This is a genomic window from Vibrio profundi, assembly GCF_043642225.1.
Classification (GTDB): Bacteria; Pseudomonadota; Gammaproteobacteria; order Enterobacterales; family Vibrionaceae; genus Vibrio; species Vibrio profundi_A.
The window spans coordinates 1-55,725 of record NZ_JBHZSF010000003.1; the positions used below are offsets into that span (position 1 = coordinate 1).

60 protein-coding genes, 1 tRNA gene and 1 other RNA gene (1 of these 62 only partly in view) are annotated in these 55,725 nt (G+C 43.9%); 30 read left to right on the forward strand and 32 right to left on the reverse strand.

From position 1 onward, the window contains the following. Positions 1–136 precede the first annotated feature (136 nt). The 4 genes from ACHUFI_RS06555 to mutY form a co-directional block, all read right to left on the reverse strand. A tRNA-Phe gene (locus ACHUFI_RS06555) sits at positions 137–212 on the reverse strand. A 103-nt stretch (positions 213–315) separates the two neighbouring features. Beyond that, complete coding sequence (gene mltC / locus ACHUFI_RS06560; protein ID WP_394247550.1) at positions 316–1,449, reverse strand: membrane-bound lytic murein transglycosylase MltC; 1,134 nt, start codon at positions 1,447–1,449, stop codon at positions 316–318. Between the two features lie 69 nt (positions 1,450–1,518). Beyond that, the gene (locus ACHUFI_RS06565) at positions 1,519–1,791 is read right to left on the reverse strand and encodes an oxidative damage protection protein (RefSeq protein WP_394247551.1); all 273 of its coding nucleotides are present in this window, start codon (positions 1,789–1,791) and stop codon (positions 1,519–1,521) included. 26 nt (positions 1,792–1,817) lie between these two features. After that, positions 1,818–2,885, reverse strand: coding sequence for an A/G-specific adenine glycosylase (gene mutY / locus ACHUFI_RS06570; RefSeq protein ID WP_394247552.1), 1,068 nt, complete (start codon positions 2,883–2,885; stop codon positions 1,818–1,820). Positions 2,886–3,051: 166 nt separating this feature from the next. On the opposite strand from mutY, the gene trmB reads away from it, so the two are divergent. After that, positions 3,052–3,771 carry a tRNA (guanosine(46)-N7)-methyltransferase TrmB gene (trmB, locus tag ACHUFI_RS06575; protein WP_394247553.1) on the forward strand — a complete coding sequence of 240 codons (720 nt, stop codon included), beginning with the start codon at positions 3,052–3,054 and terminating at the stop codon, positions 3,769–3,771. Positions 3,772–3,945: 174 nt separating this feature from the next. Beyond that, positions 3,946–4,866 (forward strand): glutaminase B, encoded by a 921-nt coding sequence (gene glsB, locus ACHUFI_RS06580; RefSeq protein WP_394247554.1) that lies wholly within the window; start codon positions 3,946–3,948, stop codon positions 4,864–4,866. Positions 4,867–4,922: 56 nt separating this feature from the next. On the opposite strand, the gene hemW is transcribed toward glsB, so the two are convergent. From hemW to ACHUFI_RS06615, 7 genes are read right to left on the reverse strand one after another with little or no spacing between them, the layout of a single operon-like run. Further along, positions 4,923–6,116: a radical SAM family heme chaperone HemW gene (gene hemW, locus ACHUFI_RS06585; RefSeq protein ID WP_394247555.1), complete on the reverse strand. Its 1,194-nt coding sequence runs from the start codon at positions 6,114–6,116 to the stop codon at positions 4,923–4,925. After that, on the reverse strand, positions 6,116–6,715 hold the full coding sequence (locus ACHUFI_RS06590; RefSeq protein ID WP_394247556.1) for an XTP/dITP diphosphatase: 600 nt from the start codon (positions 6,713–6,715) through the stop codon (positions 6,116–6,118). Before ACHUFI_RS06590 ends, hemW begins: the two co-directional genes overlap by 1 nt. 36 nt (positions 6,716–6,751) lie before the next feature. Continuing rightward, positions 6,752–7,183 (reverse strand): DUF4426 domain-containing protein, encoded by a 432-nt coding sequence (locus ACHUFI_RS06595; RefSeq protein WP_394247557.1) that lies wholly within the window; start codon positions 7,181–7,183, stop codon positions 6,752–6,754. Beyond that, entirely contained in the window at positions 7,168–7,494 is a 327-nt protein-coding gene (gene yggU, locus ACHUFI_RS06600) for a DUF167 family protein YggU (protein WP_394247558.1), read from the reverse strand. Before yggU ends, ACHUFI_RS06595 begins: the two co-directional genes overlap by 16 nt. After that, positions 7,494–8,051, reverse strand: coding sequence for a YggT family protein (locus ACHUFI_RS06605; RefSeq protein ID WP_394247559.1), 558 nt, complete (start codon positions 8,049–8,051; stop codon positions 7,494–7,496). Before ACHUFI_RS06605 ends, yggU begins: the two co-directional genes overlap by 1 nt. A gap of 44 nt (positions 8,052–8,095) precedes the next feature. Next, positions 8,096–8,914 carry a pyrroline-5-carboxylate reductase gene (gene proC / locus ACHUFI_RS06610; RefSeq protein ID WP_394247560.1) on the reverse strand — a complete coding sequence of 273 codons (819 nt, stop codon included), beginning with the start codon at positions 8,912–8,914 and terminating at the stop codon, positions 8,096–8,098. 51 nt (positions 8,915–8,965) lie between these two features. After that, the gene (locus ACHUFI_RS06615) at positions 8,966–9,676 is read right to left on the reverse strand and encodes a YggS family pyridoxal phosphate-dependent enzyme (protein WP_394247561.1); all 711 of its coding nucleotides are present in this window, start codon (positions 9,674–9,676) and stop codon (positions 8,966–8,968) included. A gap of 24 nt (positions 9,677–9,700) precedes the next feature. Between ACHUFI_RS06615 and ACHUFI_RS06620 the strand changes: the two genes are divergently transcribed. Next, positions 9,701–10,738 carry a type IV pilus twitching motility protein PilT gene (locus ACHUFI_RS06620; RefSeq protein WP_394247562.1) on the forward strand — a complete coding sequence of 346 codons (1,038 nt, stop codon included), beginning with the start codon at positions 9,701–9,703 and terminating at the stop codon, positions 10,736–10,738. Positions 10,739–10,769: 31 nt separating this feature from the next. Continuing rightward, positions 10,770–11,876: a PilT/PilU family type 4a pilus ATPase gene (locus ACHUFI_RS06625; protein ID WP_394247563.1), complete on the forward strand. Its 1,107-nt coding sequence runs from the start codon at positions 10,770–10,772 to the stop codon at positions 11,874–11,876. A 77-nt stretch (positions 11,877–11,953) separates the two neighbouring features. On the opposite strand, the gene ruvX is transcribed toward ACHUFI_RS06625, so the two are convergent. The 4 genes from ruvX to rsmE form a co-directional block, all read right to left on the reverse strand. Next, positions 11,954–12,376 (reverse strand): Holliday junction resolvase RuvX, encoded by a 423-nt coding sequence (gene ruvX, locus ACHUFI_RS06630; RefSeq protein ID WP_394247564.1) that lies wholly within the window; start codon positions 12,374–12,376, stop codon positions 11,954–11,956. 81 nt (positions 12,377–12,457) lie between these two features. After that, positions 12,458–13,021, reverse strand: a complete 564-nt coding sequence (locus tag ACHUFI_RS06635) for a YqgE/AlgH family protein (RefSeq protein WP_394247565.1) — start codon at positions 13,019–13,021, stop codon at positions 12,458–12,460. Between the two features lie 56 nt (positions 13,022–13,077). Further along, positions 13,078–14,025, reverse strand: coding sequence for a glutathione synthase (gene gshB / locus ACHUFI_RS06640; protein ID WP_394247566.1), 948 nt, complete (start codon positions 14,023–14,025; stop codon positions 13,078–13,080). A 9-nt stretch (positions 14,026–14,034) separates the two neighbouring features. Further along, positions 14,035–14,766 carry a 16S rRNA (uracil(1498)-N(3))-methyltransferase gene (gene rsmE / locus ACHUFI_RS06645; RefSeq protein ID WP_394247567.1) on the reverse strand — a complete coding sequence of 244 codons (732 nt, stop codon included), beginning with the start codon at positions 14,764–14,766 and terminating at the stop codon, positions 14,035–14,037. Between the two features lie 193 nt (positions 14,767–14,959). Between rsmE and ACHUFI_RS06650 the strand changes: the two genes are divergently transcribed. Then, positions 14,960–16,303 carry a hypothetical protein gene (locus ACHUFI_RS06650; RefSeq protein WP_394247568.1) on the forward strand — a complete coding sequence of 448 codons (1,344 nt, stop codon included), beginning with the start codon at positions 14,960–14,962 and terminating at the stop codon, positions 16,301–16,303. A gap of 38 nt (positions 16,304–16,341) precedes the next feature. Here the strand turns inward: ACHUFI_RS06650 and ACHUFI_RS06655 are convergent, their stop codons facing one another. The 4 genes from ACHUFI_RS06655 to metK form a co-directional block, all read right to left on the reverse strand. Next, positions 16,342–17,037: an endonuclease gene (locus tag ACHUFI_RS06655; RefSeq protein WP_394247569.1), complete on the reverse strand. Its 696-nt coding sequence runs from the start codon at positions 17,035–17,037 to the stop codon at positions 16,342–16,344. 93 nt (positions 17,038–17,130) lie between these two features. Continuing rightward, a complete protein-coding gene (locus tag ACHUFI_RS06660) occupies positions 17,131–17,634 on the reverse strand; it encodes a SprT family zinc-dependent metalloprotease (RefSeq protein ID WP_394247570.1) in 504 nt (167 codons plus the stop codon). A 66-nt stretch (positions 17,635–17,700) separates the two neighbouring features. Then, on the reverse strand, positions 17,701–18,498 hold the full coding sequence (locus ACHUFI_RS06665) for a DUF2189 domain-containing protein (protein WP_394247571.1): 798 nt from the start codon (positions 18,496–18,498) through the stop codon (positions 17,701–17,703). A gap of 283 nt (positions 18,499–18,781) precedes the next feature. Next, positions 18,782–19,936 (reverse strand): methionine adenosyltransferase, encoded by a 1,155-nt coding sequence (gene metK, locus ACHUFI_RS06670; protein ID WP_394247572.1) that lies wholly within the window; start codon positions 19,934–19,936, stop codon positions 18,782–18,784. Positions 19,937–20,296: 360 nt separating this feature from the next. Here metK and tkt point away from each other — a divergent pair, with 360 nt between their 5' ends. Next, positions 20,297–22,291: a transketolase gene (gene tkt / locus ACHUFI_RS06675; RefSeq protein ID WP_394247573.1), complete on the forward strand. Its 1,995-nt coding sequence runs from the start codon at positions 20,297–20,299 to the stop codon at positions 22,289–22,291. Between the two features lie 73 nt (positions 22,292–22,364). On the opposite strand, the gene ACHUFI_RS06680 is transcribed toward tkt, so the two are convergent. After that, complete coding sequence (locus ACHUFI_RS06680) at positions 22,365–22,601, reverse strand: hypothetical protein (RefSeq protein ID WP_394247574.1); 237 nt, start codon at positions 22,599–22,601, stop codon at positions 22,365–22,367. Between the two features lie 203 nt (positions 22,602–22,804). Between ACHUFI_RS06680 and epd the strand changes: the two genes are divergently transcribed. The 4 genes from epd (at position 22,805) to mscS (ending at position 27,582) form a co-directional block, all read left to right on the forward strand. After that, complete coding sequence (epd, locus tag ACHUFI_RS06685) at positions 22,805–23,839, forward strand: erythrose-4-phosphate dehydrogenase (protein WP_394247575.1); 1,035 nt, start codon at positions 22,805–22,807, stop codon at positions 23,837–23,839. 152 nt (positions 23,840–23,991) lie between these two features. Beyond that, the gene (locus tag ACHUFI_RS06690) at positions 23,992–25,155 is read left to right on the forward strand and encodes a phosphoglycerate kinase (protein WP_394247576.1); all 1,164 of its coding nucleotides are present in this window, start codon (positions 23,992–23,994) and stop codon (positions 25,153–25,155) included. A 155-nt stretch (positions 25,156–25,310) separates the two neighbouring features. Beyond that, entirely contained in the window at positions 25,311–26,387 is a 1,077-nt protein-coding gene (gene fbaA, locus ACHUFI_RS06695; RefSeq protein ID WP_394247577.1) for a class II fructose-bisphosphate aldolase, read from the forward strand. 328 nt (positions 26,388–26,715) lie between these two features. Beyond that, positions 26,716–27,582, forward strand: a complete 867-nt coding sequence (gene mscS, locus ACHUFI_RS06700) for a small-conductance mechanosensitive channel MscS (protein WP_394247578.1) — start codon at positions 26,716–26,718, stop codon at positions 27,580–27,582. 79 nt (positions 27,583–27,661) lie between these two features. On the opposite strand, the gene ACHUFI_RS06705 is transcribed toward mscS, so the two are convergent. Then, complete coding sequence (locus tag ACHUFI_RS06705) at positions 27,662–27,901, reverse strand: hypothetical protein (RefSeq protein ID WP_394247579.1); 240 nt, start codon at positions 27,899–27,901, stop codon at positions 27,662–27,664. Positions 27,902–28,014: 113 nt separating this feature from the next. Between ACHUFI_RS06705 and ACHUFI_RS06710 the strand changes: the two genes are divergently transcribed. Further along, positions 28,015–28,536 carry a TetR/AcrR family transcriptional regulator gene (locus ACHUFI_RS06710; protein WP_394247580.1) on the forward strand — a complete coding sequence of 174 codons (522 nt, stop codon included), beginning with the start codon at positions 28,015–28,017 and terminating at the stop codon, positions 28,534–28,536. Positions 28,537–28,566: 30 nt separating this feature from the next. Here ACHUFI_RS06710 and ACHUFI_RS06715 read toward each other — a convergent pair whose 3' ends face one another. Then, positions 28,567–29,205, reverse strand: a complete 639-nt coding sequence (locus ACHUFI_RS06715; RefSeq protein ID WP_394247581.1) for a LysE/ArgO family amino acid transporter — start codon at positions 29,203–29,205, stop codon at positions 28,567–28,569. A gap of 131 nt (positions 29,206–29,336) precedes the next feature. On the opposite strand from ACHUFI_RS06715, the gene ACHUFI_RS06720 reads away from it, so the two are divergent. Beyond that, entirely contained in the window at positions 29,337–30,233 is an 897-nt protein-coding gene (locus tag ACHUFI_RS06720) for a LysR family transcriptional regulator ArgP (protein ID WP_394247582.1), read from the forward strand. A gap of 106 nt (positions 30,234–30,339) precedes the next feature. After that, positions 30,340–31,035 (forward strand): oxidative stress defense protein, encoded by a 696-nt coding sequence (locus ACHUFI_RS06725; protein ID WP_394247583.1) that lies wholly within the window; start codon positions 30,340–30,342, stop codon positions 31,033–31,035. Positions 31,036–31,111: 76 nt separating this feature from the next. On the opposite strand, the gene serA is transcribed toward ACHUFI_RS06725, so the two are convergent. From serA to ACHUFI_RS06750, 5 genes are all read right to left on the reverse strand, one after another. After that, complete coding sequence (gene serA / locus ACHUFI_RS06730; protein ID WP_394247584.1) at positions 31,112–32,341, reverse strand: phosphoglycerate dehydrogenase; 1,230 nt, start codon at positions 32,339–32,341, stop codon at positions 31,112–31,114. Between the two features lie 411 nt (positions 32,342–32,752). Continuing rightward, a complete protein-coding gene (gene rpiA / locus ACHUFI_RS06735; RefSeq protein WP_394247585.1) occupies positions 32,753–33,409 on the reverse strand; it encodes a ribose-5-phosphate isomerase RpiA in 657 nt (218 codons plus the stop codon). A gap of 79 nt (positions 33,410–33,488) precedes the next feature. Next, positions 33,489–34,088, reverse strand: coding sequence for a 5-formyltetrahydrofolate cyclo-ligase (locus ACHUFI_RS06740; protein ID WP_394247586.1), 600 nt, complete (start codon positions 34,086–34,088; stop codon positions 33,489–33,491). Positions 34,089–34,094: 6 nt separating this feature from the next. Further along, positions 34,095–34,279, reverse strand: a non-coding RNA gene (gene ssrS, locus ACHUFI_RS06745) — 6S RNA. A 10-nt stretch (positions 34,280–34,289) separates the two neighbouring features. Continuing rightward, entirely contained in the window at positions 34,290–34,598 is a 309-nt protein-coding gene (locus tag ACHUFI_RS06750; protein ID WP_394247587.1) for a cell division protein ZapA, read from the reverse strand. 302 nt (positions 34,599–34,900) lie between these two features. Here ACHUFI_RS06750 and ACHUFI_RS06755 point away from each other — a divergent pair, with 302 nt between their 5' ends. Genes ACHUFI_RS06755 through ACHUFI_RS06765 form a run of 3 tightly spaced genes read left to right on the forward strand, consistent with a single transcriptional unit; the run spans position 34,901 to position 37,892 of the window. Further along, on the forward strand, positions 34,901–35,476 hold the full coding sequence (locus ACHUFI_RS06755) for a YecA/YgfB family protein (protein WP_394247588.1): 576 nt from the start codon (positions 34,901–34,903) through the stop codon (positions 35,474–35,476). A 12-nt stretch (positions 35,477–35,488) separates the two neighbouring features. After that, positions 35,489–36,667, forward strand: a complete 1,179-nt coding sequence (ubiH, locus tag ACHUFI_RS06760) for a 2-octaprenyl-6-methoxyphenyl hydroxylase (protein ID WP_394247589.1) — start codon at positions 35,489–35,491, stop codon at positions 36,665–36,667. Positions 36,668–36,677: 10 nt separating this feature from the next. Continuing rightward, a complete protein-coding gene (locus ACHUFI_RS06765; protein WP_394247590.1) occupies positions 36,678–37,892 on the forward strand; it encodes an FAD-dependent 2-octaprenylphenol hydroxylase in 1,215 nt (404 codons plus the stop codon). Positions 37,893–37,943: 51 nt separating this feature from the next. On the opposite strand, the gene ACHUFI_RS06770 is transcribed toward ACHUFI_RS06765, so the two are convergent. From ACHUFI_RS06770 to ygfZ, 3 genes are all read right to left on the reverse strand, one after another. After that, on the reverse strand, positions 37,944–38,150 hold the full coding sequence (locus tag ACHUFI_RS06770) for a DUF1107 domain-containing protein (protein WP_394247591.1): 207 nt from the start codon (positions 38,148–38,150) through the stop codon (positions 37,944–37,946). A 566-nt stretch (positions 38,151–38,716) separates the two neighbouring features. Further along, the gene (locus tag ACHUFI_RS06775) at positions 38,717–39,181 is read right to left on the reverse strand and encodes an aminoacyl-tRNA deacylase (RefSeq protein ID WP_394247592.1); all 465 of its coding nucleotides are present in this window, start codon (positions 39,179–39,181) and stop codon (positions 38,717–38,719) included. 1 nt (position 39,182) lies between these two features. Further along, positions 39,183–40,157 carry a tRNA-modifying protein YgfZ gene (ygfZ, locus tag ACHUFI_RS06780; protein WP_394247593.1) on the reverse strand — a complete coding sequence of 325 codons (975 nt, stop codon included), beginning with the start codon at positions 40,155–40,157 and terminating at the stop codon, positions 39,183–39,185. A gap of 185 nt (positions 40,158–40,342) precedes the next feature. Between ygfZ and ACHUFI_RS06785 the strand changes: the two genes are divergently transcribed. Both ACHUFI_RS06785 and ACHUFI_RS06790 read left to right on the forward strand, forming a co-directional pair. After that, a complete protein-coding gene (locus tag ACHUFI_RS06785; RefSeq protein WP_032549815.1) occupies positions 40,343–40,603 on the forward strand; it encodes an FAD assembly factor SdhE in 261 nt (86 codons plus the stop codon). A gap of 49 nt (positions 40,604–40,652) precedes the next feature. Next, complete coding sequence (locus tag ACHUFI_RS06790) at positions 40,653–40,982, forward strand: protein YgfX (protein ID WP_394247594.1); 330 nt, start codon at positions 40,653–40,655, stop codon at positions 40,980–40,982. 15 nt (positions 40,983–40,997) lie between these two features. On the opposite strand, the gene nadB is transcribed toward ACHUFI_RS06790, so the two are convergent. Then, the gene (gene nadB, locus ACHUFI_RS06795) at positions 40,998–42,614 is read right to left on the reverse strand and encodes an L-aspartate oxidase (RefSeq protein ID WP_394247595.1); all 1,617 of its coding nucleotides are present in this window, start codon (positions 42,612–42,614) and stop codon (positions 40,998–41,000) included. A gap of 395 nt (positions 42,615–43,009) precedes the next feature. Here nadB and rpoE point away from each other — a divergent pair, with 395 nt between their 5' ends. The 11 genes from rpoE to acpS all read left to right on the forward strand — a co-directional run bounded on the left by rpoE (position 43,010) and on the right by acpS (position 52,233). Continuing rightward, positions 43,010–43,588 (forward strand): RNA polymerase sigma factor RpoE, encoded by a 579-nt coding sequence (rpoE, locus tag ACHUFI_RS06800; RefSeq protein WP_394247596.1) that lies wholly within the window; start codon positions 43,010–43,012, stop codon positions 43,586–43,588. 26 nt (positions 43,589–43,614) lie between these two features. Beyond that, the gene (locus ACHUFI_RS06805) at positions 43,615–44,256 is read left to right on the forward strand and encodes an RseA family anti-sigma factor (protein WP_394247597.1); all 642 of its coding nucleotides are present in this window, start codon (positions 43,615–43,617) and stop codon (positions 44,254–44,256) included. Continuing rightward, entirely contained in the window at positions 44,253–45,218 is a 966-nt protein-coding gene (gene rseB / locus ACHUFI_RS06810; protein ID WP_394247598.1) for a sigma-E factor regulatory protein RseB, read from the forward strand. Before ACHUFI_RS06805 ends, rseB begins: the two co-directional genes overlap by 4 nt. Beyond that, complete coding sequence (locus ACHUFI_RS06815) at positions 45,215–45,685, forward strand: SoxR reducing system RseC family protein (RefSeq protein WP_394247599.1); 471 nt, start codon at positions 45,215–45,217, stop codon at positions 45,683–45,685. Before rseB ends, ACHUFI_RS06815 begins: the two co-directional genes overlap by 4 nt. A 115-nt stretch (positions 45,686–45,800) precedes the next feature. Next, complete coding sequence (lepA, locus tag ACHUFI_RS06820) at positions 45,801–47,594, forward strand: translation elongation factor 4 (RefSeq protein ID WP_394248078.1); 1,794 nt, start codon at positions 45,801–45,803, stop codon at positions 47,592–47,594. Between the two features lie 97 nt (positions 47,595–47,691). Then, positions 47,692–48,588: a signal peptidase I gene (gene lepB / locus ACHUFI_RS06825; protein WP_394247600.1), complete on the forward strand. Its 897-nt coding sequence runs from the start codon at positions 47,692–47,694 to the stop codon at positions 48,586–48,588. A 26-nt stretch (positions 48,589–48,614) separates the two neighbouring features. Beyond that, positions 48,615–49,292: a ribonuclease III gene (rnc, locus tag ACHUFI_RS06830; RefSeq protein WP_137355357.1), complete on the forward strand. Its 678-nt coding sequence runs from the start codon at positions 48,615–48,617 to the stop codon at positions 49,290–49,292. Then, entirely contained in the window at positions 49,285–50,256 is a 972-nt protein-coding gene (era, locus tag ACHUFI_RS06835) for a GTPase Era (protein ID WP_137355358.1), read from the forward strand. The genes rnc and era overlap by 8 nt, the downstream gene beginning before the upstream one ends. Before the next feature lie 103 nt (positions 50,257–50,359). Then, positions 50,360–51,088, forward strand: a complete 729-nt coding sequence (gene recO, locus ACHUFI_RS06840) for a DNA repair protein RecO (protein WP_394248080.1) — start codon at positions 50,360–50,362, stop codon at positions 51,086–51,088. Then, on the forward strand, positions 51,085–51,822 hold the full coding sequence (gene pdxJ / locus ACHUFI_RS06845) for a pyridoxine 5'-phosphate synthase (RefSeq protein WP_394247601.1): 738 nt from the start codon (positions 51,085–51,087) through the stop codon (positions 51,820–51,822). The genes recO and pdxJ overlap by 4 nt, the downstream gene beginning before the upstream one ends. Positions 51,823–51,852: 30 nt before the next feature. Next, the gene (gene acpS, locus ACHUFI_RS06850) at positions 51,853–52,233 is read left to right on the forward strand and encodes a holo-ACP synthase (protein WP_394247602.1); all 381 of its coding nucleotides are present in this window, start codon (positions 51,853–51,855) and stop codon (positions 52,231–52,233) included. An 84-nt stretch (positions 52,234–52,317) separates the two neighbouring features. Here the strand turns inward: acpS and barA are convergent, their stop codons facing one another. Further along, a complete protein-coding gene (gene barA / locus ACHUFI_RS06855; protein ID WP_394247603.1) occupies positions 52,318–55,107 on the reverse strand; it encodes a two-component sensor histidine kinase BarA in 2,790 nt (929 codons plus the stop codon). Positions 55,108–55,271: 164 nt separating this feature from the next. Here barA and rlmD point away from each other — a divergent pair, with 164 nt between their 5' ends. Continuing rightward, on the forward strand, positions 55,272–55,725 hold the beginning of the coding sequence (rlmD, locus tag ACHUFI_RS06860; RefSeq protein WP_394247604.1) for a 23S rRNA (uracil(1939)-C(5))-methyltransferase RlmD. 869 nt of this gene lie beyond the right edge of the window; 454 of the gene's 1,323 nt are visible here — the first part of the coding sequence; its start codon is at positions 55,272–55,274; its stop codon lies off the right edge, out of view.

Consider the following 55,725-nt stretch of genomic DNA (forward strand, 5'->3'; position numbering starts at 1 on the left):
GGAGTCGAACTGGTGACCTACTGATTACAAGTCAGTTGCTCTACCTACTGAGCTAAGTCGGCACACTAAATTCTTTGTGCTTTTGTCCGTGCTGCTATTCCCTGTTAAAGAATAAAGACACCAACAAATCAATTTATGGTGCCCGGAGGCGGAATCGAACCACCGACACGAGGATTTTCAATCCTCTGCTCTACCGACTGAGCTATCCGGGCAACGGAGCGCTATTAAACGGATTTTCCGCATAACCGTCAACACCTTTTTTAAAAATTATTGAAAAAAAGGTGTATCCGTTGTTTTTTTATTCAAAAGTGAGGGTTAGGTTTTACCTGAGTTAAAGTCTTTTTTGAATTTTGTTACTTTTTCTAGGTACCTACGTGACTCTTTGTTCGGATGTTTCTTGGTTAATGCCCAATAAGCTTGGCTAGGTTGGAGCGAGTTTAAGTCGCGCATTGCTCGCTTTCTGTCCTTGCTAAAAGTATTTAGAACGCCGCCGGTGCCACCGTTGTAGGCAGAAATCATGCTGTATTCAAGTGTGGTAGGGTGCTTCACGTCTTTCAGGTAGCGGTTTTTTAATATGTAAAAATAAGCAGTACCGGTATCGATGTTTTGCTCTGGGTTGAACAAATACTCCGGGCTCGGCTCTCCGGGCTTGTTTTTAACCAACTTAAAGACATCTCTTCCTGCGGTTTTCGGTACAACTTGCATCAACCCATAAGCATTTGCCCAACTCACGGCATAAGGGTTAAAGCTACTTTCTGTTTTGATGATGGCGTAGATCAAATCTTCAGGAATATCGTATCTTTGCGACGCACGTCTTACGATGTCTGCGTATTGATAGCTTCGTTTCGTCGCGTGGTCTTTCACCATTGGAATTTCAACGTAATACGCTTTTTTGAAGTCGACGTTCTTTGTTTTAAGCTGAGTTGCTATGAGGTGATCAGCGAAGCGGTTGGCACGCCAGGTCCATTGAATGGGCTTTTGTTCTTGGTCTACTACTTGATTATAAAGAAATGGTTGGCCCTCAAGTTTGATGCTTTTTGATGAAAACAAGTCGACACTTGAAGGATCATCAGGCGTTAATAAAGTCGTAATGATGGCGTTTTTTAGGTGTCCTTTCGGATCGGTAGGAGAGACCGTTTCAACGGTAATCGTCCCATTAGAGAAGTTAACTTCAGAGCGGCTTAAATAATTGTCTATATATTTCACATAGTTACTTTTACCAGCAATCTTTATTTCTTTGGTGCCCCAGCGTTTTTGAATATTGCCAGAAAAACTTCCGATAAGCGCATCAAGCGCTTTGGTGTCTTTTTCAAATTGACCAGGGAGCTCCGCTAAGTTTTTAGCAAATCGATTTGTGGGCTCATAATTTACGCCGTATAAGCTTTCGATAAACTCTCTGCTACATCCTGTTAGTAGCATTGCCGCTAAGAAATAAACCAGCTTCTTCATATTCTCCCCATACAAAAATGACACCATAGCGCGAGCCATGATGTCATTAAAGTTGGTCGAAATAAATGCTTATTCGCTAGGCGGAGTGTAACCATCAATCACAACATCTTTACCTTCAAACAAGAAGTTAACCATCTCAGTTTCAAGTAGAGCGCGGTGCTCAGGATCCATCATGTTGAGTTTTTTCTCGTTAATTAGCATGGTTTGTTTGCCCTGCCATAACGCCCAAGCTTCTTTAGATATATTGTCGAAAATACGCTTGCCTAGGTCACCTGGGTAAAGTTGAAAATCTAGGCCATCAGCTTCTTTTTGTAGATGAGTACAAAATACAGTACGGCTCATAATAATTCCTTAGTTGATACGCAGTTTTAGAATTGCGTATTAGTCTGTAATTCATAAGGAAGGCTTTCGAGCAGTTGCTTTACTGGCGCTGCTAGGCCTATTTCCTCAGGTTTGGATAAGTTATACCAGAGACCCTTTGTCCCTTCCATTATCAAATCTGGTTGTTTTGATAATTTGACTAATACAGGGGTGATATCTAAATGGTAATGGCTAAAAGTATGCCTAAACGCAATTAGAGTTTCCTGATTAGATTGGTCTTGTTCGCGGATAGCTCGGTTATCCAGTTCATGACTGACTTCAGCGGTTTCACTTTGTGGAAAGCAGAACAAACCGCCCCAAATGCCGCTTTGTGGTCGCTGTTCAAGCCAGACATGATTATCGTGGTAAAGCATAACGAACCAAGTTTCTTTGACTGGCTTTTCTTTCTTGGGCTTTTTACCCGGGTAGTCGAGCTGATTACCGTGCTTGTAGGATTCACACATCTCACTAATCGGGCACAATGTGCATTTGGGCTTGCTAAGTGTGCAAACCAAGGCACCCATATCCATCATGGCTTGGTTGTACTTATCGGTATCGATTTGCGGTGTGTGCAGATCAGCCACTTCCCAAAGCTTGTTCTCGACTTTCTTTTGCCCAGGCCAGCCTTCTACCGCAAAACTTCGAGCTAATGTACGTTTGACGTTGCCGTCCAATATTGCATGGGGAAGCTTGTAAACTGAAGACAATACCGCGGCTGCCGTCGAGCGACCCACGCCGGGTAATGCGTTCATTTCATCCAGCTCGGTCGGAAACTCTCCATTGTATTGCTCAGCCACGATTTTGGCCGCTTTATGTAGATTTCGCGCTCGTGCGTAATAACCAAGCCCGGTCCATAGGTGAAGCACTTCGTCTTGCTCAGCATTAGCTAAGTCCATCACTGTTGGGAAACGCTCTAGAAACCGTTGATAATATGGAATGACGGTTGTTACTTGCGTTTGCTGAAGCATTATTTCTGAAAGCCAAACGGTGTAAGCGGATTTGTTTTGTTGCCAAGGTAGATCTTTACGCCCGTAAGCGTTATACCACTCTAAGATGGCGTTTGCGAAAGGAGTCACGACATGCTCTATGTTTTTCTTTTATTAGGGCTAAAATTGCACCACAATTACGGTTGGATGTAAAACAGACAAATTGTGTGGGAATTTAATGTGTAGAAAGACTTGCACCAGAGGCAATTCTTTGGATAATCCCCGCTTTGATTAATCAATGTGCAGGCAAAAATCAATGAGTGAAGTGACCACTAACGAATATACTGAAGATGGCAAACTGGTTCGTAAGATCCGTAGTTTTGTTCGTCGCGAAGGCCGCTTAACAAAAGGCCAAGAAAATGCGATGAATGAATGCTGGCCAACAATGGGTATCGACTACAACCCTGAGCTACTTAATTGGAGCGAAGTGTTTGGTAATGATAACCCTGTTGTACTAGAGATTGGCTTTGGTATGGGTGCATCACTGGTTGAAATGGCAAAGAACGCGCCAGAGAAAAACTTCTTAGGCATTGAAGTTCACAGCCCTGGTGTCGGCGCATGTTTAGGTACGGCTCGTGATGCGGGTATTACAAACTTACGTGTTATGTGTCATGACGCGGTTGAAGTTTTTGAGCACATGATTCCAAATGACAGCTTGCATACGCTGCAACTGTTTTTCCCTGACCCTTGGCATAAGGCGCGTCACCACAAGCGTCGTATTGTAAAAGCTGAGTTCGCAGAGATGGTCCGCGCTAAGCTTCAGTTAGACACTGGTATTTTCCACATGGCAACGGACTGGGAAAACTACGCAGAGCACATGATCGAAGTAATGAATGTGGCTCCTGGTTTCGAGAATATCGCCGAAGATGGAGATTACATCCCTCGTCCTGAAGAGCGTCCTTTAACTAAGTTTGAGGCTCGCGGTCATCGTCTAGGTCACGGCGTTTGGGATATTAAGTACAAGCGTACTAAGTAATTCGCTAATGTGCGTTAGGTAATGCCATTGGCTTGCCTAGAATCGAATCTAGAAGAAAGCCAGCATCTTTGATGTTGGCTTTTTTTGCCCTTAAGGCTAACAGCGATTAGTTTTATTGGGCATAAATTACCCTACAAAACACAATAATAACGATAGAAAGTAAATAGGTCGCAGATGAAACCGACACAAGACATTTTGGCGGAAATCTTAGAAGAAGTTCGCCCATTAATCGGACAGGGAAAAGTTGCTGACTACATTCCAGCGCTTGCTAAAGTACCAAGTAACAAGCTTGCGATTGCGGTATACACCAACGAGGGGGAAGTGATTCAAGCCGGGGATGCGGAAGAAGCATTTTCGATTCAATCTATTTCTAAAGCATTAAGCCTGACGCTGGCGATGGTGTTATATAAGCCTGAAGAAATTTGGCAGCGTGTTGGCAAGGAGCCATCTGGGCAGGCGTTTAACTCAATGATCCAGCTCGAAATGGAACAAGGGATCCCGCGAAACCCTTTCATTAACGCTGGTGCCATTGTTGTCGCTGATTTGCTGCAATCGCGCCTGTCTGCACCGAGACAACGACTTCTTGAATTTGTACGTCAGTTATCAGGTGATACTCATATCGTGTATGACAAGGTGGTTGCCGCGTCTGAAATGATGCATAGCGATAGAAACGCCGCCATTGCTTACCTGATGCGTGCATTCGGTAACTTTGATAACGAGGTAATTCCCGTACTGAATAATTACTTCCATGCCTGCGCGTTGAAGATGACTTGTGTAGATCTTGCGAAGACATTTAGCTATTTAGCAAACAAAGGGACGTCCGTTCAAACGGGCAAGCAAGTGATCACACCGATTCAAACAAAACAATTGAATGCCTTATTGGCAACGTGTGGCTTGTACGATGGTGCTGGCGAGTTTGCTTACCGTGTTGGTATGCCGGGTAAGTCTGGTGTTGGTGGCGGGATTATTGCGATTGTTCCTGGTGAGATGACCATCGCCGTTTGGTCACCGGAATTGGATCCTTCTGGTAACTCCTTAGCAGGAACAAAAATGCTCGAGCTTTTATCTGAGAGGATTGGGCGCTCTATTTTCTAACGTGCTATTCAATCGTAAAAATGCCCCAATTAATGGGGCATTTTTCGTTGTAGCGACTATTCTTCAGCCATGAAGGCTTCAAGTAAATCATTGAGAAATAGTTTACCTTTCTCGGTGATTTGCCAGTCACTTTCTGTCTCAATGAGATATTGTTTTTCCAGTGCCCAATCGATAGTCGGTTGAATCGACTCTAAGCTTAATCCCGTAGTATCAATATAATCCTGCTTTGGACAGGCTTCAATCAGACGAAATCGATTCATGAAAAATTCAAAAGATCGGTCTTCGTGTGCGACTTCAAACTCATCCGAGAGGTAAGGCTTGACCATGTTTTGGAATGCCGCCAAATAGCCTCTAGGGTGTTTTACTTTCGTTGTGCGAATAATTCGCCCATCTGAAAAACTGAGCTTACCGTGAGAGCCACATCCTATCCCCAAGTAATCTCCAAAGCGCCAGTAATTCAAATTATGCTGACATTGATAGCCAGGCTTACTGTAGCCAGAGATTTCATACTGGACGTAACCGGCATCGGCGAGGAGCTTGTGTCCTCTATCAAAAATATCCCACAAGTCATCGTCATCAGGGAGAGTCGGAGGTTTATAGTAAAACATGGTATTAGGCTCGATTGTGAGCTGATACCAAGATAGGTGAGGAGGATTAAGCTCAATCGCTTTTTCCAAATCATTCAGCGCTTGTTCAATGCTTTGATTTGGCAATCCGTGCATCAAATCCAAATTAAAACTGCTCAAGCCAATCTCATGCGCTAATTGAGCCGCTTTGACTGCTTCTTCTTGCCCATGAATCCGACCTAATTGCTCTAACTTCTCTTGTTCGAAGCTTTGAACACCGACAGAAATACGGGTAACACCAGCTTGGCGGTAACCGCCAAAGCGCTCCGCTTCAATCGTGCCTGGATTGGCTTCCATCGTAATTTCGATGTTTGGTTTAAACGGAATACGTTGCTCAATGCCAGCGAGTAGACTTTTGATTCCTTCGGGAGAAAACAAGCTAGGAGTGCCACCACCAATAAAGATTGAATGCAAAGGCCTTGGAGCCTCATTCAAACGATATTTTTCTATATCGGTATCTAAATCCTCTAACAAAGCTGCGATGTATTCTTTTTCGGGTATATCCGCTTTCAGAGCATGAGAATTAAAATCGCAATAGGGGCACTTTTGTACGCACCAAGGGATGTGTACATAGAGACTTAACGCTGGTGGCTTTAGCAAAGTCGGAGTCGAGTTGTCCGACATTATGCTTGTTGCTCTTTTAAGGCAGCGAAAAGTGCTTTTAGCGCTTTACCACGATGTGATAATTGCTTTTTACGTACTGGCTCTAGTTCCGCTGAGGCGCAGTTGTCTTCAGGTACGTAGAATACGGGGTCATAACCGAAACCATTTTCGCCGTGGGCTTTTTCAAGAATGCGTCCTTCCCATTTACCATGGCAAACCAGAGGCGTTGGATCGTTTTCGTGCTTCATCAGAACCAATACACAGTGGAAACGAGCGGTACGAGCTTCTTCTTCCACGCCTTCCATCGCTTGGAGTAGCTTTTCTAAGTTTTCTTGATCAGATGCGCCTTCACCGGCATAACGTGCGGAGTAGATACCCGGCGCACCGTTTAAGGCATCGACTTCTAAACCTGAGTCATCTGCGATAGCGGGAAGCCCAGTTTCTTTTGCTGCATGGCGCGCCTTGATGATGGCGTTTTCGATGAAAGTTGTGCCTGTCTCTGCCACTTCAGAAACGTTAAATTCACTTTGGGCTGTCACATCGAAGCCGAAGTCTGAAAGTAGGTCGGCCATTTCACGAACTTTGCCCTGATTACCAGTCGCTAAAACAATTTTACTCATCGGTTTAAACTCTAATTCTGTTGGACGGTAGAAGCGTTAGTCTTCTACATAAAATTTTTGATTGAAACGTAAAGGCCCAGCGCCCTTGATTCCGGCATCGACATCAATGTTAAAGGTGATGTTCTCTTCATGTGTGATGGGGAACTCGGCTAAATAATAAATCGCGTCGCCTTCTTTGATCTCTCGAAAGCTCAGTGTTCTCGTGTTTCCCACTAAATTTCTTGCGGTACCGGTCACTTTTGCTGTCGTGGCTGGCTTACCTAGTGAAGAGTTATCGAGCACGCTGATGTTTAAGATTGCGGAGTAACCGTTTCGTTTTAATTGGTATTGCTTGGCCACTTTTGAAGTGAGAAAAGTGGAATTGAATGCAGAGTAGTGAACTTCTACATTCTTAATATTTTTGAATTGACCTGCCCAGCTTGGTAACGCTACAAAGCTGATCAATAGTGCGGTCATCCATTTACGCATAATGGGCTCCTGAGAAGTAATAAAAAGCCATCATAGGATGGCTTTAATTTCGGTTGGGATGAACATATTCTAATTTGCTTATGTCGCCCAAGCTCTCCTTTTTCTATAACTACGACGCCTTTAGCGACTTTGAACTGTTTGGCAAGAAATTTACTTAAATGAGCATTGGCTTTACCATCAACAGGAGGGGCGGTAATCGCTACTTTTAGCTCCTCGCCGTGCAAGCCGACAATTTTGTCTCTGCTTGCTTTTGGCTGGATATAAAGCCTTAAAATAAGGTCTTCTTGCTCATACCAAGCCGCTACTGACATTATAGTTGAAACCAGATAGGACCAATAAGATCGCCCATCAGGAAGTTTGCAAACTGTAGAATAATAAACAGCACTAATACACTTAGATCGAAGCCGCCCATTGCTGGAAGAATACGACGAATTGGTGCAAGCATAGGTTCTGTTAATTGATGGAAAACATACTCAATAGGGCTGCGACCTTGACTTACCCAGCTAAGGATCGCGCGAATCAATAGCACCCAGAACAATAGGCCACCCGCGGCTTTCAGAAGAGATAACCCACCAAAAATTAGGAAGCTAATATCAAAAACAGCTGCGCCACCTGAGATGACTAAATTTAGCGCGACGAACTTCAGTACACACAGTACGTATGCGAAAAGTACGGTCGCCAAATCGATGCTGCCAATGGAAGGAATGATTCGGCGAAGTGGTGCGACTACGGGTTGGGTTGCTTTGACAATAAATTGCGAAAACGGATTGTAGAAATCTGCACGAGCAGCCTGCAACCAAATACGCAGAATCACGACCATGATATAGAGATCAAATACGGTCGAAATTAGAAAACTCATTGAATTCATATAGGGTCCTTTTTAGGAGTAGTTCGTGAAGTATCCACGAAAAATTAAAATAAGGTTTCCATCTCTTCAGCCCTGCTTACGGCAGCTTGCATCGCTTTTGATACAATGTCTGAAAGTTGGTGTTCATTGAATGTACGTAGTGCCTCTGCGGTCGTGCCGCCTTTTGAGGTAACTTGCTCACGTAATGTCGATAATTCTGTTTCTGGGTTTGCAACGACCATAGCCGCAGCGCCAAGCGCCGATTGCTGAACTAGTTGGCGGGCCGTTTCAGCATCAAACCCTTGCTTGATGGCTTCGGCTTGCATTGCTTCCATAAATAAGAAGAAATAAGCCGGAGCACTACCTGCAGCTGCGATAACGCTATTGATGCCGGATTCTTCCTCTACCCAACACACTTCACCCACAGCTCGCATCAGTTGTGCCGCAAACGCTTTATCTTCTGCTGCGACATCAGAATTTGCATATAAGCCACTCATGCCTTTTCCTAGTAGAGACGGCGTATTTGGCATAACTCGAACTAAGTTTAATGGCGTTGCCAACATTTCATCTAAACGGCGAGCGTTGATTCCTGCTGCGATAGAGATAACAAGCTTGTTAGAAAAGTCGACTTCTTGAAGAGGTTTGCAAACATCAGCCATCATTTGAGGCTTCACGGAAAGCACGACAACATCGGCGTCTTGAGCTGCCGCTAGATTATTGCTGGTGGTTTGAATCCCGTAATCTTGCTCTAACGGTAAACGTCGAGTCTCGGAAGGTGCCGTCGCGGTAATATTTTTTGCCGGATAGCCACTCGCCACTAGACCCGCCACGATTGAGCGAACCATGTTTCCCGCGCCAATGAAGGCGATTTTCTTATGTTCCATGTACATTAAATCCTAAATTCTGAGTGCTGCCTGCAAACGAAGTAAATCAAATTAGTTTTTCTGGCTGTAATCTCGGGCGCCAAAGATAGCGGTGCCAATACGAACCATTGTGCTACCAGCTTCAATAGCGGCTTCCATATCACCGCTCATTCCCATCGACAGTGTGTCCAAGCCAGAGTGTTTTTCGCTTAACTTGTCTTTCAAATCCGCTAACTGAGTGAATGCATTCAGTTGGGATTGGTAATCTGAGACGTTCGCTGGGATTGACATTAATCCTCTTAAAGTGAGGTTTGGAAGCGTTGAAATCAACTCTGCTAGCTCAAAAATTTCTGCTTCTGATATCCCAGACTTTGAGCCTTCACCACTAGTATTCACTTGAATCAATACTTGCAGTGGAGGCAGCTCGTTTGGTCGCTGATCGTTGAGGCGTTGAGCAATTTTGCTTCGGTCAATGGTATGAACCCATTCAAAGCTTTCTGCGACAGGTCGCGTTTTGTTTGATTGGATAGGACCGATGAAGTGCCACTCCAATTTAAGGTTAGAATGTTGTTCTGAAAAATGCTTTACTTTATCTACACCTTCTTGCACATAGTTTTCACCAAATGCGACTTGCCCACCTTGTGCGGCTTCAAGAATAGCCTCGACAGGTTTAGTTTTACTTACAGCCAAAAGTTGCACCGACTCTGGAGGTCGACCACACTTTTGTTCTGAGCTTTGAATCTGTGAGGTGATCTGTTCAATATTTTGTTGAATACTACTCATAGCTATAATACTTAAGGAAAATAAATGGATATCACTGAGTTACTGGATTTTAGTGTAAAGCATAATGCATCAGATCTACATCTTTCTGCAGGTGTATCTCCAATGGTACGTATAGATGGGGAAGTAAGGAAGCTTGGAGTGCCCGCTTTTAATCATTCAGAAGTGCACCGTTTAGTTTTTGAGATCATGAATGATGCGCAGCGCAGCGAATTCGAAGAAAAGCTAGAAGTGGATTTTTCGTTTGAACTGCCGAACGTTGGGCGTTTTCGTGTTAACGCCTTTAACCAAGCTCGCGGGTGTTCTGCGGTGTTTCGTACAATCCCAGTTGATATCCCTACATTAGAGCAACTGGAAGCTCCAGAGATCTTTGAAAAGATCGCTAATTATGAGAAAGGGCTTGTGCTAGTGACTGGGCCGACGGGTTCTGGTAAATCAACCACGTTAGCGGCCATGGTGGATTACGTTAACCGTAACCACAATAAACATATCCTCACGATTGAAGATCCTATCGAATTCGTTCACACCAATAATAAGTGTTTGGTTAATCAGCGTGAAGTCCACCGCGATACTCATAGTTTTAAAGCCGCATTACGTAGTGCGCTGCGTGAAGATCCAGATGTCATTCTTGTTGGTGAGCTACGTGACCAAGAAACGATTAGCTTGGCCCTGACTGCAGCGGAAACCGGACATTTGGTTTTTGGTACGCTGCATACCAGCTCCGCAGCAAAAACAATCGACCGTATTATCGATGTATTCCCTGGTAGTGATAAAGATATGGTTCGTTCTATGTTATCTGAATCTCTACGTTCAGTGATTGCCCAAAAGTTATTGAAGCGCATTGGTGGTGGTCGCGTTGCTTGCCACGAAATTATGATGGCGACGCCGGCCATTCGTAACTTGATCCGTGAAGATAAAGTCGCGCAAATGTATTCCATTATTCAAACGGGCGCGGCTCATGGGATGCAAACCATGGAGCAAAATTCCAAACAGTTGATCGCTCAAGGGCTTGTTGATCCTGAAGAAGTTCAGAAGAAAATAGAAGTTGAATCTTCACCATTCTAATCGGCGGTTAATGTATTAAGGAAAAGTTGCAATGGAATTAAATCAAATTCTGGAAGGGATGATCTCGCAAAAAGCGTCTGATTTGTACATTACCGTCGGCGCGCCGATCTTATTCCGAGTAGATGGTGAATTACGCGCACAGGGAGAGAAGCTGACGGAAGGTCAGGTTGCACAACTACTTGATGCCATGATGGATCAAGAGCGTCGCTCAGAGTTTCGATCTTCTCGAGAATCAAACTTTGCGATCGTGCGTGATAGTGGTCGTTTTCGTGTGAGTGCTTTTTTCCAACGTGAATTACCAGGCGCGGTTATTCGCCGTATTGAAACGAATATTCCGACATTTGATCAGCTTAAATTGCCAGATGTGCTTCAAGATCTTTCTATCGCAAAACGTGGATTAGTTTTGGTTGTAGGGGCGACAGGATCGGGTAAATCGACGTCCATGGCGGCGATGACGGGTTTCCGTAATGCTAATCGAACAGGGCATATTCTGACGGTGGAAGATCCTATCGAGTTTGTTCATGATCACCAAAAATGTATCGTGACTCAGCGTGAAGTCGGGCTCGATACAGAAAGCTATGAGATTGCATTGAAGAACTCTCTGCGCCAAGCTCCGGATATGATTTTGATCGGTGAGATCCGTAGTCGTGAGACGATGGAGTACGCGATGACGTTTGCTGAGACCGGCCATTTATGTATGGCGACGCTGCATGCGAATAATGCGAACCAAGCTTTAGAGCGTATCTTACACTTGGTGCCGAAAGAGCAGAAAGAGCAGTTCTTGTTTGATCTTTCAATGAACCTGAAAGGGGTAGTGGCTCAGCAACTGATCAGAGATAAGAATGGCAATGGCCGTCACGGTGTTTTTGAGATCTTATTAAACAGCCCGAGGATCTCCGATTTAATCCGCCGAGGTGATTTACACGAGCTGAAAGCAACAATGGCGAAGTCAAAAGAGATCGGTATGCAGACGTTTGATCAGTCGCTTTATGACTTGGTTGTCGACGGTAAGATCAGCGAGGAAGATGCGTTCCACAGTGCTGATTCAGCGAACGATCTTCGTTTGATGCTGAAAACAAGAAGAGGTGATTCTTTCTCTGGTGGTTCATTGGAGAATGTGAAAATAGACATGGATTGAGTGTTCAATCTATTAACTCGATACAAAAAAGCTTGGCGAAATGCCAAGCTTTTTATGTATTTAGAACACTGTGATGGTTAACTCCACTGCGCTTCAAACCAGCTCTCAAGGATCACAACGGCTGACTGGTTATCGACATTGCCTTTACTCAAGGCTTTGTATCCCCCCATCTCAAATAAGTCGGCACGGGCTTCTGTTGTGGACAGCCTTTCATCATGAAGCTCGACATCGACTCCAAAGCGCCCTTTCAAGCGGTTGGCAAACTTTTTCGCGCGAGGAGTGATGGTTTCAAGATCTTTACCGTGTAAGTCAGTCGGCAAGCCAACAACCACTAAATCGGGTTGCCATTCTTTAATCTGTTTCTCTATGTCATCCCAATTAGGGATACCATCTTTTGCTTTGAATGCTTTTAGCGGGCTCGCGGTGCCCGTAATTTCTTGTCCGATCGCACTGCCGATACTTTTTGTACCGTAATCAAATGCCATGATTGTTCGTGACATAGTTATCTCGAGTAATGATGAAGTTTGGGGTGAAGATTAATGAATTATTCACGCCTGTAAAGCTTAGCTCGCTGGCAAGCTTTAGGAGTGACCCACATCTGAAGACAGCTGCGCGACATCTATTCCTAACATTTGAACGGCTTTCTTCCAACGCTCAGCAATCGGCGTATTGAAAATGACACTTGGGTCAGCTTCAATCGTTAACCAAGAGTTTTCTGCAAGTTCAGTTTCTAGTTGCCCAGGCTCCCAACCAGAGTAGCCTAAAGTAATGATGTAGTGATCAGGTTCATCCTCTGTGCCCAATACCGCTAGAATATCTTTAGAGGTAGTGACAGAGATTTGATCTGTCATATTGATGCTTGATTGGTAGGTGTCTTTCGGCTCGTGAAGAATGAATCCACGATCTTCCGCTACGGGGCCACCATTTAAAACGGGCTTCTCTAAACTTGTTTGGTTGAGTTGAGGCTGTGTGGATTCTACATCAACTTGCTTTAACATTTTCCCAACGGTGACATCGATAGGAGCATTGATCATCAGGCCCATCGCGCCTTCATCGTTATGTTCACAAAGATAGATAACAGAGTGCTGAAAGTAGGGATCTTTCATGCCGGGCATTGCTACAAGGAAATGGTTGGTCAAATTCATAATGTCTCCAGCCCGCTGGGGGAGTATTGGGCGACAAAGCGTCGCCCTAAATTAGATTATGCGTTGATACGTCGCTCAATCGCATCCATTAGCTTACCTGTTATAGAAATATCAAATGCTGCTTCAATTTCACGAATACAAGTTGGGCTTGTTACGTTAATTTCTGTCAGCTTGTCGCCAATGACATCTAGACCTACGAAAATCAGGCCTTTTTCTTTTAGTGTTGGTGCAACCGCATGAGCGATTTTTAGGTCTGTCTCACTGAGAGGGCGAGCTTCACCTGTACCACCTGCTGCTAAATTACCACGAGTCTCGCCTTTTGCTGGAATACGCGCTAAGCAATAAGGCATTGGTTCCCCATCTACCACTAAAATACGCTTATCACCATTGCTGATATCAGGAACAAATGTTTGCGCCATTGCGTAGTTTTGGCCGTGATTCGTTAATGTTTCAATGATAACCGATACATTTGGATCGCCTTCCTTCACGCGGAAGATAGAAGCGCCGCCCATGCCATCTAATGGTTTTAAGATCACGTCACCGTGCTCTTCTCTAAACGCTTTAATTTTTTCAGCTTTACGAGTCACGATAGTGGTTGGCGTAAGCTCTGGGAACCAAGCCGTAAAGAGCTTCTCGTTACAGTCGCGTAAGCTTTGAGGTTTGTTAACAATCAAAGCTCCGTTTTCTTCTGCACGCTCAAGAATGTAAGTCGCGTAGATATACTCAGTATCGAATGGAGGATCTTTACGCATTAATACCGCGTCTAGTTCTGAAAGGGCGATAGTTTGCTCGGACTTAAATTCATACCAACCGTTTGGATCTTCTTTTAATTCGACAACTTTTGTATCAGCAATGGCTACGCCTTGATCTAAGTGTAGATCATTCATTTCCATATAGTGGATTTCATACCCACGACGTTGTGCTTCAAGCATCATGGCAAAGCTAGAGTCTTTTTTAATGTTAATGGATGAAATCGGATCCATTACGATGCCAAGTTTGATCATTTTTTTCTCCTAGCCTAGGTCGCCAAAACGGACTTGTAAGGCGGTAATTGCGGTTAGAGCTGCAGTTTCGGTACGTAATACACGTGGCCCAAGTAGCGTCTCTTCAAATTTGTATTGTTCGGTCATGCTGATCTCATCAGCAGATAATCCACCTTCAGGGCCAATCAGTAGTCTGACTTTATTGATTGGTTCTGGCAGTGTGTTAATTGAGTATTGTGCGCGAGGGTGCAAGTTTAGTTTTAATGCTTCACTGGGTTCACTACACCACTCTTCAAGCTGCATGATCGGGCGAATCACAGGGACGGTATTACGTCCGCACTGTTCACATGCCGCGATAGCAATTTTTTGCCATTGAGCCAATTTCTTCTCGAAGCGTTTCGCATCTAACTTCACGCCACAACGCTCTGAAATCAGGGGAGTAATCGTATTGACGCCGAGTTCAACCGATTTTTGGATGGTAAACTCCATTTTGTCACCACGGGAAATGACTTGCCCTAGGTGAAGATCGAGCGGTGACTCACTGCTGCGTTCGATACGCTCGCTTAGCGTAACAGTGACATTCTTTTTCGATACTTGAGAAATGGTCGCAGGAAATTCTGCTCCACTCCCATCAAATAGCAATACCTCTTGTCCTTCTTTCATGCGTAACACTCGCCCTACGTGGCCAGCAGCGTCTTCACTTAACGCAAGTTCACCTAATTGGTGGATGAGTTCTGGGTGATGTATGCGAGGGACTCTCATGTCGGCAAACCTATTAATACGTTCATTTGGATATTTTGTCTTTGCCTAACATGGATGCTTAAGGGAGAAAAAACAAGTAGCTGAAAGAAATAGGAGTGAGATCTTATTCGTCTGGGATTATGTTTGAAATTTATAAACTGGATTATTAGAATTCAACTCATTGAATATAAATATAATTATTTTAGGCTTATCAATGTTTCAAATGCATACTCACTCTCTTTTAGCATGCGCAATCACCAGTGTCCTTTTGGCTGGTTGTGGCGGTTCTGATTCTTCATCTGACGTGCCTTCAAGCATCGCGTCCCCTAATATCAATGGTACTCCCAGCTTGTCATCGGTTTCTGCATACCAAACAACGGCTCAGTCCGACAATGTAGAAGCGTGTTCTACCGCATTTCTCAGCAATAATTCGTGTGATTTATCGGTGATTCAGCCAATTGGTGTTGATGGTCAAGATGTCACTATTGAGCAGATAAAAGAGCGGTTGGTGGTATCCCACGAATGGATGGCTGACAGTTTTATTAGTGCTTTGGAAGAAATGGCGGATCAAGATCTGCTGAACTTATTCAAACCACTAAATAGCATCGTAATTAGCTATGATATTCGCCCTTCTTTTTACACGACTGCGACTGCGTCTATGTATATTGATCCTAAATATGTGTGGCGAACGAAAAGCGAGTGGGATTCGATATACCAACAACAAGATTATCGAGCTAAATTCCAAACCGAGTTTCAATTCGATAAGGCGAGTCGTTATGTAGATAAGAATACAAATAACTACGTGACCTACTCGAATACATACGATGCAAATTATAATAGCGCGAGACTATCCTCACATATTGCCCCTGGGTTATTTAGGTTACTTTCTCACGAATTAGCGCATGCGAATGATTTCTTACAGGCTCATGATCTTGTCCAAATCCCTGATTCGGGAACCATAAATAGTTATATTTGGCCATTAGTGAAACTGAATGAAGACCTAACATCAAGTAACCCCCTAACATCTGAACTTCTTACTGAAGCGGCTCAAATCGCTTTTAGAGGTGAAACGATGACAGATAGAGTTAGAGATCTAACCGGTGAATTGGCTGGCGCCGAATTTGAGGCAGATAGTGCCGCTGCATTTTACTCTTACTCTAGCCCTGCTGAAGATGTGGCCATGCTGTTTGAAGCTTATATGATGTATAGAAAGTACGGTGCGCTGTCTGACTTTGCTTTTGTGAGTATCCCTCAAACGACGAACTATACCTGTAATGATTGGAAGGTATTATGGGGGCAGCGCTCTAGATTATCTGAGGAAGATGTACTAGAGAGAGCGGTCTTTGTTGCTCAAGGTATTTTAGACAAGCCTGAAGCTTCTATACGAGCAGAGTTAGCGTCACTTCCAGCAACTCCACAAACCTTAGTGTCGGGCTCTGGGTGGTGTGAAAGTCAGCAAATGTCACAAGCATATGCAGTGTCACGTTCGCTTCAATCATCAAACTTTGCTTCAGGCTTGAGTGACAATCTTCGCTATAAAGAAGACTTAGAAGATTAATTCAATGAAAAGGCTCTTAAGTAAAAGAGCCTTTTTTGTTATTTACAGCTCTTATAAACAAACGGGTTGTGATTACCTTGAATATTAAAAATGCGCTCGTCTCGCGTACATTCCCACTCATCGACAGGGAACTGTTTATTCCAAGCCATCATGAGGTTAGTCTGCTGTTTAGAGAGTTTAAAGCCGTACTCCTGACTCATGTATAGGTAAGTTCTAGCAATTGAGCCTTTCGCACGATCGGGCGGCATGACTTTACGCTGTTTGAAGTTAACTTGCATTTCACACTGGCCATAGCTGACGCCGTCGAGCCCATTCCACTGACTGAAGTTGTAGTTAGAGCGATCACCGTTCACTTCTCCAATCGCGGGCGTTAGGTTGTGTAGGTCGGCTTCCATCGACTTAAATACTTTATCGTTACGAGTGCAGTTCTTGCGCCCGCCATCTTGCCAGCACTGGCGCTGGTGGCCAAACTGCCAAGCGGGTACTACGTGTTCCCATTCAATTCGACTTGCTCTCTTTTGCTGCTTCCGAACTTCATAACCGCAACCTTCTAGGTCGGGGATACCTTTTTTATTGTTCTTCCATGTGATATCGCAACCACAGTAGAAAGAGGTTGGGTGGTCGAGGTAAATCTTCACTGCTTCCTTTTTTGCTTTAGAAAAAGAGCTCGGGGGAGCGGATATCGCAGAAAAGGAAACAAAGAGACTTACGAGAAAGGTGGCGAGTAACTTCATATAAAAAGACTGATAAAAGTATGATTATTCACAGTCTAGCATTCATTCTTTACCTTTCCTTTTAGTTATTACCGAACAAAATGCTTCTAGGGGTTATTCCGTTAATTGAACGCCAGTAAATGCGAGAAGCTGGTGGCATTGTTGGCATCGATAAGTGGCTTGTTTGCGAAGTACTTTATTGTGACGGCGGATTGAAAGCGGGTAAGCATTACAGCCGCACTTGTACTCAAAAGTCTTGCCTTGAACAGAAGTGATTTTAAAACTATGTGTGGTTTTCGCTGGAATTTGGAATACAGATTCCATGACATACTGCCACTCTCTACCGTGTGGTTGAACGCGTCCGAACACTTGGTGTGTTATAAGGTGGGCAACCTCATGTGGGATGACTTCTTTTAAGAAAGCATCAACATTTTCTTCAAACAAAACTGGGTTGAGCTTGATTTCTTGGGTTTGTAAGTAAGCTTTCCCTGCAGCCTTTCCTCTTAACTTATAAGTCAGCTTTGGCATAGGAAAAGGGCGGTCAAAGTGCTGTTGCGCTGTTGTCATACAGTGAGCCAGAGCTTTGTTTGCTAAATGATGAAGAGGTTGGTAGGTCATCCAAAAAAAGGCCTTAGTTTTTACTAAGGCCGAATAATATCATCACTGATACGTAAGGTAGGAGACCTATGGATGATGTTTTTTCTTAATGATGTCGTGGTAGGCATGCCATGTTCCGTAACCAAGAAGTGGCATGGTCACGATCATCCCTAAACCAAAGGAAGCAAAGCCCGCTAAAATACCGCCGCAAATAATCAAAGCCCAAACGATCATTGCTGGAATGTTGGATTTGACCGCATTGAAGCTAGTGAAAATTGCCGTCATCACATCGACTCTTCTTTCCATCATTAAAGGAATAGAAAAGGCGGATATACTAAATATAGCGGCTGCAATAATGAAACCCGCCACCGAACCTGTGATTAGAAATGGAGCAAACTCGGTTAATGATGCCCCTTGAACAGCGGGGTAGAGTGCATGAATAAGCGCTGCAATTCTCATCCAGAAAATCATGGCGACGACAAGCACAACGGCGAATGCCCATTGTGAGGTCGAATTACGAGTAATGGCTTTCATGGAATGAAGCAGACTTGCGTTGTGGCCTTTTTCACGCTCCCAACTTGCGTCGTACAAGCCTAGTGCGAGAAATGGACCGATAAGCATATAAACAATGAGACTTGGCATCACGACTAAATGTGTACCTTGCCATTGTACGAGTTGCACTATCGCGACGGCTGCTGCCATGAAGCAAAGCCCATAAAATCCACTAATCAGTGGCATTCTTATGAAGTCGTGCAGCGCAAGTGCGAGCCAGTGGAAAGGAGCAGAGACACTTACCTGATTACAAGGAATGGTGCGTGCATATTCACTGTCACTGACCCTATGTTTTTTATCTGTAAAATCTGATTGCTGAGCAGTACGAGGCATGGTTCCCTCCCCCCAATTGAAAAGTTCCTAGGTGAAAATCCCTAGTCCCTAGGGGCCAGTCCTTAGAAGAGAGGAATCTTCCACGAACTAGGAACTTCTTTTCCTAGGAACTCTATTAACTATTGTCAGTACTGGTCAAAAATACAAATTATCAGATTGAATTTTAGGTTTTAGAAAGGGAGTGGAAAGGGGAAAGAAAGAATGAGATTTGGGGAAAAACACATAAAAATAAAGCCCTTACTAAAAAGTAAGGGCATTATTAAACTTATTTAATAGGGCTAAATTATTTTAAGCCAGCAAAGTCAGCTAGGATTGCCGCTTTGTCTGTCGCTTCCCATGGGAACTCTTCGCGACCGAAGTGACCGTATGCTGCAGTCTTCTTGTAGATAGGCTGAAGAAGGTTCAGCATTTCTTGAAGACCGTATGGGCGTAGGTCGAAGTTTTGACGAACAGCTTCGATGATAATTTCATGAGGTACTTTTTCAGTACCGAAAGTCTCAACCATGATAGATGTTGGATCCGCAACACCGATAGCGTAAGACAGTTGAATTTCACAACGGTCAGCCATGCCAGCTGCTACGATGTTTTTTGCAACGTAACGAGCTGCGTATGCTGCAGAGCGGTCTACTTTTGATGGATCTTTACCAGAGAACGCACCGCCACCGTGACGAGCTGCGCCACCGTAAGTATCTACGATGATCTTACGACCAGTAAGACCACAGTCACCCATTGGGCCACCGATTACGAAACGGCCAGTTGGGTTAATAAAGAAGTTAGTCTCTTTGTTGATCCACTCTGATGGAAGAACTGGCTTAATGATCTCTTCCATTACTGCTTCACGTAGGTCTGGAGTTGAGATTGAATCACAGTGTTGAGTCGAAAGAACAACGGCATCGATACCAACGATTTGGCCTTTGTCGTATTGGAACGTTACTTGTGATTTTGCGTCTGGGCGTAGGAAGTCCAGTTTACCGCTTTTACGTACTTCAGCTTGCTTTTCAACAAGACGGTGAGAGTAAGTAATTGGAGCTGGCATTAGGATTTCAGTTTCGTTAGTTGCGTAACCAAACATGATGCCTTGGTCGCCTGCGCCTTGCTCTTTAGGATCAGCTTTATCAACACCTTGGTTGATGTCTGGAGATTGCTTACCGATTGTGTTTAGTACTGCACAAGAATCAGCATCAAAGCCCATGTCAGAGTGAACGTAGCCGATTTCACGAACCGTTTCACGAGTGATTTCTTCGATATCAACCCATGCTGAAGTTGTTACTTCACCGCCAACCATGACCATGCCCGTTTTCACGTAGGTTTCACAAGCAACGCGTGCTTTTTTATCTTGTTCCAAGATCGCATCAAGAACAGCATCAGAGATTTGGTCTGCAATTTTATCTGGATGGCCTTCTGAAACAGACTCAGAAGTGAAAAGGTGCTTAGCCATGAGAGCTCCACTTTTTTAGTTTGGGTGCAAATACTTATAAAGGTGGCGAATTTATATAATCGACACCGTTAAATACAGTGTTTTTGTAGGTGTTTCTACATCTAGACGTCTATTCTAGTTTTCAACGCTCGAATTACAAGCTCTTTTTTTGGATATGTCATAACTAATCGTTTGCGTAAAATCACTTTGATTTGCTGACCTTATCAATATTAGTGCAATTTTTAGTTTGATATTTGAGCAGATCATCAAGTAAATCGTTTGCAGTCACTATAGGCGTTTGAGAGAATACAGCACCTCGGATCAGTTCTAGATACCGAGCTTATCTATTTTTTCAAATCGCTTATGTACTCAGGAGCAGACATGCCTTCTCGTAAAGATCTAGCCAATGCAATTCGCGCACTCAGCATGGATGGCGTTCAACAAGCAAATTCAGGCCACCCAGGCGCACCAATGGGTATGGCTGACATCGCTGAAGTTCTTTGGCGTGGTCATTTGAACCACAATCCAGCAAACCCAGAGTGGGCAGATCGCGACCGTTTCGTACTTTCAAACGGCCACGGTTCAATGTTGATTTATTCTCTGCTTCATTTAGCGGGTTACGAGCTATCAATTGAAGACCTTAAGAACTTCCGTCAACTGCACTCTAAGACTCCAGGTCACCCAGAGTACGGTTACGCACCAGGTATCGAGACGACTACTGGTCCACTAGGTCAAGGCATCACTAACGCTGTTGGTATGGCGATGGCTGAAAAAGCACTAGCGGCGCAGTTCAACAAAGAAGGCCACGACATCGTAGATCACTACACTTATGCATTCATGGGTGACGGCTGTCTGATGGAAGGTATTTCTCACGAAGCATGCTCTCTAGCGGGTACGCTAGGTCTTGGTAAGCTGGTTGCTTTCTGGGATGACAACGGTATCTCTATCGATGGTGAAGTAGAAGGCTGGTTCTCTGACGATACACCTAAGCGTTTTGAAGCGTACGGCTGGCACGTAATTCCAGCAGTAGATGGTCACGACGCAGAAGCAATCAACGCGGCGATCGTTGCAGCAAAAGCGGATCCTCGCCCAACACTTATCTGTACTAAAACGGTTATTGGTTTTGGTTCTCCAAATAAAGCGGGTACGCACGACTGCCATGGTGCTCCACTAGGTGCTGATGAAATTGCAGCAACTAAAGCTGCATTAGGCTGGGAACACGGCGCATTTGAAATCCCTGCAGATATTGCTGCAGAGTGGGATGCGAAAGAAGCGGGCGCAGAAAAAGAAGCGGCTTGGAACGCAAAATTTGACGCATACGCAGCGGCTTACCCTGCAGAAGCTGCAGAGCTGAAGCGTCGTCTAAACGGTGAACTTCCAGCTGAGTGGGAAGAGAAAGCAAACGAAATCATTGCTGATCTTCAAGCTAACCCAGCAAACATCGCTTCACGTAAAGCGTCTCAAAACGCACTAGAAGCGTTTGGTCAAATGCTTCCTGAATTCATGGGCGGTTCTGCTGACCTTGCGCCTTCTAACCTGACTATGTGGTCTGGTTCTCAATCTCTTGAAGCGAACGACTTCTCCGGTAATTACATCCACTACGGTGTACGTGAATTCGGTATGACGGCTATCATGAACGGTATCGCTCTGCACGGTGGTTTCGTACCATACGGCGCAACATTCCTAATGTTCATGGAATACGCGCGTAACGCGATGCGTATGGCTGCTCTGATGAAAGTTCAGAACATCCAAGTTTACACGCACGATTCTATCGGCCTAGGCGAAGATGGCCCAACTCACCAACCAGTTGAGCAAATCGCTTCTCTACGTCTAACGCCAAACATGAGCACATGGCGTCCATGTGACCAAGTTGAATCTGCAGTCGCTTGGAAACTAGCAATCGAGCGCAAAGATGGCCCAACATCGCTAATCTTCTCTCGTCAAAACTTAGCACAACAAGACCGTAACGCAGAGCAAGTGGCTAACATCGCTAAAGGTGGTTACATCCTGAAAGATTGTGAAGGCAAACCAGAGCTTATCCTTATCGCAACAGGTTCTGAAGTTGAGCTAGCGGTTAACGCTGCTGCTGAACTAACCGCTGAAGGTAAGAAGGTGCGTGTTGTATCTATGCCTGCAACTGACGCATTCGACAAGCAAGACGCTGAGTACCGTGAATCTGTACTTCCATCAGGCGTAACGGCACGTATCGCAGTTGAAGCTGGCATCGCTGACTTCTGGTACAAGTACGTTGGCTTCGGTGGCAAGATCATCGGTATGACAACGTTTGGAGAATCTGCACCTGCAGGTGAGCTATTTAAGATGTTCGGTTTCACTACAGAAAACGTAGTAAACACAGCAAAAGAGCTACTAGCTTAATAATAATTGCATGAACTCTAAGTAAAAAACCGAGCCAATGGCTCGGTTTTTTTATTGCGCGACAAAGATTAGATTATTCGAATTCATTCCCCCAATTATCTAACTCTTGTGTGCCACAGACTTTACACTTCACATAACGATCCATGTTGTAGTAGTGACCACCGTTAATAATTGAGTTAGCAAATAGCTTAATTCTACCTAACAAGGTCTTGTCAGTATCATAGCTGCTTGTTTGACGAACAAGAACTTCACTATGTGGTGTCTCTTTATTGCACTTTTTACAAAAATGAGTTGCTGGGAATCCAGACATTACCTTTTCCTTTGGTTGAAAAACTAAGTAAGAAACAGCCGCAGAATTCGGTAAAACTCATCCCTTTTATGTGTACCTGAGAGATCTGGCATTCATCAATTCTATAAATTATTTTTAGCGAGTGGGATCACTCAATTAATGCGCTTTGCGTGTGATTCGGTTACTATCTGTTGCACGAAATTTTGGTTAGGGCGATGGAATTAATGCTGAAAATCGCAATTAATGGATTTGGACGAATTGGGCGTAATGTTTTACGTGCTGTTTATGAAAGCGGTAAAAGCCAACAGATAAAAGTTGTAGCAGTCAATGAACTTGCTCAGCCTGATGCGATGGCGCACTTATTACAGTACGACACGAGCCACGGTCGATTTGGGAAGAAGATTTCTCATGACCAAGAACATATATATGTGCATCACGACAGTGGGGAATTTGATTCGATTCGTATTCTTCACCTTGCTGAAATTAATTTGTTGCCTTGGCGAGATCTTGACGTAGACATCGTATTAGATTGTACCGGTGTATACGGGTGTCGAGATGATGGTTTAGAGCATATCGCTGCTGGTGCTAAGAAAGTTCTCTTCTCTCATCCAGGTGCGAATGATTTGGATAACACTATCATTTATGGAGTGAACGAAGATACACTTGAGCCGGACCATCGTATTGTTTCAAATGGTTCATGCACAACCAACTGCATCGTTCCTATCATTAAAGTTCTAGATGAAGCTTTTGGTATCGATTCAGGTACGATTACCACGATTCATTCGTCCATGAATGACCAACAAGTTATAGACGCCTACCATTCCGATTTACGTCGAACGCGAGCTGCTAGCCAATCTATCATTCCAGTCGATACCAAACTGCATAAAGGTATTGAAAGGATATTTCCGAAATTTTCCAACAAATTTGAAGCTATCTCCGTGCGCGTGCCAACAGTTAACGTTACTGCAATGGATTTAAGTGTCACAATTAATACAAATGTGAAAGTTAATGACGTAAATCAAACCATTGTTAACGCATCCCAGTGTACATTACATAACATAGTTGACTATACTGAGGCGCCACTCGTTTCCATCGACTTTAATCACGACCCCCATAGCGCGATTGTAGATGGCTCACAGACACGTGTGAGCAATGGGCATTTAGTCAAAATGCTTGTGTGGTGCGACAATGAATGGGGCTTTGCTAACCGAATGCTGGATACGGTGCTTGCAATGAAAGCCACTGAATGCGAGAAGTAGAGCACAGGGCGAAAGCAGGGATTATTTATTTTTAACCTTGAAATAAATTCGTATAATCCCCATACAATAACCAGTTTGAAGAATTAATAGGCTTAGCAGGGTTGCTGAGTTTCCAAAAACTTTATTTAAAATTAAATTTGAGAGGACAAACCATGTCTGTAATCAAGATGACTGACCTGGAACTTGCAGGTAAACGCATTTTTATCCGTGCTGACCTAAACGTACCAGTAAAAGACGGTAAAGTAACTTCAGATGCTCGTATCCTTGCATCTCTACCAACTATCAAGCGTTGCTTAGAAGCTGGCGCTAAAGTAATGGTTACTTCTCACCTAGGTCGTCCAACGGAAGGCGAATACAACGAAGAGTTCTCTCTAGCTCCTGTAGTGAACTACCTAAACGACGCATTAGACTGTGACGTTAAACTAGCAAAAGACTACCTAGACGGTTTAGAGCTAAACGCTGGTGAACTAGTTGTTCTAGAAAACGTACGTTTCAACAAAGGCGAAAAGAAAAACGAAGAAGAGCTATCTAAGAAGTACGCTGCACTTTGTGACATCTTCGTAATGGACGCATTTGGTACGGCTCACCGTGCACAAGCATCAACACACGGTGTTGGTACTTACGCTCCTGTAGCGTGTGCTGGTCCTCTTCTTGCTGCAGAACTAGAAGCTCTAGGCAAAGCAATGGATAACCCTGCACGTCCACTAGTTGCTATCGTTGGTGGTTCTAAAGTATCGACTAAGCTGACTGTTCTTGAGTCTCTATCTAAAGTTGCTGACCAACTAGTTGTTGGTGGTGGTATCGCAAACACATTCATCGCAGCTGAAGGCCACAACGTAGGTAAGTCTCTATACGAAGCTGACCTAGTTGAAACGGCTCAAAAGCTAATGAAAGAGTGTGCTATTCCAGTAGCAACTGACGTTGCATGTGCAAAAGCATTTGATGAGAACGCTGAAGCTGAGATCAAAAACGTTGCTGACGTAGCTGACGACGACATGATCTTCGACTTAGGTCCAGAATCAACTGCAGCTCTAGCTGAAATCATCGGCAACGCTAAGACTATCCTTTGGAACGGTCCTGTTGGCGTATTCGAATTCAAGAACTTCGAAGCGGGTACTGCTGGTATCTCTAAAGCAATCGCTGAATCTGCAGGTTTCTCTGTAGCAGGTGGTGGTGACACGCTAGCGGCTATCGACAAGTTCGGTATCAAAGCTGACGTATCTTACATCTCTACTGGCGGCGGCGCTTTCCTTGAGTTCGTTGAAGGTAAAGTACTTCCAGCTGTAGCTATGCTTGAAGAGCGTGCAAAAGCGTAATTGATTTATAAAAGGCGGGATTGAATCCCGCCTTTTAACGTTTGCGGCATATCACACTTTTTTGCTAGAATGGCGCAAGTTGTGAGCAAACGATTGCAAGTTTTTAAACTTAAGTTTTTTAATCTTAAAACGATAGAATAAATAGGACTATTTCCATGTCTAAGATCTTCGATTTTGTAAAACCTGGTGTGATTTCTGGCGATGACGTACAGAAAGTATTTGAAGTAGCAAAAGAAAACAAATTTGCTCTTCCTGCTGTAAACGTTGTTGGTACTGACTCTGTAAACGCAGTACTAGAAGCAGCGGCTAAAGTTAAATCTCCAGTAGTTGTTCAGTTCTCTAACGGCGGCGCTGCATTCTTCGCAGGTAAAGGCGTTAAACTTGAAGGTCAAGGTCCACAAATCCTTGGTGCTGTAGCTGGTGCTAAATACGTACACGCTGTAGCTGAAGCTTACGGTGTTCCAGTTATCCTTCATACTGACCACGCTGCTAAGAAACTTCTACCATGGATCGACGGTCTACTAGACGCTGGTGAAGAGTTCTTCGCACAAACTGGTAAGCCTCTATTCTCTTCTCACATGCTAGACCTTTCTGAAGAGTCTCTAGAAGAAAACATTGAAACATGTGCTAAGTACCTAGAGCGCATGGCTAAAATGAACATGACAATCGAGATCGAACTTGGTTGTACTGGTGGTGAAGAAGATGGCGTTGATAACTCTGATATGGACGCATCTGAGCTTTACACTTCTCCAGAAGACGTTGCATATGCATACGAGAAACTAATGGCTGTTAGCCCACGTTTCACTATCGCAGCTTCTTTCGGTAACGTACACGGTGTTTACCAAGCAGGTAACGTTGTACTTACTCCAACTATCCTACGTGACTCTCAAGCATACTGTGCAGAGAAGTTCGGTATCGCACCTAACGCTCTAAACTTCGTATTCCACGGTGGTTCTGGTTCTTCTGAAGAAGAAATCCAAGAGTCTATCGGCTACGGTGTTATCAAAATGAACATCGATACTGATACACAGTGGGCAACTTGGGACGGTATCCGTCAGTACTCTGCTGACAACTTCGATTACCTACAAGGTCAAATCGGTAACCCTAAAGGTGAAGACCAACCAAACAAGAAGTTCTACGATCCACGCGTATGGCTACGTGCTGGTCAAACTTCTATGGTTACTCGTCTTGAGAAAGCATTCGCTGACCTTAACGCGGTAGACGTACTTTAATTCTTTTGAATTAACTTAACGTTCTCGTTAGATTTGGAAACCCGCTCATTGAGCGGGTTTTTTTTGCTTGATAAAAAGTTATTTCATAGTTGTAAAAAATCTGGATTCTAATGATTAAATTACGTAATCTTTTGAGAACCGATATTGATTTCAGTTAGTAACTTCTTGTTCTGTAACTCTTTACAGAAATATGACTTTGCAAGCCGTCAAAGATAGGATATCGTGCCAAAAAACTGACATACGTTCGGTTAATTAATAAGGGATTTAACACCAATAGGTTGTTAAAGGCAGTTAGGTTCATAGCTCATTACTTTAGAGGATACACATTATGGCTGGTGGTTCGACGGAACTTGAAACTCCAATTGTAGATAGCCTTTCTCATGCAGAAAAATGGTTAACGAGTAATTCGGATCTTCTGATCCAATATGGTGTAAATATTCTTTCTGCTGTACTCATCTTGTTCATTGGTAACATTGTGGTGAAAGCAGTAGCAAACAGTGTTTCAAAAGTACTCGAAAAGAAAAAGATGGATAAGGCGGTTATCGAGTTTATCCATGGTCTGGTTCGTTACCTATTATTCGTAATCGTATTGATTGCAGCTTTAGGGCGTATTGGCGTTCAAACTGCTTCTGTCGTTGCAGTTATCGGTGCGGCTGGTTTAGCAGTAGGTTTAGCACTGCAAGGTTCTTTATCAAACTTTGCAGCTGGTGTACTTATTGTTGCATTCCGCCCATTCAAATCTGGCGATTACGTTGAGATTGGCGGTGTCGCTGGATCGGTTGAGTCTATTCAGATTTTCCAAACGATTTTAACCACACCAGATAACAAAATGGTTGTTGTGCCAAACGGTAGTGTTATTGGTAGCCCAATTACTAACTACTCACGCCATGAAACGCGTCGTATTGATCATGTAATTGGTGTGTCTTATGGTGCTGACCTTAAGAAAACAAAAGAAGTAATCGCTAAAGTCTTAGAAGCGGATGAGCGTATTTTGAAAGAGCCAGGCATCCAAATTGGTGTCGTAGCTCTAGCTGACTCTTCTGTTAATTTTGTGGTTCGCCCATGGGTGAAGACCGCTGATTACTGGGATGTGTACTTTGATTCTCTGCAGCGCATTAAAGAAGCGTTGGATGCAGAAGGTATTGAAATTCCATTCCCACAAATGGATGTACATCTAAACAAAGTTGAAGCTTAAGATAGCTTTACATAGAAAATAAAAGAGCGAATAGCGTAAGTTATTCGCTCTTTTTTATTGCCGCTCTTAAATGAGTAAACTAGCGGAATTGATCCGCTTCCATTTTACGACCTTCCTCTTTTTCTTGCTTGAAAGGGAATAGAGTGCGCTGAAACATTTTAAATAGAGGAGTTCGGACCTCTTTCCCTCCTAAAATAACCAGCAGACATAGCCCTCCCGGGATGAGAATTATCATTAAAATGGGGCGGAGCAAGTAAGAGAAACAAAAGATTGCGGGTAGAAAAATAAGTGACTGTCCGAGTTTTACTAATGTATTCATAGTTTATCCTAATAAATAAATGAGCGTGCTCATTTTATAATTGAGCGCGCTCAATTTGTCAAACTGTACGACGAGGAGTATGATTTCGTTGGATTTATCAAGAGAGTATTTTTGTGAGTAAGAGAGTAGAGACGAAACAAAAAATTCTAGCGGCGGCGTGGAGGCTATTTGCAGAAAACGGTTATGAAAATACGACAACTCGGCAAATCGCTAGGGAAGCGGGTGTTGCGGATGGTACCGTATTTAGTCACTTTGAGACTAAGCTAGCGATTCTTAGAGACGGCATGCTGAATCGGTTAGAACAAATTAGCGAGCAGGTGCTAAGCGCTGAAACAGGGAAGAGCGCCGAAGAATTAGGTATGGCTTTGATCGATAAATACTATCGTTACTATTTTGACAATGTTGGTCTTAGCCGAGCACTGTTGAAAGAAGTTATTTGGGACTTGGATTATTACGAACTGTTTGACCAAACTCTTTTTAAGAATACAAATAGCGCGTCGTCTCTAACAGGCAAAATGCCGGTGATTATGGACGCATATTTTATGACACTAATTAGGCATTTGAGCCAACCTGAACCAAATGTCGATGCTGCCCTTAGTGAATTACATATGAAAATTCGAACTATTCTGGAATAGTTAGCTTAAGGGCAGTGGGATCTAAATGGTTTATCGTTGTGACCAATATTGCTCGACTAAGCCGTTGGTTAACACAAGTGCAATCGCAAACATCATGGTCGCCACTCCAATATCGATCCCACGTTTTACTTTAGGTTTTGAGAGTGTTGGTCCTAGTTTTGCGGCTCCAAGTGACAACGAATAGAACCAAACAAACGACGCTAAGATTGTACCTAAAGCAAAGGCAATCCTATCGTCTCCCTCAAATTGTCCGCCAATAGAACCAAGGATAACAACCGTATCTAAGTACAGATGAGGGTTAAGTACCGTCACGGCTAATGCGCCTAATATGACGGTGCGTTTACCACGAGCGAATATTGCCCCTTGTTGTTCATTGTTGGTGTGTGCAGCAAAAGCACTTTTTAGCGATATCATTCCATAAACCATCAGAAATGCGATACCGCCTAGCGTGACGGAAGTCAGTAGAAATTCATTTTGCGATAGTATTGCGCCACCACCAAAAATGCCTAATGAAATGAATAAGGTATCGAGAAGACTACAGATAGTCGCGGTTGTTATGTGATGGTTACGTTTTATACCTTGGTTTAGTACGTAAGCATTCTGTGCACCAATAGGTATGATCATACTCGCACCCAAACCAAAACCTTGTAATAAAACCCAAATACTCATTTTAACCTCCACACTGTGATCTTTAAGAATGTGAGGAAAGTAACTTAGATAACTGAATTAGTATAATTAATGATTTTAATCATTTATAAGTAAGTCTAATGAGGTTTGGTGAGTAGGTGAGAGGAGTAAGTATGAGAGGGTTGGACTATAAATGGGTAGAAGCGTTAGATGCGGTTATTCATCAACAGAGCTTTGAACGGGCTGCTGAGCACTTATACATTTCCCAGTCAGCGGTTTCACAACGTATTAAACAGTTAGAAAAGTGGTTAGCTCAACCTGTGCTTGTTCGTGAAACGCCTCCACGCCCAACACCAACAGGTCAGAAGCTTTTAGGCTTGTATAAAAGGGTGAGGTTACTCGAAAACGAACTGGTTCCTGAGTTTATGAATCAGCCTGGTTCACGCCCGCTGTCGGTTTCAATAGCGACTAATGCAGACAGTTTAGCGACTTGGTTGTTGCCCGCAATTTCAGAGGTTATGCGTTCATGTAAAGTAGAGCTCAAACTGGCAATACATGGTGAATCGCGGACGATCGAGAAAATTAAGAGTGGAGAAGTGTCGGGGGCGATTAGCTTAGAATCTCAACCTATACCTGGGTGTAGCGCTGAATATTTAGGTCGTATGGATTATGTATGTGTCGCGAGTCCTGAATTTTATGATCGTTATTTTAAAGAGGGGGTTAACTACAAATCTTTAACGCAAGCGCCTGCAGTATCTTATGACCAATATGACGATCTCCATAAGAAGTTCTTACACGATCATTTTAATGTACCAAGGGATAGTGTGATCAATCACACCGTGGGGAGTTCTGAAGCGTTTGTTAAATTAGCACGGTCAGGAGTCGCTTATTGTTTGATCCCTAGATTACAGATCCTAGATGAGCTTGATTCTGGAGCGCTTATAGATATTACTCCAGGATTTTTACTCTCGTATCGTATTTATTGGCATCACTGGCAATTGGAAAGCGGTATTCTGAAAGAATTATCACAAGCCATTATTATGTATGCCCAAGAAAAATTGCCTCAGTAAATATTTTTAACACAGTCAGAATTCTGTTAGATCTGCAGGCAAGGGATTGGTCGAGGAACAAATTCGCCTATGATGTAAGCACATAGGCTCAAACAAGGTTATATTCATGAAATTTGTACCGAGTATGCTAGTGGTGTTGGCCAGCACTTTTAGTGTGACAGCATTAGCAGAAGCACCGAACTTCCCACATATATCGACGACAGGATATGGAGAAGTGGTTGCAACGCCAGATATGGCGACGTTTTCGGTGAAGGTTGTAGAGTCAACAATGACTGCTGAGCAAGCCAAAGCGACCGTTGATAAGGTAGTCACTTCATTTTTAAACAAGCTCGAAAGTGCGGGCGTTGTTTCGACAAATATTAGCAGTTCAAATTTGTATCTTGCACCACAGTATCATTACCCTAAATCGGGGAAACCTGAGCTAGTGGGTTACCGTGCTTCTCGTAATGTGTCTGTGCAAGTCGATGACTTGACCAAGCTAAATTCATATTTAGATATAGCGTTAGGCGAGGGCATTAACCAAGTCGAGAATATTCAACTTCAAGTTCGCGATCAAGCCAAGTATCAGCAAAAGGCGCGAACCGAAGCAATTAAAGATGCGAACCAAAAAGCCGCATCTTTAGCGAGTGGATTTGAAAGAGATCTCGGGCAAGTGTGGCGTATTGATTACAACGCGCAGTCTGTTCAGCCAGTACTAATGCGCTCAATGGCGATGGATGCTAGAACAGAGTCGAATAGCTACCAAGACTCAACGATTCGCATTCGAGACCGCGTGGACGTTATTTACCAATTAGAAGAGTGATTGGCGAGTATTTAAAACGTATACAGAAAGTAAAAAGGCCCTCAATTGAGAGCCTTTTTTAATGTCCGACTAATTCTTAGTGAAGTAGACGCGCACGGATTGTGCCTTCGATTTCTTTGAGCTTAAGCAGTGCTTCTTGAGAGCGGTCTGCTTCAACGTCAATCACTACATAACCCATTTCAGAAGATGTTTGCAGGTACTGACCCGCAATGTTAATGCCTTCTTCTGCGAAGATAGTGTTAATTTGTGTCAAGATACCAGGGCGGTTCTCGTGAATATGTAGCAAGCGAGAAGTACCAGTATGCAGTGGTAAAGATACTTCAGGGAAGTTAACACTCGATAGTGTCGAACCGTTATCTGAGTATTTAGCCAGTTTACCTGCTACTTCAACGCCGATATTTTCTTGTGCTTCCTGAGTTGAACCACCGACGTGAGGAGTCAAAATCACGTTATCAAACTGCATTAATGGAGATTCAAATGGGTCGGCATTGGTCTTTGGTTCTGTTGGGAATACATCGATCGCGGCACCTGCAAGGTGACCAGAATCAAGCGCACCGCACAATGCTGGAATATCAACCACCGTACCACGAGCAGCGTTGATAAAGATCGAGCCAGGCTTCATGCGCTCAAATTCTTCTTTGCCCATCATGTTCTTTGTTTCGTTAGTTTCAGGAACATGCAGTGAAATGACGTCACACTTGTTTAAAAGCTCAGTCATAGTATGAACTTGAGTGGCGTTTCCTAACGATAGTTTGTTTTCGATATCGTAGAAATAAACGCGCATACCTAAGTTCTCGGCAATAATACCCAGTTGAGTACCAATGTGGCCATAACCGATAATACCTAAACGTTTACCACGAGCTTCATAAGAGTTATCGGCACTCTTTTTCCAGATACCGCGATGAGCAAGTGCATTCTTTTCAGGGATACCGCGAAGAAGAAGAAGCACTTGGCCAAGAACAAGCTCTGCAACACTACGAGTATTGGAGAATGGTGCGTTAAATACTGGAATACCACGCTTAGCTGCGGCATCAAGGTTTACTTGGTTTGTGCCAATACAGAAACAACCAATCGCAACCAGTTTTTCTGCCGCATTGATGACTTCTTGAGAAAGGTTAGTACGAGAACGGATGCCGATGAAGTGAGCATCTTTTACTGCTTCAAGAAGTTCATCTTCAGGTAATGAGCCTTTATGGTATTCAATATTTGTATAACCAGCGGCTTGTAGTACCTCTACTGAAGAAGGGTGTAGACCTTCCAGAAGCAATATTTTTATTTTTTCTTTTTCCAGTGAAACTTTGGCCATTATTCTCGTCCTTTAAAATGGAAAGGTGGGCAAATGCGGCGCACATGCTACAAAATGGCTTAAAGGGGGGTAAATATACCATTCTGTATCGAGACAAACGTTTTCCCTGTGCGTCTTCTGAACAATAAAGTAACAAAAAAAAAATGTTTTGGGTAAGAAAATTACGGAATAAGCCATAATTTTATCGGAGTGAAACAAAAAAAACGGCGCCCTCAGGCACCGCATGTAATCAAATGACGAAATATCACGCTCTGGATTGTAGGCTAAGGAAGTTTCCTCATACTAGGAAACTTTTTATTTGCTTAGTTAAAGCAGTACGCTTTATGAGCTTGTTTTAAAGTTGCCTACGGTTTAGGGCCATATTCCGCTACAAAAAACGACAAAAATACTGATGTAATTCAGTATTCGTGCTTATTCTTCTATTTTTGCACCTTCCGGTGTTCCGGTGATCACAACATCTGCACCACGATGTGCGAATAGACCAACAGTAACAACACCAGCAATACCGTTAATGATGTCTTCTAGCTGTTTTGGATTCTCAATCGCCATGCCGTGAACATCAAGGATTACGTTGCCATTGTCTGTTAAGCAGCCTTCACGGTATACCGGATCACCACCAAGTTTCACTAACTCACGGGCTACGTACGAGCGAGCCATAGGGATCACTTCCACTGGTAATGGGAACTTACCAAGAACGTCGACCGCTTTAGTGCCATCAACAATACATACGAACTTTTCTGAAATCGCGGCAACGATTTTTTCACGTGTTAATGCTGCACCGCCACCTTTGATCATATCGCGGTCAGCGTTGATTTCGTCGGCACCGTCAACGTACACGTCTAATTTCGCTACGTCATTGCACTCAAATACTTTGATTTCTAGTGCTTCTAGCTTTTCAGTAGATGCAACAGAACTTGAAACAGCACCTTTGATTTTGTCTTTCATTGTGCCTAGTGCGTCGATGAAGTGATTTACTGTAGAGCCAGTACCAACACCAACAATGCTGCCTTCTTCAACATATTGAAGTGCTGCCCAACCAGCTGCTTTTTTCATTTCATCTTGAGTCATGCCAATCTCCTGAATCAGATAGTGCGTTTCAATTAAGTAGGACGTTATGGTTAACGTTTGCGGGCGGGATTATAGCGCTTTACTTAGACATTTCCCATTGCCAAGTCTTACTTGGCGTCACGATTTTCGGCAGTGGTATATCCCATGTTTCGGTCGGCAGTTTTTCAACATGTTGGCAGTCATGAGCCAAACCAATTGGAGCGGCCCCTTTGCCAGTAGAAAACCATTTTGCCAAAGTACGATCGTAGTAACCGCCACCCATCCCTAATCGATGACCATTGGAGTCAAACCCAACCAGTGGTGTACAGATTAAATCGAGCTGACTAACGGGCTTAACGAGCGTTTGATTAAGAGCCGGTTCAAGGATGCCGTATTTGTTATAGGTTAAAGGTGTCGTTGAGGTGTAATGAAGAAAGAGTAAGTGCCCAGCAGAGAATGGATGCAGGACCGGTAAATAGGTTTGCTTGCCTTTCGCCCAAAGCCATTCTATTAAAGGTTGGGTATCCAGTTCGCCATCGGCTGAGATATACAAAGCAATGTGCTGTGCAGTTTCTAACTCGGGTTGCTGGGAAAATTGAACGATTAAATCTAGGCTTGCTTGGTGCTGGTTCTCGCTTGAAAGAGCATTGCGAGTTTGACGGATCTGTTTGCGAAATTCGCTACGAGAGAGCGTATTCATAAGTAGGGATACCCCAAAGTGCCGTTGAGAATAGATGGCCCTTGAACCAGCGAGTTCAAGGCGGATCAGCAATGATTACCGTAGGCTTCTCGGTACAAGCCGAGCATGCTCAATAGCACTCAAGTACTAACCCTTAGGGATTGCTTATCGGCTCGGGGACGTGAATCCTCTGACAAACACTCCAGGGTAAATTTGTGTACGCTATTGCTGTCCTTGCTTAACCTTACTGAGTACATCTTCAAGAGATAGTGTGAGCTGTTCCATTCGCTCGGTCAGTGCGTCTTGTTGGTGATTGGCTTCCGATTGCTTGGTTTGCAATTCGTAACAGACGTTTAAAGCAGCAATCGTTAATAGCTTAACTTCATTAGTTACCTTAGTACGTTCAGCCATCTCTTTCAATCGATTATCTAGATCGGCCGCCGCTGCAATTAAAGACTCTTCTTGACCCGGAGGGCAATTAACTCGAGTCTGTTTTCCTAAAATTTCAACGTCTACCGCTTGATTACTCATGATAAATGAACTCTTTAAACGCGCTATCTAAGGTTGTTGCTCTCTATCAATTTGAAAAAGAAAAGGGCAATCACCGAGGAGGAATCAATGCTCCTCTGAGGGGGAAACTATAGGTAAAGCGCTATTAAGATTCAAGCTTTTCAGAGTGACTGTGTGTAAATGAGAGCTTGAGCACACAGTAATTCAACAAATTGGACAAATGCTGCCCAGAATCCATGGAAATGGTGGGTTCAGTAGGTTACTTGGCTAGAGGTGAAATGATACGATTGCATCTATTGAAAACACTTTAGTGAGTTACCCTGATGAGCGAAACAACCTTACCCGATTACCTGACTACAGCGACTGAGCTTCAATCTGCAAGCTTGGCGGTAAACCCAGCAGAAATGCATGGTTTGTTAACTGGCATGCTAAGTGGTGGATTGAGCTTAACAGATAAAAGCTGGCAACCACTTATCTTCGATTACACCAATGAAGGCATGGGTTGGCCTGACCGAGCGTTAACGTTGGCAGAAGCTGCACTAAAGGTAACGACAACTGAAATTACAGGTTCAGGGATGGAGCTTTCTCTGTTGCTTCCGGATGAAGATGCAAGCGCGAGCGTGTTCGATTTAGCTGACGGCGTTTCAGATTGGATCAATCACTTCATTTCTGGCCTAGGACTAGTTGGGGCGCAGCTGAATAAAGCATCCGACGAAACGAAAGAAGCATTGGCTGATTTAGAAGAAATGGCCAAACTTGGCATTGATGAAGACGATGATCTAGAAGAGCAAGCTCAGTTACTTGAACATGTGATTGAACACGTGAAGGCATGTGCACTAACGATTCATGCTGAGTTTGGTGCTCGCCCTAGCGAAGAATCTGCTCCTACCATTCACTAAGTTGAGGTTTACATGGCTCAGTTCGATGTTGTTATTGCGGGTGGAGCAATGGCTGGGGCAACGCTTGCTCTAGCCTTGAACAAACTTAGCCAAGGCGCATTAAAGATCGCTGTTGTTGAGCCATTTAAGGTGGATCACCAAGCGCACCCTGGTTTCGATTCTCGCTCGATCGCTTTGTCATATGGCACGGTGCAGATCCTTGAATCGTTCCAGTTATGGGAAGCGATTAAACTGGTCGCGACCGCTATTACTCACATCCACGTTTCAGATCGCGGCCATGCGGGAATGACTGACATTCGTGATAGCGACTTTCATGTGGAAGCGCTGGGTTATGTCGTGGAGCTAGCAGACGTCGGGCGTATTTATCAGCAGAAGCTGGGAATTGCAGATAATATCACTATGTTCTGCCCAGACTCGGTTCAGGCGATCTCTCGTACTTCAGAACAAGTGACTATCCAGCTTTCGAGCAACACCGAGATTCAAGCTAAATTACTGGTTGCGGCTGATGGTGCGATTTCAACTTGTTGTGAACAGCTTGGAGCGACATTAGATGAACACGATTTTGAGCAAGTCGCGGTCATAGCGAACGTTGTGGCAAGCGAACCGCATCATGGTCGCGCGTTTGAGCGTTTTACTGAGCATGGGCCTGTCGCGTTACTGCCGATGAGCGATAACCGCTTGTCATTGGTGTGGTGTGTTTCTCCCGAAGATGCAGATGCAACTATGGCACTGGATAACCAAGAGTTTTTGTCCCAACTTCAACATCAATTTGGCTGGCGATTAGGTCGTTTAGAAAAAGTCGGGCAGCGAGCGAGTTACCCATTAATATTGCGTCATAGAAAACAGAATATTTCTCATCGATTCGCGATTGTAGGCAATGCTGCTCAGACCCTTCACCCTATTGCAGGGCAAGGCTTTAATCTAGGAATCCGTGACGTCGCTTCGCTTGCTGAAGAAGTTTGCCAACAGTTGGATGATTCTGGCTCCTATGCCGGGCTGATGCGTTTTCGACAACGTCGCGAGCAAGACCGCAATTCAACCATCATGTTAACTTCGAGCCTAGTTCACCTGTTTTCAAACGATTGGTTAACAACCCGGTTAGGGCGTAATTTAGGTTTAGGTATTATTGATAATTTCCCTCCATTGAAAGGCCCAGTTTTGCGTCGAACGCTTGGTCTTGTGGAACGATAAGGTAGAAAAAATGCAAAGTGTAGATATTGCCATTGTGGGCGGTGGAATGGTGGGGTTAGCACTGGCCGCTGCATTTAAAGATACAGATCTAAGAATTGCGGTGATTGAAGGCAAAGCGCCGGAAGCTCAATTAAACGAGTTACCCGATGTTCGAGTGTCTGCATTAAGTCGATCAAGTGAGACGATCTTACGAAACCTTGGCGCATGGCAAGGCATTGAACAGCGACGAGCTGCCCCTTATCAAGCAATGGAAGTGTGGGAGCAAGACAGCTTTGCGCGTATTGAGTTTGACTCTACGCGCCTCGCCCAATCGAACCTTGGACATATTGTTGAAAACAGAGTGATCCAATTAGCTTTGTTAGATCAAGTTCAAAAGCAGGATAACGTCACGCTTCATATGCCTTGCACATGTCAGTCTCTGGCTATTGGGGAGAGCGAAGCTTGGCTTACTTTAGATAATGGACAGTCGCTTACTGCTAAGTTGGTTGTAGGGGCTGATGGAGCGAACTCTTGGGTGCGCAAGCAGCAAGATATTCCTCTTACCCATTGGGATTATGGGCACAGTGCTATCGTTGCAAATATTAAAACGGCTTCTCCTCACCAATCGATTGCAAGGCAGATCTTTACACCTCAAGGGCCACTCGCCTTTTTGCCCATGCAAGCTTCCAATATGAGCTCGATTGTCTGGTCTACTGAGCCTAACCGAGCAGATAAGCTAGTCGCGATGTCGGAACAAGAGTTCAATAAATCTTTGACCGCTGAATTTGATGCCAAGCTAGGTTTGTGTGAAGTGATTGGTGAACGTTTTGCCTTTCCACTGCGTATGCGATACGCACGAGATTTTGCGGTAGAACGTGTCGCATTAGTGGGGGATGCTGCTCATACGATTCACCCATTAGCTGGGCAGGGCGTGAACCTTGGTTTATTAGACGCCGCAAGCTTAGCCCAAGAGCTGTTAAAGTTATGGGATGCTGGCGAGGACATTGGCACCAAGCGCAACCTCCGTGGCTATGAACGTTGGCGTAAAGCTGAAGCCGCAAAAATGATTGCGTCGATGCAAGGGTTCAAAGATCTCTTTGAAGGAGATAACCCGGCGAAAAAATTGATCCGTGGTATTGGTATGAAGTTAGCCGGTCAATTGCCTGGTGCAAAAGATGAAATAATGAAGCGGGCATTAGGCTTAACTGGGAACTTGCCTGATTTAGCTCGACAAAAGGTGCAATGATATAAATAGCAAAGGGTTGGCAATGCCAACCCTTTTTAATTCTCTGGAGTGTTACGCGTAAGCACAGCGCAATTTCATGATCTCTTGGTTAATCTCTTTAACCGTTTGGAAATGACGTTGTTCGGCACGGTCTGGTAGAACCAGCTTGCCATTATCGAATTCAAATTTCCCCACACCGTAAATGTAAATGCGTCCTTTAAAAAGTCGACTTACGTGTTTAGCAATCATACCGGGTGTATAGCGCTTAAACAGTCTCATTCTTGTTGTCCTTATATTTACCTAGCAAAACGATTATAAAAAAACTCCATGGAAGATATTGTGATAAAAGTGGAGTTAAATACAGTCAATATGAATCACATTAGATATTTGTGCTGCTGTAAGCAGTTCTAATAGCAAATACCCTTTTTTGCGTGAGCTCCTCCTCAATTTAGCAACAGCTAATGAACTCCCGAACTTTTTGCTCGGCAGTATTAAGCAACATTTTTGTTACGTTTTTAAGAATAGTAGGATTTTTTTGTTTTGCGTAACGAGAGAGGGAAGTTTTGGCATAAAAAAAAGCCCGTAAAATACGGGCGAATAGTCACAGATGCATTACACAAAAGTGGATAACTGATGTTAATCAGTGGATTCACTTAGGCCAGTTAACCTTTAGCTTTTGTCTAAAAGCTAACCAACAAATTTAGACTATCCTAAAATAATCATCGTGACTACTTATGTTTTAAAAGTGACTAATAAATCAAATGTAATTTTATTCTTAAATTGACTCAACTAGCAATAACCTTGAAATCTAAACCAATTGTTTCATATTTTTTGTGGGGTGGGTTCTATTTGCATATATCTGAAAGTGTTGGGTTAACTAAGCGAATGAGATCGTTAACGTGTAGTGCGATCCCCGCCAAACGATCGCCAGAACTGATGGTGACAAGGCTTTCTTGTTTTATGGAATGGTCAAAGATGATCGGCATGTCTATTTTCAGGCGCAATGGCCCAACCGTACCGATCGCAAATCCGGTTATGGCTTCCACATCTTCAATATTTACGCATGTCATACGACGACACTGAAGTAACGCTCGCACTTTTTTGGGATCGACAGATTGGTTGCCAGGGGAACAAGCAAGGATATAATTATTGTCCATGTCTCGAAGGAGCATGCATTTCACCATCTGTGAAGGGCGAATGCCTCGTTCTGTGGCGGTCTCTTCTATTGTGGTGGTGGGTTTGGACTGTGGCAGCAAGCGATACTCCACTTGCTGCTCGTCCAGGTATCGAGTGACCTTAGTGTTAAGCAAATTATTCGTCTTCGTTGAGTGAGTATGGCAGCGGTTGAATTTGCCAACTTGTGCTTGGTTGCTGCGCAATACGTAATTGGACATCATCGTCTAGGTTATTCGGCAGAACAATCAGTCCAATCGCGCGGTTATCCGAAAACTCGTAGATATCAATTAGGTGGCCTGCACTGCGCCAGTTCTCACCTACGGCTCTCTCCAGCTCAATAGGTGTTGCTGCTGAAAGTGGCTGTTCTAGATTACCGGTCACAATCGCCATTTCACGCTTATTGATGCCACGGTACTTTGCTCTTGCTACGGTTTCTTGTCCTGTATAACAGCCTTTAGTGAAGCTAATTCCACCTAGTGCATGAAGGTTGAAAGCTTGAGGGATGTGCTCGTTCTGGTTGGCGCTGGTCACTTTCGGCTGCGCTGAAAGAATATCGAAGTATTGCCATAATTCTTCGCTAACTTTATCCCCTGAGAATTGTTCTACGAGTGATGGGACAGAAGCTTCGTTGACCATCAACACCCAACGATTTTCTTCGATGCGTATTGCTGTACCACCTTGAATTGGACGTACATTCCCTTTTTTATCAGAGAGGGAGTCAATGTAATGATCAGCACTGCTTCCCATTACGCCTAATACGAAATCTTGGCTTTGTTCGATGTCGACTTTGGAGAAAACTGCATACTTTTTGATTTCGTTAAGCTCTATCTCGATAGCTGAACGAGGCTGAAGTAATGCGTATCCGTCGTTGTGGTGGAATAAACGGAAAATGCTCCATACTTTTCCTTTCGCATCGCAATGAGCGCCCAAGGTAGAGGCATCTTCTGCAAGTGTCACCACATCACAAGTCACTTGGCCTTGAAGGTAAGACTTTTTGTCATCACCAACCATTGTAATGGCACTCCACTCACTTAAATGAGCGAGCATCAGTTCAGGAAGAGTATCGTTTTGAGTATGTGTAATAGGCTTAAATGCGTTTTGCCAATCCATTTTCTTTATCCTAAGGCGTTTATTTCCTCTTATGTTAATCGGGTTGAGTTTTTTTGTCAGCCTAGGTTTTTTGAGTGAGTGTAGTTTTTTTGCGAGCTTAGATAGTTACTGTGACTCACTTAGTAGTTGCAATGCTTCAGGATTGTTACACTCCACTCAAACAAAACATCAGGTGAGGATAACCAATGTACACTGCAGAGCAGAAAGCACGAATTAAATGGGGCTGCCGTCGTGGAATGCTAGAACTCGACGTCGTAATTATGCCTTTTTTTGAGGAATGCTTCGATTCGCTTCAAGAGCAGGAGCAACGCGATTTCGTTTCTTTGTTAGAGTGTGATGATCCAGATTTGTTTACTTGGGTTATGGGGCATGGTCGCAGTGAAAACTTAGGTCACGCATCAATGGTTGATAAAATTGTCGCACACAACCTTAGCAAGGTGCGTTAAGCTTTCGCTGACTCACTCGCGAACAGAACAGCAATTAAAAGGTGCCACGTTGGGGTGCCTTTTACTCTTCATCGTATTCTCTTCTTTACCACTTATCCTTTCCGTTAGTCTATTTTTCATCACAGTTACCTTTTATTTGCGTGATGACATTTTCCATACTTCCTTTCGAAATGAAGTCGAATTTAAGCCTTCAAACGTCGTGCAATATCAGCAGGAAACTTATCATTTAACATCGACTGTACTTATGTTTTCAAGTTATGTCGTGATCTTAAAGTTCGAAGGGGGCTATACCTATTTTCTGTGGCGAGACAGTTGTGTGGAAAGTGAGTATCGATTACTTCTCGTTAGGTTACGGGCAAAAAATAAGGAAGCTAACTAGCTTCCTTATGATTGTTTAGAACTTGTCTTGAGGAGACAAAATCGTCGGCCCGCTGTCTTCTGCAAGCTCTGGGTAATCTAACGTGTAATGCAACCCACGACTTTCTTTACGTTGCATCGCGCAGCGAACCATCAGCTCTGCGACTTGCAGTAAATTTCGAAGCTCTAGCAAGTTATTAGATACTTTGAAGTGGCTGTAATATTCATGCGTTTCTTGTTGCAGCATTTGGATTCGACGAAGTGCACGTTCTAAGCGTTTGTCCGTTCTTACAATGCCCATGTAATCCCACATGAATAGTCGTAGTTCATGCCAGTTATGCTGGATAATGACTTCTTCATCACTGTTGCTGACTTGGCTTTCATCCCATGCTGGTGGCGAATTCGGAATTTGCGTGTCATCTATGTTGTCCAAAATATGCTTAGCGGCAGACCAAGCGTATACCACGCATTCTAGTAGTGAGTTTGAAGCCATGCGGTTAGCACCGTGCAGTCCGGTGTAACTTACTTCACCAATTGCGTATAAATTCGTTAAATCAGTTTGGCCTTGCTTATCCACCATGACTCCACCACAAGTGTAGTGGGCTGCAGGAACGATAGGAATCGGCTCCTTGGTCATATCGATGCCTAAGTCCATTAAGCGAGTATGGATCATAGGGAAGTGTGCAGTAATGAATTCTTCAGGCTTATGACTGATATCAACGAACATACAGTCCGCACCTAAACGTTTCATTTCAAAGTCGATGGCACGTGCGACTACATCACGTGGTGCGAGCTCGCCACGTTCATCAAAATCTTGCATGAATCGAGAGCCATCAGGGCGACGTAGGTAAGCCCCTTCACCGCGAAGCGCTTCAGTTAATAAGAAGTTACGAGCTTCAGGGTGGAATAAGCAGGTTGGGTGAAATTGATTAAATTCCATATTGGCGACGCGACAGCCTGCGCGCCAAGCAATCGCAATACCATCACCAGAGGAAACATCTGGGTTAGATGTGTATTGGTAAACTTTCGAAGCACCACCTGTAGCCAACACCACAAATTTAGCGCGAACGGTCTCAACGTGCTCTTTGTTGCGGTTCCAAATGTACGCCCCAATCACTTTGTCTTTTTGACCACCAATTTTGTCTTCGGTGATCAAATCAAGCGCATTGTGGCGTTCAAAAATTTCGATATTCGGGTGGTTATGAACATTGTCTTGCAATGAGGTTTGCATTGCCATACCGGTCGCATCTGCAGCGTGCAGAATACGGCGGTGACTATGACCACCTTCGCGAGTTAAGTGGTACTTAGGATCACCGTTGTCGTCTTTCGATTCTTCTTTATCAAACGGTACGCCGCCGTCAATTAACCACTGAACGCATTCTTTTGCATTTTCAGCGATAAATTGCACGGTATCTTCTTCACAGATGCCAGCGCCTGCTATTTGGGTGTCTTCAACGTGTGATTCAACGCTATCAGCTTCATCGAATACGGCTGCGATTCCACCTTGTGCGTAATAAGTCGAACCTTCACTTCGAGGGCCTTTACTCAGTACAATTACTTTCGCGTGTTCAGCTACTCGCAGAGCTAACGACAAGCCCGCTGCACCACTTCCTACCACTAGCACATCGCATTGATGTTCTCGGTTTGCGTTCATAAAACTTTTAAAATCCCGGTCTAAAGTAGAGTTGTATACTCTCGTTCTGATCCTGTCATTATGTAATGCGCATGTACTGAGTTGCTATAATGTAACTCAATAAACCTCTAATCTATGCGCAAGAAATACTGATTACACAGCGATCAATCCATATTAGTTGGTCATTGCCATTGCTTTTTGTATGTTAGCCCCCCAAATTTTAGGAAAGCCTGATTTTTTTATTACATCACATTGTGAAACAATAATGGCAAATAAATTTAGAAAGTTTTGAACTTTCCAAATTCCTCTGAGTCACAATAGTGCTCATGTAGGCGGTGGTGTCAATACTACATAACGCATAATTAGTGCCCATATCTGCGAAGGTAAGGGTGATAACAATAGGAGTACACGCTCGAATGAACGAGCAGCTAACCGATCAGGTATTGATTGAGCGAGTTCAGAGTGGGGATAAGCAAGCATTCAACTTATTGGTGGTGAAGTACCAAAATAAGGTCTGTAATCTTATTTCTCGATATGTGAATAATTCTGGTGATGTACCTGATGTAGCACAAGAAGCTTTTATTAAGGCTTATCGTGCAATACCAAACTTTCGTGGAGAAAGTGCGTTTTACACCTGGTTATACCGCATCGCTGTGAATACCGCTAAAAATCACCTTGTTGCCCAGGGGCGTAGACCGCCAGCAAGTGATGTTGATGCCGAAGACGCTGAATACTACGAAACTGGAAATGCTTTAAAAGAAATATCGAACCCTGAGAACTTAGCGCTGTCAAAAGAATTGAAGCAAGTCGTTTTCAGTGCGATAGAAGCGTTACCTGAAGATTTAAAGACTGCAATGACTTTACGAGAGCTGGATGGCTTAAGTTACGAAGAAATTGCAGATGTGATGGATTGCCCTGTAGGAACGGTACGTTCGCGTATCTTCCGTGCTCGTGAGGCGGTAGAAAAGAAAATTAAACCTCTTTTGCAACGCTAATACTTGTAATAAATATGGTGAAAATAATGGCTGATAAACAAAAGCTTTCGGCACTCATGGATGGTGAAATGATCGATAAAGCTCTTATTGCAGAGTTAGAAAGCGATCAAGAAAGCATGGATACCTGGCAAAATTACCATTTAATTGGTGATGTGATGCGAGGCGAAGCGCCAGAATCAAAAGAGTGGAATATTGCTGGCAGTGTTGCTGCGGCATTGGAAAATGAGCCTGCACATAGCTCAGTATCTACTATTCATCACTTGAAAACAGAACAAGTCGAAGTGAATACGCAACCTTCGATGGAAGAACAACCTAAGCCTCGCGAAGCCAAACGTCAGCTTCCAGCATGGTTGTCGCAATTCGGTCAAGTCGCTATGGCGGCTTGTGTATCGTTAGCGGTGATTTTAGGGGTTCAGCAATATGGCGGTGTGGATCAAACTAACCCTCAAGCTGACCAACTTCCTGTTTTGCAAACCATTCCTTTCTCGGGGGCGGCTGAGCCAGTAAGTTTGACTCGTGAATCAGTAGAGAAGCCTGTTTCTGAATCTAATATTCAAGAACAACGTAAGCGCGTTCATGCATTACTGCAAGATTATGAATTGCAGCTAAGATTAAACAGTGACAAATCGCAGTTTGATGAAGAACGTCTCGAATCGGTAGTTGAATGAAAAAAATCCTGATCAGTGCTCTGACACTGTTCAGTTTGATGACTCCTAAAGCCTTTGCAGAAGAAACAACAGCAAAGGCTTTGTTGCATCAAATGAACGAAGCCAGTCAGCAATTAAATTATGAACTTTCTTATATTCTGATTAAGAAAAGTAGTATCGAACCTTTGTTGTATCGTCATGCGATAAATGACGACAAGCAACTTGCACACCTTGTTTATCTGAGTGGACCGGTACGTGAAGTGATACGTCGAGGCAACGAGGTAAGTTATATCGAGCCGGGTATCGAGCCATTTACGATTGAGTCTGGAAACATGGTTGCGCCAGTGATCCCAATGTTGAACACCGATGTGGACAGGTTGGATGAATTTTACGACTACGTAAAAGTAGGGCGATCTCGTGAAGCGGGGACGGCGACTCAAGTATTGAGAGTGGTTCCTAAAGATGGTTTACGTTACTCCTACGTTTTATGGATTGATGAGAAGAGTAAATTACCACTACGTGCCGATTTATTGGATCGAGACGGTGAAGTGCTCGAACAGTATCGTACCATTTCGTATGCCGTGAACGATCGACTTGCTGATGTTATGAGCGGGCTGAATTCAGCTCAATTACCTAAAGTATTGTCTTTGCCTGAAGGTAGCAAAGTCAGTAACAGTGATTGGCAAGTGACATGGATTCCTAATGGTTTTAAAGCCAAAGAATTAAGCCGCTATCAAATGGCGGTGAGTGACCGCATGGTAGAGAGCCAATTGTATAGTGATGGCTTGTTTAGTTTTTCGGTATACATCGCTGATAAAGATGAACATTCATTGAAAGGGCAGTTGGTGCGCCAAGGTCGCCGTACCTTGCATAGTTTTATTTCCGGTGAGAATGAAATTTCAGTAGTGGGCGACATCCCGCCTGCAACGGCTCAAAAAATTGCTCAGTCAGTAAAATTCCAAGCTAAGGTCGTACCTCAATGATGACGGCATTAGCTACTGTGAGTTTGGTTGAGAGTCATGGGTCACAGTATTTGGTTCACCTAAGTTGCGAGCAACAAACCTCTTGCAGTAGTTGTTCGTCGCAAAAAAGCTGTGGAACCGGCATTGTGACCAAGGCTGTTGGTAACAAAGCGTTAAGCTGGCACCTTAAAACGAAGAACTTAGTTAAATCTGGTCAGATTGTCGAAATTGGTTTTCCTGAAAAGAGTCTGCTCCAGTCGGCTGCGATTGTTTACCTCATCCCATTGTTTATGATGATGTTAGGTGCCGGTATTGGGCAGCTTGTATTAGCCCCTTGGTTTGGGCTAGGTGAAGGCGTTGCGATATTGTCGGCCGCGCTGTTTACCGTAGCTGGTATCTGGTTAGCGAAGCGTTTAGCCAAACCGATGGAAGAACAATCACAGCAACAAGTCGTGCTGGTTCGAGTGCTCGGAGAGCCACTCACCTAATTTATGATGCGTCTTGCTGCGAAATTGGGTAGAATCTGCCAACTTGATTGAAATGCCGTCAATAGATGGCTTTCTTATTATCCCCTATTTCAAAGAGTTTAGTCACACCAAGCCTATGAAGCACATTCGTAATTTTTCGATTATCGCCCACATCGACCACGGTAAGTCGACCCTTTCTGACCGCTTAATCCAAGTATGTGGTGGTTTAAGTGAACGTGAAATGGACGCACAAGTCCTCGATTCTATGGATATAGAACGCGAGCGCGGCATCACAATCAAAGCGCAAAGTGTGACTTTGGATTACAAAGCTAAAGATGGTGAGACTTACCAACTTAACTTCATCGATACCCCAGGGCACGTAGACTTCTCGTACGAAGTCTCTCGTTCTCTTGCGGCGTGTGAAGGTGCATTGCTCGTGGTGGATGCAGGCCAAGGTGTTGAAGCACAAACTCTTGCAAACTGTTATACCGCAATTGAAATGGATCTGGAAGTCGTGCCAATCTTGAACAAGATTGACTTACCAGCTGCAGAACCAGAGCGTGTGTCTGAAGAAATTGAAGAGATCGTTGGCATTGATGCAATGGAAGCGACTCGCTGTTCAGCGAAAACTGGTTTAGGTGTCGAAGATGTACTAGAAAACATCGTAACGGCTATCCCTGCTCCAGAAGGCGATCCTGAAGCTCCTCTACAAGCGCTAATCATCGACTCTTGGTTTGATAACTACTTGGGTGTTGTGTCTCTTGTTCGTATCAAAAACGGTAAGTTGAAGAAGAACGACAAAATCAAAGTAATGTCGACGGACCAAGTTTGGGGTGTAGACCGTCTTGGTATCTTCACACCGAAACAAATCGATACCACTGAGCTGAACACTGGTGAAGTAGGTTGGGTTGTATGTGGTATTAAAGACATTCTGGGTGCACCTGTAGGTGATACGCTGACACTTGCAAAAGGTGGTAGCACAGAGCGTCTACCGGGCTTCCAAAAAGTAAAACCACAGGTATATGCAGGTCTGTTCCCTGTTTCTTCTGATGATTACGAAAACTTCCGTGATGCACTAGGTAAGCTAAGCCTAAATGATGCATCTTTGTTCTTCGAACCAGAGAACTCGGCAGCACTTGGTTTTGGTTTCCGTTGTGGCTTCTTAGGTATGCTACACATGGAAATCATTCAAGAGCGTTTAGAGCGTGAATATGACCTAGACCTAATCACAACAGCACCAACCGTAGTATATGAAGTAGAAAAAACGGACGGTACCGTACTTTACGTTGACAGCCCTGCTAAGCTACCTGCGGTTAACGACCTACAAGAAATTCGTGAGCCTATCGCTCGTTGTAACATCCTAGTACCCGCTGAGTACCTAGGTAACGTTATCACCCTTTGTGTGGAAAAACGTGGTGTTCAAGTAGACATGGTTTACCACGGTAACCAAGTTGCTGTGACATACGACTTACCAATGGCTGAAGTGGTTCTCGATTTCTTCGATCGTCTGAAATCGACGTCTCGTGGCTACGCTTCTCTAGATTACAACTTCCACCGTTATGAGCCATCAAATATGGTTCGTGTAGACGTTCTATTGAATGGTGATACGGTTGACGCTCTAGCGATCATTACGCACAAAGATAACTCTCAGTCTCGTGGCCGCCTATTGGTTGAGAAGATGAAAGAGTTTATCCCTCGTCAGATGTTTGATATCGCGATTCAAGCGGCGATTGGTAACCATATTATTGCTCGTTCTACCGTTAAGCAGTTACGTAAAAACGTAATCGCGAAATGTTACGGTGGTGACGTGAGCCGTAAGAAGAAACTTCTGAAGAAACAGAAAGAAGGTAAGAAGCGTATGAAGCAGATCGGTAACGTAGAGCTGCCTCAAGAAGCATTCTTAGCGATTCTTCATGTTGGTAAAGATTAAGTCTATTTTTGAATAGATGAATAATTGAGAGTGAAAGAGTAGTTACTATTCTTTCACTTTCGTTATTTTTATAGAAATGAAAATTTAAGGGAAATAAATGGCTAATACGTTCTCGCTTATCTTAGTGATTGTGACAGTAGTGACAGGCATTGTATGGGCTCTTGAAAAGCTTGTATGGGCTAAGAAACGCCAACAAAAACTTGTTGAAGTTGAAGCGCAAACCAATGGTATCGACGCTCAAGTGAGCGCAAAAGTCGTTGCTCAGCCATGGTGGATTGAGAACAGTGTCTCCATTTTTCCTGTTATTGCGTTTGTTTTGGTTCTACGTTCATTTATCTACGAACCGTTCCAAATTCCATCAGGCTCCATGATGCCAACCCTTTTAGTGGGTGATTTCATTCTTGTTGAAAAATATGCTTACGGGTTAAAAGACCCAGTATGGCGCACTCAACTTGTTGAAACGGGTAAGCCAGAGCGTGGTGACTCAGTGGTATTTAAGTACCCACCTCAGCCAAGCATTGACTACATCAAGCGTGTGGTTGGCTTGCCAGGTGATACGATCCGTTACAGTAGCCAAAAAGAAATTTGTATTCAGCCGAAAGGTGAGCGCAGTTGTAAGCCTGTAAAACTGAGCAACGTAGAAGAAAGCCAATTTGTTCAAGATGGTGTGCCGCTGATTCAACTCAACGAAAAATTGGGTGAAGTTGAGCACCAAATCTTAGTTAATCCATTACGTCGTGACCGTACTGAATCGTACCAACCTCGTAATGGCGTTAACGAATGGGTCGTTCCTGAAGGCCAGTATTTTGTAATGGGTGATAACCGTGACAACAGTGCTGACAGCCGTTACTGGGGATTTGTTCCTGAAGCAAACCTAGTGGGTAAAGCAGTGGCTATTTGGATCAGCTTCGAGTTCGAACGCGATTCAAGCAGTGTTTTACCTTCTTGGATTCCAACCGGTGTGCGCTTTAACCGCATCGGTGGAATTAATTAATCGATCACATAACACATCGAGAGAGCATGAATTCTCCAATTGATAAACTAGAGAGAAAGATCGGGTATCAGTTCAACGATTCCGATCTTATCCACTTGGCGCTGACTCACCGTAGCGCCGCTGGTAAACATAACGAACGTCTTGAGTTTCTGGGCGATTCAATTTTAAGTTTTGTTATCGCTGATGATCTTTATCACCGTTTTCCTAAGGTGAACGAAGGTGACATGAGCCGCATGCGTGCCACATTGGTACGTGGTCATACGTTGGCAGAACTAGGTCGTGAATTCGAACTAGGAGATTACTTAAAATTAGGTCCAGGTGAGTTGAAGAGTGGCGGTTTCCGTCGTGATTCTATCCTAGCGGATGCTGTTGAAGCGATCATCGGTGCTATCTATTTAGATAGCGATACGGAGACGGTTCGCGGCATCATTTTAAGCTGGTATCAATCTCGCCTAGAGTCTATTCAGCCTGGTGTATCTCAAAAAGACCCAAAAACTCGCTTACAAGAGTTTTTGCAAGGTCGAAGAAATCCGCTACCTGTCTACACAGTGACTAATATTAAAGGTGAAGCACACAACCAAGAGTTTACGGTTGAGTGTGAAGTGGCAGGTGTGGATAAACCTGTTATCGGTAAAGGCACTAGCCGCCGCAAGGCAGAACAAGCGGCTGCTGAAACAGCATTAGAGCAACTTAGCAATGTCTGATAACAACCAAGAATTCGATATCGATGCATTCTTTGCATCTGATAACAAAGAACCTAGCCTACCGGAAAACCAACACTGTGGTTTTATCGCAATCGTAGGCCGTCCGAACGTAGGTAAATCGACACTTTTGAACCATATTTTGGGTCAAAAAATCTCTATTACTTCGCGTAAGCCGCAGACGACTCGTCACCGTATTATGGGTGTTGAAACTGAAGGCGATTACCAAGCGATTTATGTTGATACTCCAGGACTTCACATCGAAGAGAAGCGTGCGATTAACCGTTTAATGAACCGTGCTGCGAACAGCTCATTGAGTGATGTTAATCTAGTGTTTTTCCTTGTCGACGGTACGCACTGGACTGAAGACGATGAAATGGTTCTGAACAAACTGAAGAAGACCGATTTCCCAGTAGTATTGTGCGTGAATAAAGTGGATAACGTACAAGACCGTACTGACGTGATGCAGCATATGATGCAAGTATCGAAGAAGATGGACTTCATCGATGTTGTGCCAATTTCAGCTAAGCACGGTAAGAATACCGACGTATTACGTAAGCACGTTCGTGAGCATTTGCCAAAAGCGACGCATCACTTCCCAGAAGAATACGTAACGGATCGCTCTCAGCGTTTTATGGCCTCTGAAATTATTCGTGAAAAGCTAATGCGATTCACGGGTGACGAGTTGCCGTATTCTGTGACAGTTGAAATCGAACGCTTTGATTACAACCCAGATAACGATGGCTTCCACATCAATGCACTTATTCTGGTTGAGCGTACTGGTCAGAAGAAAATGGTGATTGGTAAAGCGGGTGAGAAAATCAAAACGATTGGTCGCGAAGCGCGTATCGATATGGAAGAATTATTCGGTCGCAAAGTTTACTTAGAAACTTGGGTTAAAGTGAAGTCAGGTTGGGCTGATGATGAACGTGCACTACGTTCACTTGGCTACATTGACGATCTATAATTAGGTTAACGCTCGCTTTCTCTAAGCAGAAAGAAAGCATCTAATTAGTAAGGAAGAGAGAGTGCTTGCTCTCTCTTTTTGTATCTGTAAGAAGGGTAGAGTATTGAGCGAAGGCTTACAGCGTTGTTTTGTTCTGCACCGCCGACCATACAGTGAGTCGAGCTTAATCTTGGATGTGTTTTCCGAAGAGTATGGTCGGCTTACCTTAATGTCGAAAGGGGCTCGCAGCAAGCGATCCAATTTAAAAGGTGCATTGCAGCCTTTTACTCCACTGTTGCTGAAATGGTCGGGTAACAGCTCGATGAAAACTCTACGCCAAGCCGAGCCAATTAGCCTTGGATTACCGCTTACGGGTATCAATCTATATTCTGCGATGTATGTGAACGAACTGGTTGGGCGGGTACTGATGGCTGAAGTCCCGATGCCAGCACTTTTTCACGACTATCTTCATGCTTTAACAGAACTCGCTCATAATGAAAACCCAGAGCCTGCGCTGCGCCGTTTTGAATTGGCTTTATTGTCTGCAATGGGATACGGAGTCGATTTTTTGCATTGTGCAGGAACCGGAGAACCTATCGATCCAACAATGACTTATCGCTACCGTGAGCAAAAAGGTTTTATCGCGTCGGTACGTAGAGATAACTTAACATTTGTCGGCGATGAACTCATTGCAATCAGTGAGCGTAGGTTTATCACTAAAGAGCAGTTAAAAGCAGCAAAACGCTTTACACGTATAGCATTAAAGCCGTATCTTGGCGGCAAACCATTAAAAAGTAGAGAACTGTTCCTACCTAGAACAGGTCTTCCCAGAGCACGGAGTGTTGGAAAATGAGCTCAATCCTTTTAGGCGTCAATATCGATCACATCGCAACGTTACGAAACGCGCGTGGAACTAAATACCCAGATCCTGTTCATGCAGCTGAAATTGCTGAACGTGCAGGCGCGGATGGCATCACGATTCACCTGCGTGAAGACCGTCGTCATATTTTAGATCGCGATGTACGTATTTTGGCTGAAACGATCCAAACTCGTATGAATTTAGAGATGGCAGTGACTGATGAAATGGTTGAGATCGCTCTAAAGACGAAGCCGGAGTTCGTATGTTTAGTGCCTGAAAAGCGTGAAGAGCTAACTACCGAAGGTGGTTTAGATGTGGTTGGTCAACTTGAAAAAGTAAAAGCCGCAACTCAAACACTGACAGAAGCGGGTATTAAAGTTTCACTTTTCATCGATGCCGATCGTGAGCAAATTGATGCGGCGAAAGCTTGTGGTGCACCATTCATTGAACTTCATACCGGTCATTACGCGGAAGCGAAGACAGAAGAAGATCAACAAGACGAGCTAAAGAAAATTGCGGCGGGTGCAAGCTATGCGGATGATCTTGGTATTACCGTTAACGCTGGCCATGGCCTGACGTATCACAATGTGGCACCAATTGCGGCGCTACCTGAGATTTATGAACTGAATATCGGCCACTCTATTATGGGACGTGCCGTTTTTGATGGCTTGAACAAAGCGGTAGCTGACATGAAAGCTATCATGGAACACGCACGCAGCAACGCGTAATCAAGCATACTTGAGTTGGTAAGGTAACAAATGGCTGTTGTAGGACTGGGAACGGACATCGCTGAAATTGAGCGAGTGGAAAAAGCGTTAAACCGAAGTGGGGAGGCGTTTGCTAAGCGTATCCTTGCGGAATCAGAGTTTCTTGTCTTTCAACAGCTAAAGCAAAAAGGTCGCTACTTAGCTAAGCGTTTTGCAGCTAAGGAAGCGGCTTCTAAAGCGTTAGGTACTGGTATTGCCATGGGCGTGACTTTTCATGATTTTGTGATTGCTAACGACGAGAATGGAAAACCGATCTTAACGTTACACAACAAAGCTTCTCAAATTGCAGAGCAAATGAATGTGGGCTCGGTACATTTAACCATTTCAGATGAACGACACTATGCTGTCGCGACCGTTCTTTTAGAGTCTTAACCCTTTATCTATCTGATGAGTAGCTTGGTGCTATGAGCAATATCCTCCTATTGTCATAACACCACATTGATTGGTCTAAAAAAGTTAATTGAGGTAGTGAACTGCCGTCGCTTTTACCTTATCGAGCTCATCTTGCAGTTCAAACAGTTCTGGCTCAACATCATCAATTGAAGTCCCTGAGCGCAACTCCTTTTCGAGAGTGGCACAAATGGATTTCAAACGAGGCACGCCACTATAAGAGCTGCTGCCATGCATTTTATGTATTACATGAATGAGATCTTCTACTGAATAGTCATCTTCCTCTATGGCTTTTTCTGTCACTTCATACACCTCAGGAATGAAGTCGACGAGCATTTGTAGCATGTCTCGGGCTAGGTCTTCTTTATTCGCTGCTTGTTTTAGCGCGGCTTGCCAATCGATGATGATGTTTTTGTGTTCATTTATCGCAGGCTCGCAAAGTTCAGGTTCAACGATCGCTGGATGCTCAGGAGCAATTTTATCTACTTTCTCATCAGAGGCATTAGGGTTCCAATGGACTAGTACTTGTTGCAGTACGTGTTCTTCTATTGGTTTGGTCAGGTAATCATCCATTCCTGCCGCTAATAATCGATCGCGCTCGCCTGTCATGGCGTGAGCTGTCACGGCAATAACCGGTGTTCCTGAATTATTCTCAAGCTCTTTGATATGCTGGCACGCCGTTACTCCATCCATCTGTGGCATTTGAATATCCATGAAAATGAGATCAAATTTGCCCTCTTTCGCTTTATCAATTGCTTTTTGGCCATTACTGCACCCAACCACGGTTTCGACTCGTTCTTGAAGAAGAGCGGTGATCAGTTTCAAGTTAGCGGGGTTGTCATCCACAGCCATCACTTTGAGTGGTAGTTTTTCTTCACTATGCGTGACGAGCGCCGGAGGTAATAAGGTTGGCGTTTGCTTGGACATCAAGGTTTGGAGAAGCTTTTTACGAGATAAAGGCTTCGTTAAGCATTGTACATCGAGTGTATTCAATAGTTGTTCACCGAGCGCTAACTCAGTACTAGGAGTACCTATGATGACGTTTTGAGAAACTTGTAGTGCTTTGCTCGCCCAGCTTGAGACCGTATCCAGTTGGTACTCTTGATTCGCGGCTAAATTCAATAACACGTAATCGTAGTGATCGCTTTCGTCTGGCATAACAGAGCGATAAGTGACGACGAGCCCTTCCTGTGTGAGAAGCTGTTGAGTGATAGAGGCAGCTTGCATGTTTGGCTCAATCAATAGTAGCTGTTTACTTTGCAGTGACTGCGTTTCAATTAGCTCACTCATTGGCATTTCTGTAGAGGCTAAGCGTAGCGTAAACCAGAAGGTCGAGCCTTGGTGCAATCGGCTTGTTAAGCTGATCTCACCGCCCATTTGCCCTACGAGTTTCTGGGTAATAACCAGACCTAAACCGGTACCGCCATAGCGGCGAGAAATGCTGGCATCCGCTTGGCTAAAGGCTTGGAACAGCTGTGCTTGCTGACGCTCTGAGATACCAATACCGGTATCTCGGACCATAAACTGCAGCTCGATGAAATCTTCCGATTGAGAGCGAAGCTCAACGCTGATGTCGATGTTGCCGCGCTCAGTAAACTTGATTGAGTTGCCTACCAAGTTCGTTAGAATTTGTTGTATACGCAGTGGGTCGCCCACTAGTCCTGGTGGGATCTTAGGGTCGACTTTAAGGGTCAGTTCTAAGCCTTTTTCATGGGCGCTGGTGGCTTGTAGATTGACCACCTCTTCCAAGCTTTCTTGGAATTCAAATGGGATGTTCTCAAGCGCCAGTTTTCCGGCTTCCAGTTTAGAAAAATCAAGAATGTCGTTGATGATGTTCAGCAGGTTATTGGCGGACTTCTCGATGGTTTGCAGATAGTCGGTCTGACTATTCGACAATTGAGTCTTCAACATTTGACGAGTAAAGCCGATGACGCCATTAAGTGGTGTTCTTAGCTCATGCGACATATTTGCCAAGAACTCAGATTTCACACGAGCTGCTTCTTGAGCTCTTTTCTTGGCAATGTCTAATTCAACGTTCTGGATTTCTAGCTGTTCTAATGTTTCCCGTAAGTCGGAAGTCGCTTGGTCGATACTATGCTGCATTTCAACGTGGTATTCCGAAAGCGAAACCGCCATCGCATTGATACCGTTTTTGAGAGAATCCAGTTCGCCGTGCATTTTACCTTCGATACGAACATCAAGATGACCACGGCGAATCCGGTCTACCATGTTCTTCATGTGCGTGATCGGTTGGGTCACATCGTGCATTAGACGAAAAGCAAATACGCCAGAAAGGCCAAGACCAAGGACAAGGACCAGAAAGGCAGAAAAGACTTCTTGGTATTGTTGTAAACGCAGTGATGATAAGTCGAGTTCAATCGCGATGTAACCAACCGCTTGGTTGGATTGAGACTGGCCATTTGCAGAGTTAATGAACTGACCTTCAGCAATAATGGGGGTTCTTAAAATTAAGGTGTTGTCGACTAAGTAAGAAGAACTCAAATGCGGAATAGGTTGGTCTTTCGGGTACGTTAAACTTTCAAAATCGGGGTGAAAGTTAGAAGTTACAAAGAGCTCATGACGCTCATCGAACACTGCAATGCTTCGTACCAGTTTGGAATTCTTACGGTGGGCGTAGCTGATCAATTGTCGAACTGACTCTCGACTTTCAAGCTGCATGCCTGATTCACTCGCAATGGCCAGTGGTTCGATGATGCTTGTGCCTGTATTAATCACCTGACCTTCTAAATCTTGATAGCGATTAAATGAAAAAAATGCACTCAGTAGCAACCCAATAATTAAGGTAGGGGCTAGAGTTAAGGTGATTACGCGGGCTCTTAAGCCATATCTGGTCATGTTCTTTAATTACATCGAGGTCTGGATATGGGAAAATAACCGCACAAAGGCGGTTAAGTAAGCAGTTAGCTTAATCAAAGCCGCTTCGTTCGACAATGATTCCAAGGCAGAATAGTGAGTCTTGGATAAAAAATATAATTTGATAGACACTTTAGGCACAAGCAATGGCACGTTTTTTTCAACCAAAAAAGAAAACTCAATTCGAGACCAAGCATCAATCGGTTTTGGTTGAACGCATGGATCACAATGGTGCAGGCATCGCTCATCAAGGTAAAAAGCCTGTTTTTATTGATGGAGCTCTGCCTGGTGAACAAGTTGTGATTCAATTGACGGAGAGCAAAAGTAAGTTTGCTCGTGCCAAGCTGATTAAAATTCTTAAACCAAGCGAAAAGCGACTAGAGCCATTTTGTCAGCATTTTAACCAGTGTGGTGGCTGTCATCTACAACACTTGGATTACGCATCTCAGTTAGAGCATAAGAATCAGTCTTTAACGCATTTGATGAGTCAGTACATCGGTGATGAAACGGAATCGGCGGAAGCGGTGATTGGCGCTGAAAAAGGTTATCGTCGCCGAGCACGAATCAGTTTATTTGTTGATAAAAAGTCCCAGAGCCTGC

What these genes read in the sequence shown, in the direction of transcription:
- mltC (WP_394247550.1), bottom strand. Translation starts at nt 1,449, where the DNA reads ATGAAGAAGCTGGTTTATTTCTTAGCGGCAATGCTACTAACAGGATGT.
- ACHUFI_RS06565 (WP_394247551.1), bottom strand. Translation starts at nt 1,791, where the DNA reads ATGAGCCGTACTGTATTTTGTACTCATCTACAAAAAGAAGCTGATGGC.
- trmB (WP_394247553.1), top strand. Translation starts at nt 3,052, where the DNA reads ATGAGTGAAGTGACCACTAACGAATATACTGAAGATGGCAAACTGGTT.
- glsB (WP_394247554.1), top strand. Translation starts at nt 3,946, where the DNA reads ATGAAACCGACACAAGACATTTTGGCGGAAATCTTAGAAGAAGTTCGC.
- hemW (WP_394247555.1), bottom strand. Translation starts at nt 6,116, where the DNA reads ATGTCGGACAACTCGACTCCGACTTTGCTAAAGCCACCAGCGTTAAGT.
- ACHUFI_RS06590 (WP_394247556.1), bottom strand. Translation starts at nt 6,715, where the DNA reads ATGAGTAAAATTGTTTTAGCGACTGGTAATCAGGGCAAAGTTCGTGAA.
- ACHUFI_RS06595 (WP_394247557.1), bottom strand. Translation starts at nt 7,183, where the DNA reads ATGCGTAAATGGATGACCGCACTATTGATCAGCTTTGTAGCGTTACCA.
- yggU (WP_394247558.1), bottom strand. Translation starts at nt 7,494, where the DNA reads ATGTCAGTAGCGGCTTGGTATGAGCAAGAAGACCTTATTTTAAGGCTT.
- ACHUFI_RS06605 (WP_394247559.1), bottom strand. Translation starts at nt 8,051, where the DNA reads ATGAATTCAATGAGTTTTCTAATTTCGACCGTATTTGATCTCTATATC.
- proC (WP_394247560.1), bottom strand. Translation starts at nt 8,914, where the DNA reads ATGGAACATAAGAAAATCGCCTTCATTGGCGCGGGAAACATGGTTCGC.
- ACHUFI_RS06615 (WP_394247561.1), bottom strand. Translation starts at nt 9,676, where the DNA reads ATGAGTAGTATTCAACAAAATATTGAACAGATCACCTCACAGATTCAA.
- ACHUFI_RS06620 (WP_394247562.1), top strand. Translation starts at nt 9,701, where the DNA reads ATGGATATCACTGAGTTACTGGATTTTAGTGTAAAGCATAATGCATCA.
- ACHUFI_RS06625 (WP_394247563.1), top strand. Translation starts at nt 10,770, where the DNA reads ATGGAATTAAATCAAATTCTGGAAGGGATGATCTCGCAAAAAGCGTCT.
- ruvX (WP_394247564.1), bottom strand. Translation starts at nt 12,376, where the DNA reads ATGTCACGAACAATCATGGCATTTGATTACGGTACAAAAAGTATCGGC.
- ACHUFI_RS06635 (WP_394247565.1), bottom strand. Translation starts at nt 13,021, where the DNA reads ATGAATTTGACCAACCATTTCCTTGTAGCAATGCCCGGCATGAAAGAT.
- gshB (WP_394247566.1), bottom strand. Translation starts at nt 14,025, where the DNA reads ATGATCAAACTTGGCATCGTAATGGATCCGATTTCATCCATTAACATT.
- rsmE (WP_394247567.1), bottom strand. Translation starts at nt 14,766, where the DNA reads ATGAGAGTCCCTCGCATACATCACCCAGAACTCATCCACCAATTAGGT.
- ACHUFI_RS06650 (WP_394247568.1), top strand. Translation starts at nt 14,960, where the DNA reads ATGTTTCAAATGCATACTCACTCTCTTTTAGCATGCGCAATCACCAGT.
- ACHUFI_RS06655 (WP_394247569.1), bottom strand. Translation starts at nt 17,037, where the DNA reads ATGAAGTTACTCGCCACCTTTCTCGTAAGTCTCTTTGTTTCCTTTTCT.
- ACHUFI_RS06660 (WP_394247570.1), bottom strand. Translation starts at nt 17,634, where the DNA reads ATGACCTACCAACCTCTTCATCATTTAGCAAACAAAGCTCTGGCTCAC.
- ACHUFI_RS06665 (WP_394247571.1), bottom strand. Translation starts at nt 18,498, where the DNA reads ATGCCTCGTACTGCTCAGCAATCAGATTTTACAGATAAAAAACATAGG.
- metK (WP_394247572.1), bottom strand. Translation starts at nt 19,936, where the DNA reads ATGGCTAAGCACCTTTTCACTTCTGAGTCTGTTTCAGAAGGCCATCCA.
- tkt (WP_394247573.1), top strand. Translation starts at nt 20,297, where the DNA reads ATGCCTTCTCGTAAAGATCTAGCCAATGCAATTCGCGCACTCAGCATG.
- ACHUFI_RS06680 (WP_394247574.1), bottom strand. Translation starts at nt 22,601, where the DNA reads ATGTCTGGATTCCCAGCAACTCATTTTTGTAAAAAGTGCAATAAAGAG.
- epd (WP_394247575.1), top strand. Translation starts at nt 22,805, where the DNA reads ATGCTGAAAATCGCAATTAATGGATTTGGACGAATTGGGCGTAATGTT.
- ACHUFI_RS06690 (WP_394247576.1), top strand. Translation starts at nt 23,992, where the DNA reads ATGTCTGTAATCAAGATGACTGACCTGGAACTTGCAGGTAAACGCATT.
- fbaA (WP_394247577.1), top strand. Translation starts at nt 25,311, where the DNA reads ATGTCTAAGATCTTCGATTTTGTAAAACCTGGTGTGATTTCTGGCGAT.
- mscS (WP_394247578.1), top strand. Translation starts at nt 26,716, where the DNA reads ATGGCTGGTGGTTCGACGGAACTTGAAACTCCAATTGTAGATAGCCTT.
- ACHUFI_RS06705 (WP_394247579.1), bottom strand. Translation starts at nt 27,901, where the DNA reads ATGAATACATTAGTAAAACTCGGACAGTCACTTATTTTTCTACCCGCA.
- ACHUFI_RS06715 (WP_394247581.1), bottom strand. Translation starts at nt 29,205, where the DNA reads ATGAGTATTTGGGTTTTATTACAAGGTTTTGGTTTGGGTGCGAGTATG.
- ACHUFI_RS06720 (WP_394247582.1), top strand. Translation starts at nt 29,337, where the DNA reads ATGAGAGGGTTGGACTATAAATGGGTAGAAGCGTTAGATGCGGTTATT.
- ACHUFI_RS06725 (WP_394247583.1), top strand. Translation starts at nt 30,340, where the DNA reads ATGAAATTTGTACCGAGTATGCTAGTGGTGTTGGCCAGCACTTTTAGT.
- serA (WP_394247584.1), bottom strand. Translation starts at nt 32,341, where the DNA reads ATGGCCAAAGTTTCACTGGAAAAAGAAAAAATAAAAATATTGCTTCTG.
- rpiA (WP_394247585.1), bottom strand. Translation starts at nt 33,409, where the DNA reads ATGACTCAAGATGAAATGAAAAAAGCAGCTGGTTGGGCAGCACTTCAA.
- ACHUFI_RS06740 (WP_394247586.1), bottom strand. Translation starts at nt 34,088, where the DNA reads ATGAATACGCTCTCTCGTAGCGAATTTCGCAAACAGATCCGTCAAACT.
- ACHUFI_RS06750 (WP_394247587.1), bottom strand. Translation starts at nt 34,598, where the DNA reads ATGAGTAATCAAGCGGTAGACGTTGAAATTTTAGGAAAACAGACTCGA.
- ACHUFI_RS06755 (WP_394247588.1), top strand. Translation starts at nt 34,901, where the DNA reads ATGAGCGAAACAACCTTACCCGATTACCTGACTACAGCGACTGAGCTT.
- ubiH (WP_394247589.1), top strand. Translation starts at nt 35,489, where the DNA reads ATGGCTCAGTTCGATGTTGTTATTGCGGGTGGAGCAATGGCTGGGGCA.
- ACHUFI_RS06765 (WP_394247590.1), top strand. Translation starts at nt 36,678, where the DNA reads ATGCAAAGTGTAGATATTGCCATTGTGGGCGGTGGAATGGTGGGGTTA.
- ACHUFI_RS06770 (WP_394247591.1), bottom strand. Translation starts at nt 38,150, where the DNA reads ATGAGACTGTTTAAGCGCTATACACCCGGTATGATTGCTAAACACGTA.
- ygfZ (WP_394247593.1), bottom strand. Translation starts at nt 40,157, where the DNA reads ATGGATTGGCAAAACGCATTTAAGCCTATTACACATACTCAAAACGAT.
- ACHUFI_RS06785 (WP_032549815.1), top strand. Translation starts at nt 40,343, where the DNA reads ATGTACACTGCAGAGCAGAAAGCACGAATTAAATGGGGCTGCCGTCGT.
- nadB (WP_394247595.1), bottom strand. Translation starts at nt 42,614, where the DNA reads ATGAACGCAAACCGAGAACATCAATGCGATGTGCTAGTGGTAGGAAGT.
- rpoE (WP_394247596.1), top strand. Translation starts at nt 43,010, where the DNA reads ATGAACGAGCAGCTAACCGATCAGGTATTGATTGAGCGAGTTCAGAGT.
- ACHUFI_RS06805 (WP_394247597.1), top strand. Translation starts at nt 43,615, where the DNA reads ATGGCTGATAAACAAAAGCTTTCGGCACTCATGGATGGTGAAATGATC.
- rseB (WP_394247598.1), top strand. Translation starts at nt 44,253, where the DNA reads ATGAAAAAAATCCTGATCAGTGCTCTGACACTGTTCAGTTTGATGACT.
- ACHUFI_RS06815 (WP_394247599.1), top strand. Translation starts at nt 45,215, where the DNA reads ATGATGACGGCATTAGCTACTGTGAGTTTGGTTGAGAGTCATGGGTCA.
- lepA (WP_394248078.1), top strand. Translation starts at nt 45,801, where the DNA reads ATGAAGCACATTCGTAATTTTTCGATTATCGCCCACATCGACCACGGT.
- lepB (WP_394247600.1), top strand. Translation starts at nt 47,692, where the DNA reads ATGGCTAATACGTTCTCGCTTATCTTAGTGATTGTGACAGTAGTGACA.
- rnc (WP_137355357.1), top strand. Translation starts at nt 48,615, where the DNA reads ATGAATTCTCCAATTGATAAACTAGAGAGAAAGATCGGGTATCAGTTC.
- era (WP_137355358.1), top strand. Translation starts at nt 49,285, where the DNA reads ATGTCTGATAACAACCAAGAATTCGATATCGATGCATTCTTTGCATCT.
- pdxJ (WP_394247601.1), top strand. Translation starts at nt 51,085, where the DNA reads ATGAGCTCAATCCTTTTAGGCGTCAATATCGATCACATCGCAACGTTA.
- acpS (WP_394247602.1), top strand. Translation starts at nt 51,853, where the DNA reads ATGGCTGTTGTAGGACTGGGAACGGACATCGCTGAAATTGAGCGAGTG.
- barA (WP_394247603.1), bottom strand. Translation starts at nt 55,107, where the DNA reads ATGACCAGATATGGCTTAAGAGCCCGCGTAATCACCTTAACTCTAGCC.